The sequence below is a fragment of the Chitinophaga pinensis genome, from assembly GCF_007896845.1.
In the GTDB taxonomy this organism is placed as follows: Bacteria; Bacteroidota; Bacteroidia; order Chitinophagales; family Chitinophagaceae; genus Chitinophaga; species Chitinophaga pinensis_C.
The window spans coordinates 1-57,671 of sequence record NZ_VOHS01000001.1; the positions used below are offsets into that span (position 1 = coordinate 1).

Genomic DNA, 57,671 nt, shown 5'->3' on the forward strand with positions numbered 1-57,671 from the left:
ATGAGTACTTTTCAGGAGTTGATAGATTTAACAGAGGAAATTTTGACTGGTTTTTAAGGTATGACTGGCATTATAACCAGTTATTTATTGTAGGTCTAATTTTTACTCAAAATTGACTTATTTAGACGCTATCATTTGATAGTATGGAGGTTAGGCTAACAATTATTATAGATAATAAAAAAGATTATTAGGATTCTGATAATTGATAAAGCTTGTATTATTACGGGATAATTCTGGCAACATCGCCCAAACATCTACACCAAATTCTTCTCTAATCGCCCTTGGATAAGAGACCTGACAGTTGTCATCATAATCAAATTAGTGAAAAATACACTGACAGCTTCCCCGAGATCTTCTATATCAGATTTTTTTCTGTTAATATTTTTTTTCTTTTCTCCGCAACAACAGGTCATCCAACTTTAAAGGCTCACCAAATTAGCGGCTTCGGTATCATTTTCAATTCTTGCAAAGTAATCACCTTGAGATAAGCGATCCTTTCTTCAAAGTCCTCAGAGGTTGGATGTTAAAACAGGTTGAAATTGTCCCATTTATTACTCTTTTCTTTTATTCCATTGGTTTTTTATCAGAAACCAATTAGCATAATTATCTCCTTCTTTATTCTTAAGGTTTGGATGAAAGATCAATATCTGAAGCATCTGTTCTGCTAATATGTTCATCAGTATAAGCGCAGTAACCTTTTTGCTCTTGAAACAAATAGTCTTTGATCTTTTTGTTGTGATTGGAGTTATTAGGTATATATTTTAAAGTCATCAGCTAAAATCGCCGAATCCTCTATTTTCTTAGCTTTTCTCATCAAAAGTATTTATCCCCTAACTGTGTTAATTCGCTAAGTAATTCACGTTTCCGTTGTGGTTCTGTTTCCACTTGCAATCTCTTTTTCAGATCAAGATATTGCTGATATGCCCTCTTTGCATAATCGTTATAAAAATCACCCTGAAAATCATTTCTCATATATCATTAGGATCATCACCAATAGGAGACTCACCTCTACGAACAGCTATTTTCCCATTTTTGTCATAATATAAATAAACCTCTCTGGTTCAAAAGATGCCGCAATAAAGGGAGAATGAGTAGCTGTGATGAATTGCGCATCTGGCGCAAAGTTTTTATAGTGGGAAAACAACTCTACCTGTAAATCAGGAAAAAGTGATCGTTCTGGCTCATCAATCAAAATGATTGAATCAGAAGTATCAAATTCAAATAATGGGAAAAAAGATAACAATAATCCTTTTGTTCCTGTACTCAAAGAAGAAATCGGGATGACATCGTCTTGAACTTTTGACTTAATTGGGATTAAGAAATCTGTATTATCAGGGTCAATTTCAAGATTCAATTTCTCCAATATTGGATTAAACAATTCAGAGAACGGCACGAGTGGATTTTTATTAATTATCGACCACTTCTGAATTTCCGCGTTTACCTTATTTAAATCCGTTATTTTCCCTTTCCTAATGAGTTCGGTAGCCATTTGCAAGAAATTTTTCCGATACTCTAAAATGCGTCTTAAAAGTTTAAACCAAATTCTTTCATCTACATCCTGCGTAAACTCATAAATATATCTGGATCCTATGTATCTTTTGGTTAAATCAAGGTCGCTTCCCTCTGATAGACCATTGATAATATTAAGGGGGCTTTGATTAAAAATCTGAATGGTTTTATCGGAGATAATTTCTGAACTGAAGTAAATCAATTTCAGATCCTCATTAATAAGACGTGCAACCGGTCCTCCTCCACTATTACCTATGTTATCAGGATGAATCTCCCTTTCCCCAAAACGAATACTATTATCATTTCTCAATAACAAATCCCCCTCCACTAGAGAAAATTCAGAGCTTCCGTTATATGTAAAAGGATGCAGAGTCCACAAACCATTATTAATCACCTCAGTTTGCGATAGTTGAAAAATCAGGTTTTTAATTAATTCCAGGAGACTTGTTTTTCCGGTAGCACTCTGTCCAATGAAGCATATTTTATCCAATGGCATGCCTGCTTTAGGATGCCCTTCAGGATATGTAAAGTCTAGATTAATATTCTCTAAATGTCTATATGACTCGATGTTGAGCTTTTTAATCTTCATATTTCAAAACTAGAATATAGTAGTCTTTGATTAAGATAAGATAAAAGATAATATCCTGAACATTGATTCCAGATTTTCGATGGGGCTTGAATTGAAGTTATATAAAACAAAAAAGTCTACAAACATAAAGCTTGTAGACTTTCTTCCGCTCCCCCTGCTGGACTTGAACCAGCGACCCTCTGATTAACAGTCAGATGCTCTAACCAACTGAGCTAAGGAGGAGTGTTTTCCCCGTTTCGGGATTGCAAAGATAGATATTTTCTTATTCTCGCCAAATCTTTTTCAAATTTTCCTTTAAAAATGATTTACTAAAATTAGAAAACGCTTGTCCAGTGCGGATTCCCGCGTATAAAAATTTATAAACTGTAAGTCCAGACGAGTCACCGGGAACTGTACGAAGGATTTTAACTCCTTCACAGCATGGCCCCGGGCGATTAAAGAATCCCTATGCTCTGCCGTAGTAAAAACCAGTGACGGCCCTGCAGGAATCGTATCATATCGCAGGAGACGGGCATCCAGATAATATTCCATCGCATAGGAGTTCACCCCATAAAAACCGATAGCTCCGCCTTTCAGCTCATTATTTGCATAGAAAGCTGCTGTACTTCCACTTTGATACCTGAGCACATCCGGATAGAACAGTCCATTCAGAAAAATTCAGCAGAAATCCTGCGATACAGGTACGAAAGAATACACGTGGCATTCCTTTCAACGGAAACCACACAAAAATGCCCGTTCCTATCACAATAAGCCCTACAGCCCAAAAATGAATTTCAGGCCTGTAAAGCGCCCATAAAGCGATAATAGCAACACCTATGATTCCCATCAGGATATGCTGTGTGATGCGAAACACTTTTTCCTTTACATCATCTACTATATACTTCGCCGTTAAAATGGCGAAGAAAGGAAAGATGATATTCAGATAGTGAGGTAACTGAAATTTTGACAAAGAGAAAAGCAGGAAAGTAGATAAAGCGGCGCTGATACAATAATACTCAGGAGCTGCTTTCCTTTTTCTGATAAAGTTGACTATGGCAACATACAGGAATATAGACCACGGGAGAAATGCCCATAACACTGTATGCAGGAAAAATGAAGGATCACCATGCCCTTTGATAGGCCCGTTATTCATGAAACGTCCGAACTGACTGTCCCAGAAAAAGAAACGGATACCGGATACGCCAGTCTGTCCGAAAACCATCTTTTCCGGATGTGCGTCAAACTGCTGATAAAGAGCATATAACTCTGGCGTGATAAAAATACCGATCAGCAACGCCACCACCAGCCAGCGCCAGTGAAAAAGCTCTTTCCATTGCCGGGTAAAGGTGTACTGACCAATAAATGCAAAGCCTATCGGTACCGATGCAAAAGGTCCTTTCGTCATCACCGCGCAGGCAGCAAATAAAGCACCGGGAAGCAATTGCCGTTTGTATAAATGATAGACACTGGCAATGATCAGTCCTGTCAGGTAAGGTTCTGCCCGTACATCCGTACTGGATATAACCAGATGTTCAGCTGACAAAAAGATGCATACCGCCCAGAGGGCTACTTTGTCACTATATACCAGCAGGTCTTTGGCAAACTTGTAAGTATAAACCACTCCCAGCATCAGAAATAAAAATGCCGGTAGCTTATAGGCAAAACTTGTAAATCCAAAAAGCAGATAGGAGAGAGCGGCCATCCAGAAAGGGAAATGCGGCTTATCCAGCCAGTCATGTCCGTCAGCCACCAGGTTCAGGTAGTCATGATGCTGTACCATGTGTTTGGCAATACCCGCATAAAGGGCGCCATCAGGTTCCATAATTGTAACGGGAAGACCGGTCATATGCATGAATATCAGCAGACCGATCATCATCCGGCAGACTTGTTTCTCTGAGATAGAATAGACTGTCATGCGCAAAAATTACAGCACTGCTGGCACTTCCGCAAAACAGAGGGGGCTTTTAATAGAAAATTAACAGGCTTACCAGCCGAAAAGGCTTGATTTCTCCAGACCAATATAAAGTCCGTCCGCCCGTTGCTCCAATGGATAGGTCTTGAGGTAAAACCCTTCCCCGCTGCTATTATAGCCGTTTTTAACACTAAAACGGTACCGGTGCAGGGGACAAACAACATTACCGGCATCATCCATAAAACCATCCGCCATAATGCCACTTGCATGAGGACATTTGTAGGCGAAGGCAAAGATCTGCTCTTCATATCTGGTATAGCAGATCTTTTTACCCTGGACCTCCAGGACGCCAATCTCACCTTCCCTTGCGTACAGGTCTGATAAACGATGCCAGTTGTATTGCTTTGCCATGCTAAGAATTAATAGAAATATTCGCTCTTATAAGGATAACGTACCCTGTACAGCTCCACTACCTTACTAAGGATAGTCGCCCGTAGTTCTTCAACATTTTTACGCTCCGTTGCAGAAATAAACACACAGTTACCCTGGGTTCTGGTCTGCCAGTTTTCTTTCAGCTGATTCAGAATATCCTGTTTGATATCTTCCGTCAGCCACTTGTCGAAGGTCTGTTCTTCATACAGGTCCATTTTGTTGAAGACCATGATAATCGGCTTATCAAAGGCCTTCAGTTCCTGCAAAGTACGATTTACCACCTCTACCTGATCTTCATATTGAGGATGTGAAACATCCACCACATGCAGCAGAATATCACTTTCTCTCACCTCATCCAGCGTCGATTTGAAGCTTTCAACCAGATGGTGGGGTAGTTTGCGGATAAACCCTACAGTATCGCTGAGCAGAAATGCGGTCTGATCAAACACCACCTTTCTGGTGGTCGTATCCAGTGTCGCAAACAGTTTGTTTTCAGCAAATACCTCGCTCTTACTCATCAGGTTCATTATGGTGCTTTTACCCACGTTGGTATATCCTACGAGGGCTACACGAATGTATTCACCACGATCCTTACGCTGGGTAAGTGATTGTTTATCAATCTCAGCCAGTCTTTTTCTGAGCAGGGCCACTTTTTCCTTGATGATACGACGGTCCGTCTCGATCTCCGTTTCACCGGGACCACGGCTACCGATACCACCTCCCTGTCTTTCCAGGTGACTCCACATACCCTTCAGACGAGGTAGAATATACTGGTACTGAGCCAGTTCTACCTGTACTTTCGCCTGCGCCGTACGGGCACGGCGGGCAAAGATGTCCAGAATAAGGTCACTACGGTCTATCACCTTCACATTCAGCACTTTCTCTATGTTAGCTATCTGAGAACCGGTCAGTTCATCGTCAAAAATGACCAGATTGATATTTCTTCCTGCAATGAAATCCCTGATCTCTTCCAGCTTACCCTTACCAACAAAGGTCGCCCTATCGGGACGCGCCAGTTTTTGGGTGAACTTTTTTACAGTTATAGCGCCAGCCGTCTCAGCGAGGAAAACCAGCTCGTCCAGATACTCCTGTACCTGACGGTCTGTCTGCTCCTTGTGGATCACGCCCACAATAACGGCCCGCTCTTCCTGTTGTACAACTTGTTTCTTTTCAATCAAAGTATATAAAAATTTACTGCAAAGGTATGGAATTAGTCCATAGCACTATTTTCCCTACTTTTAGCGTCCAAACAGAATCTGAACATGCATAAATCACTTTTGTTAACATCACTTTTTATATCAACTATGGCAGTGGCCCAGCAGAAAATGACGCCCGAGCTGCTCTGGCAATTGGGCCGGGTAAGCGGAGAGGCAATTACGGCAGACGGGAAGACAGTTATTTACGGCGTATCACGATACAATATCGCCGAAAACAAGAGCGATAAAGACCTCTTTGCCATCCCACTGGCAGGCGGAACCGCCACCCAGATCACCAAAGAACCGGGAGCCGAAGGAGAGGTGAGTGCCCTCAGCGGACAAAAAATCGCCTATGTTTTCAAAGGACAACGTTGGGAAATGAATGCGGATGGCTCCGGCGCAACTCAGATCACCAATGTAGAGGGAGGCCTGCAGAACATGCGCATTTCCCCCGATGGAAAGCATATCCTGTTCTCCAAAGAGGTGAAACTGAAAAAAATCAGCGGCAGCGACCATTATCCAGACCTGCCGAAATCCAATGTGCAGATCTATGATAACCTGAATTATCGCCACTGGGATACCTGGGAAGACGGTAACTTTCAACACATCTTCTTCGCCACTTATGAAAATGGTCAGGTCGGTACTCCTGTCGATATCATGGAAGGCGAACTGTATGATAGTCCGCAGATGCCTTTCGGCGGAGCCGAAGATGTAATCTGGAGCCCGGATGGTAAAAGCATCCTCTATGTGACCAAGAAGAAATTTGGTAAAGATTATGCTACCAGCACCAACACCAATGTTTATGAATACAATCTTGAAACCCATGCTACCAAAAACCTGTCCGAAGGACTGGCCGGTTACAATGTAGCACCTGCATTCAGCCCGGATGGTAAATACCTCGCGTGGCTCGGTATGGCAAAAGACGGTTTCGAAGCTGATAAAAATGATATCATCATACTGAACCGTACGACCGGCACCCGCTCCAATCTCACCAAAGACTGGGATGGCACCGTAGCCTCCATTTCCTGGAGCAAAGACAACAAACAACTCTTCTTCCTTGCTGTGGTAAAAGGTACCGAACAACTGCATGAGATCACCCTGCAGAAAGATGTAGCCGCTACCAACGCAAAACACATACGTCAGGTAACTGATGGTGAATTTGATATCAACGGCATCATCGGTCAGGCAGGCAATACCCTTGTTGTAAGCCGTACTGACATGAACCATGCAGCAGAACTCTTCACCGTACAGCTACCAAAAGGTACCCTTCAGCCGTTGACCACCGTCAACAAAGAGGTGTATGATAAAACCGGCATGTGTAAGGTGGAAAAACGCTGGATCAAGACGACAGATAATAAAGACATGCTGGCCTGGGTTATCTTCCCACCCGATTTCGACCCTGCAAAGAAATATCCAACCCTGTTATATTGCCAGGGTGGACCACAGTCTGCACTGTCCCAGTTCTATTCTTACCGTTGGAACTTCCAGCTGATGGCTTCTCAGGGATATATCGTTGTGGCACCTAACCGCCGCGGTATGCCAGGTCATGGTGTCGAATGGAACGCTGCTATCAGTAAGGACTGGGGCGGACAGCCAATCCGTGACTACCTGAGCGCTATTGACGCTGTAAGTCAGGAACCATATGTAGACAAAAGCCGTCTCGGTGCAGTAGGCGCCAGCTATGGTGGTTACTCCGTTTATATGCTGGCTGGTGTGCATAACAACCGCTTTAAATCATTTATTGCGCATGACGGTCTGTTTGACCTGAAAAGCTGGTATGGCACAACCGAAGAACTCTGGTTTGCCAACTGGGACATCGGGGCATATTGGGATCCGGCTAACGCGAAGGTCTATAAAGAATTCAATCCAAGCGAATATGCCAACAAATGGAATACACCTATCATGGTTATCCAGGGTGGTACCGACTTCCGTGTAGGCATCGAGCAGGGTTTACAGGCCTTCCAGCTGGCACAGCTAAAAGGTATCAAGAGCAAACTGCTCTACTTCCCTGAAGAAAATCACTGGGTGCTGAAAGCGCAAAATGCGCTGGTATGGCAACGTGAGTTCTTCCAGTGGCTGAAAGAAACACTTTAATCAATAAGCAGCCTTCAGCGCCGGCAAGCGGCGCTGAAGGCTGTCTGATCACTTTATATATAAATTCCCCAACGTTATGTTTACCTCTCTCTTGCTTAACATTCAGGATGGTGTTGCTACAATCACCCTTAATCGTCCGGATGTATACAACGCATTTAATGATCCGCTGAGCTATGAATTACAAGACGCACTCAAACAGGTAGAAAAAGATGCTGCCGTAAGGGTAGTAGTATTGACAGGCGCAGGCAAAGCCTTCTGTAGCGGTCAGGACCTCAAAGCTGCTATGAACGGTGAAAAGCGTAATCTCAGTGAGTCACTGCATAAACGCTATAACCCTATCATCAGGTCCATCCGTAATATGCCTAAACCTGTCATTTGTCAGCTGAATGGTGTGGCGGCGGGAGCAGGTTGCTCATTGGCACTGGCTTGCGACATGATCATTGCCAGCGAAAATGCATCAATGGTCGAGATCTTCATAAATATTGCACTGGTACTGGATTCCGGGTCATCCTACTTTCTCCCACGCACGGTCGGCTATCACAAGGCATTTGAACTGGCGACCAAAGCCAGTAAAATGACCGCCCTTGATGCACAACAGCTTGGTTTTATCAATAAAGTAGTTCCTGCTGAAGAGCTGGAAGCAACCGTAAAGGCAGAGGCAGCCTTTTATGCTAACGCACCTACGAAAACTATTGCCCTGCTAAAGAAAATGCTGACAAAAGGAATGACGGAAAACCTCGATGCAGTACTCGACTATGAAGCCTATTGCCAGGAAATTGCAGGTAATACCGCAGATAACACTGAAGGAGTACAGGCTTTTCTGGAGAAACGTAAACCTGTATTCAAAGGAGCCTGAGAATAAAATAGCTTATAAAATCAAAAGGGGCTGTCCGGCATACAGCAGACAGCCCCTTTTTAATATTATCAGCTCAGCTTATAAACCGCTCAGCATAAATCCGAAAGAATATGGATTTACATCGTAAGTACCATTCTCTTTAAATAAGCCGTTGATTGCATAAGTACCATACAGCGCGAAGTTACCATAACCCACTCTCGCTGTACCCGCAAAGCGCCATGTATTAAACTGACGTTTGCTGGCTTCCTTCTCAATCAGTTTAGATCCGGCAATATTTTCAACTGAACGGGTGTGTGCGTTCAGCAGGTTACCTATTTTCAGACCCAGACCTACTTTGAAACCATGATTGGCATTCTCAGGAACCTGACGATAACGTAGTTCCAACGGAATTTCCAGATAGGTGGTAGCTAATTTAAATTTGCTGTAAGCATCGGTTCCCTGGAAATCAGGAGTAGCAGATGTATTTCTCAGATCCAGACTCTGGTCTTTCAACATATAGTGATCAGACCCTATGCCCAAACCTGCTGCAAGACTGAAATTCGTTTTCTGCATCGGGAAATCATACATGAATGCAATATTGAGCTGGCGATTGAATCCAGTGTTAATATTGCTGGCTCCTGTTCCTGATAATCCAACATAACCTAACTGAATCACTAAGAAATCCTTGGAATGTGATGCTGCTCCCATGGCCTTATTAGCAACTGCATTCCTGGCATCCTGTGCAAAAACACCGAGAGAAGCCGCCATCAATCCGATCGAAAAGAATAATTTCTTCATGTTTAAGTATAAAGTCTTGAAAAAGAATATTAGGCAAATTTAATGGAATAGGAATAAAACCAAGGGTTAAAATATTTATAAAATATCAGGAGGAGAACTCTGTCAATTTTTCAGTCTTTCATGATTGGAATATAATACATATCTTTTCGCATAATATATTATACCCTATGGAAGAGTACAATGACATCCCGTATCAGCATTCTAATGGCTGTTCCCGATGTAATTCACCTGAATATGAGCCTGGCTATCCCTTCAGGTTATGCAAAGCATGCCGAAAGAAACTATCCAGATACCCGGTTAAAAAAGAAATCATTTGGGCCGCAATAGGTATAGGCGTTATACTGATCGTATCCATCTTTCGCCTTCCAGGCTATTTCAAGGCCGGCGTTGGATATATGAAAGGAAAAAAACTGGCGGAAGAACACAAATATGTGAGCGCTGAGAAATGTTTTAAAGCCACCCTGAAAGAATTCCCCGACCATACTGGAGCCATGTTAAACCTGATCATAGCTTCTTACTTTAATGAGAATGAAGCTCAGGCGGATAGCCTTCTTGCGCTGGCTGGAGGGAAGACTATCCCTTCCGACGATGAAGACCTGCAGGCAATGCTCAACATCATTAATGAGCATCTATCCCAGTCCGACATACAGGATACGCTTGTGGCCAGAATGTTGGCCGACATTGCGGAAGATACGGCCGCCTATCGCGCAAAACTCGATTCTTATGTAGTGGCTGCCCCTTATGACCTTGCCGCCAAAACTGCATTAGCCTATACCTATGCAGAACTTAAAAATTATACGCTCGCTGATAGCCTTTCTGCACAGGTTATTCATGAAGCCCCTTTACTGAGGGCCGCATATTATGAAAGACTCAGTGCTTTAAGAGATCTAAAAAGATATAAAGAAGGATTACAGCTGGCGGAAGACCTGCTGTCTCAAAATACTGAGTCCATTCAGGCCTTAATGACGCTTACCTCTTTTCAATTAAGATTAAACATGGATAAGCAGGCCCTCATCACAATAAAACAAGCGGCTGCCCTTGCACCGGAAGACAATAGTGTATTGTTTATGACGGCACTTGCCTGTCATTACAACCACCAGCAAAATGAATCTGATCGTATTCTGACTAAACTCAGAAACCGGCCGGATGCGGACACAGGCAGCATTGCGCTCCTTCAGAACTTCATTACTGATAAAGTTTCCTACAAAAATTAAATAACACTGAGATGTTCATACCAGGTCCCTTTCTGGCACTCGTTACCTTTCCCGGAGTCATCGTACACGAATTCGCTCACCAGCTTTTCTGTCGCATATTTGGCGTGGCAATCTTTGAAGTAAAGTATTTTCAGATGGCCAATCCGGTAGGGTATGTAAAACACGAACCTGTGCGCAACCCTGTTCATCAACTGCTAATCGGTACCGGTCCATTTATTATCAATACTCTCATTGCGCTGCTGATTGCATTCCCGGCAGCTATTCCTGTTTTTATGTTCAGCGAAGGTACCATCCTTGATTACCTGCTGCTTTATCTGGGTTTATCAATTGGTATGCATGCATTCCCAAGTACAGGAGATGCAAATGTTTTGTGGCAGACCTTATGGCACGGAGAACAAGTGCCCATCTGGTTGAAAATTATTACAGTGCCTATTGTTGGGCTGATCTATCTGGGTGCTATAGGCTCCTTCTTCTGGCTGGACCTGATCTACGGAATGGGTGTTGCATTCGGACTACCGATCCTCATCGTCAAATTTTTTGCATAAAACAAAGAAGGCATCCGCTAACGACGGATGCCTTCTTTGTTTAGATATAATATGCTTTACTAACTGAAGAGGTACAATACATCCTCTTTCGTCAGTTTTTTCACAAATCCGGAATCATCAGCGATGATCTCTTTTACCAATGATTTCTTACGCTCCTGTAACTGCAGGATCTTCTCCTCAACCGTATCCTTACAAATCATTCTGTAGGCAAAGATGTTCTTCGTCTGACCAATACGGTGGGTACGGTCAATCGCCTGTTGCTCTACAGCCGGGTTCCACCATGGATCAACGATGTATACATAGTCAGCCGCTGTCAGGTTAAGACCCACACCACCCGCTTTCAATGAGATCAGGAACACCCTGCAATCATCATTTGTCTGGAAATTCTGAATCGCACGCTCACGCTCAGTAGCGGAAGTACTACCATCAAAATATTCAAACGGTACCTTCATATGCTGGAGCTTCTCACGGATCAGTCCCAGCATGCCCAGGAACTGGGAGAAGATCAACACCTTATGGTTACTGATATTCTCACTCATCTCACGGGTCAGTTCATGCAGCTTCACAGAATGATTCGGATATTGTTCCGCTTCATTCAGGATAGCCGGAGAGTCACAGATCTGACGCAGTTTCATCAGACCCTGAAGAATCGTCAGCTGTGAACGTTCCATACCCTGATCTTCAATAACACCCAGAATCTTGGAGCGGTAAGAGTTACGATATGCATCATAGATATGCCGCTGCTCGGCATCCATCTCACAGAATATCACCGTTTCAATCTTCTCAGGCAGCTCTTTTGCCACTTGTTCTTTTGTACGGCGGAGGATGAATGGATAGATCAGCTTACGCAAATGGTCCTTACGTTCTTCATCCTGAAATTTGTCTATCGGAGTAGCAAATTCATTACGGAAGAAGTCCACGCTACCCAGCATACCCGGGTTCAGGAAGTTCATCTGCGCGTAGATATCAAATGTATTATTCTGCATTGGCGTACCACTCAATGCCAGTTTGTTTCTGGTATTCAGTAATTGCGCCGCTTTGGTTACTTTACTCTGTGGGTTTTTGATCGCCTGAGATTCATCCAATACTACATAATCCAGATCCAATTTCATTAGTGTCTGTACATCACTGCGCAGCGTACCATATGTGGTGATCAGGATATCAAATTTCATCAGTTCTTCCGCTGTTTTCAGACGGGTAGGACCATGATGAATATGATAGGTCATACTTGGTGTAAACTTGCGGATCTCATTTTCCCAGTTATAGATCAGCGTCGTAGGACATACTACCAGTGCCAGACATTTATCATCATGCTTGTTCTTATAGTGCTGGATGAATGTCAGCGCCTGAATGGTCTTACCAAGACCCATATCATCGGCAAGGATACCACCCCACTTCACTTCGTCAAGGTAGTTCAGCCACTGGAAACCGCTTTCCTGATAAGGACGCAATGTAGCATGCAGGTTATGCGGCAGCTGTATATTACGGATCTCGTCAAACTGCAGGAGTTTACGACGCTTCTGTTCCAGCTCCATTAATACCGCCTCATCATCAATGAACTCGTATAGCTCATCGATCACACTGAAGTTATACTTACTCAGCTTCAGCGCACCTTTATCTTTTTCTTCCCCGATTTTGAACAACAGGGAGTATTTCTTCAGCCATTCTTCCGGCAACAGACCCAATGAACCGTCAGCCAGTTGTACATAGTTCTGTTTACCTGCCAGTGCCTGCTTAATCTCTCTGATACTTACTTTCTGATCGCCATAAATCACTTCAATCTGCGCATCAAACCAGTCAATACCGGAGCTGATCTGCAGATTAGTAACAGGTTTATGGGCACTGAATTTGAAGTTTTTCAGGTTCTCAAAACCGAATACACGCACATTCATTTCCTTCAGAGTATCAAAGAAGAGGAAGAACCAGTTGTTCTTCAGCGCTTCTTTTGCCTTCAGATAGAAATAGTTGTTAGTATTAGGCTGTGAGAAGTTGGTATGCAGAGCGCTCAGCTTTTCTACGAATTGCTGTTCAGCTTCCTTATTTCTGTGGATGATCAGAACTTTATTACCTTCCTGAACCGTGATCTTGCCGTCATCATTCCATTCCACTTCCTGACCATGGTAAGCAAATCCCGGTTGGATAATAAATGTCTCACCCACCTCACGCAGGAAAACCCTACATTCTGGTAATATATCATCTACTTCTGCCAGCAGCGAATTATCAAACTGTATCTGATACTGTTTGCTCAGCGGTAAGAGGTAGTCTTGTAAGTAAGTGCTCCACTGATCTGCAGGAATACGGATTTTCCCGCTTTCGCGGAATAATTCAATATGCAGTGCATCCTGTGGATTTTCGAAAAGGTACAACACCTTGTTCTTCAGGAACAGGATGGAGCTATCCCATTCATTTTCAGACACATTCACCAGTTCTCCTTCTATCTCCAGATGACAGGTCACCTCAATCGCATCATTCAGGGTGTGCGTTTTAAACACAGGCTGTAACCGGTCTCCTGCAAGATGTATCTGCTGAAGATTTTTAGTCTTGAACTGCTGTCTGTTAGGAAGGAGGAATAACAAACCATGCGCTGCCATCTGCGGAAACAGTTTAGCCAGTTTCGGATGCAGATATTCCAGCATCAGTTCCTTGGTCTCTGTTGGCAGGTCTGATTCGTTATGATCATGCGTGATATTTTCCCAGATACCCGCAAAAGGTGAGTTCTTACTCAGGAATTTGCTGACTTCCATACCCTGTACTTTACGCACAGGTGTGATCAGGTCACGGTCAGCTTCCTTGTATAAATAGAAGTCAACATACTTGGTAAGATCCAGTTTGTTGACCAATGATACAAATTCACGTTGTTCATCATTGACCTCGCCACTTACCAGATCGATCCGGAAGAAAGGATATAATGGTTCGTTAGCGTTGAATACCACACCGATACGCTGGGTGATAGTATTCGTTTCCTCTGTAGGTGGGGGAGGAGCCGCTGCTGCTGCCTGTCTGCTCGTAGCCACACCATCCACTCGTTTGATAGCAGGATCTAATACACGCAGATAGGGTTTCCCCTCCATGTAGGTGAAAGTAAATTTCCCCTCCAGATTATCATCCAGCGAATAACCGTACAAGGCAAGCAGCTTATTCTTTTCCTTGTCCCAGTTGCGCAGGGTATCAAAATAATAAGGTCCGTGATTATTTAGAAGATTGAGGAACAGGGCTGTCTTATGCTTACAAAGCGCATGCTCTGTTTCATCACAGTTACAGGCGGTATCGAAGAAACGTTCTTCATTCCGCTGTATGATCATCGGATATTCCTGTCCTTCGTACTTAAGTGTAGCTTCAACTTTCTCATCCTTGGCGGATGCGACCTTAATCGCTTTAGCCGGTTTGGCCATTTTCTCTGCTTCTGCAAATATTTCATTGGAAGTCAGTAGCTTAAGCGATTTCAGATCAATAAACTTCATCTTCACCAGCGTATGTTGCTGGTTATATTGTGTATCGTAGCTTTCAAAATGATTTTTATCCAGCATTTCCTGCAACTGGAACATAGCTGCGGCTTCATGCCGGCAGATGTCTCCCAGGTTATAAGGACACTGGCAACGGACGGACATATTGCTCGTCTCGTGATACTTGCTGATTGAAACGCGATAATAATTCGCATGGGTATCGCTCTTTACCCGGAAAGTGGCTGATTTCAAAACCGGATCAGCTTCCAACAACTCCACACCACCAGTCGCAAAGATGCGCTTCCCCCTACGGATTACCTCATCGGTTCCGTTATTATAAACGTATTTAAGCAACTGGGGCAGCGACATAGTTCCTCAAATTGCCCGGTTTATTTACCAGCCTGGGTTAAACGCTAAAATATTTAGCAGCTGATGAAAAGGCAATTCACAAAAGTACGCAGAAAAATCCTAAAAAGCTACAGCTTGAGTAGTGTCTACACTACATCGCATCACTTCCAGAAACAAACACTTTAAGAAAAGAAATTATCTTGCAGCTATTCCGCGGCAACAAGCTCTCCATTCCGGTAGATAGGCAGCACATTGGCGCCATCCGGGGTCAGACAGTACCGGATATCTTTCTCCAGACCGAATTTTGCGAGACGTTTGTAGTGGGATGCCTGCTTCATTACTTCGTGGATATTGTCTTTTGAAGTAATGTAAAGTGCCTCTGCTGCAACAGCAGAATCACAATCCACCGTAAAATGCTCCCTGATACGATTTACTACCGCTCCGGCAAATAAAGTATCCTCCATGTTGACGCGATCCTTCCAGGCAGCGCAACCAAGAATAACTGGTTTGCCCTGAGCTATCAGGTAATCACAAACGGCAGATATGTTAGGAAAGGAACCGGTGATGATCGCAATGGCGTCTTTGGCCATATGCAACAGCTTGGTACCATTTGTAGTAGTCAGTACCAGCGTTTTGTCCTGTATAAATTCTCTGGGGTATTCAAAAGGGGAGTTCCCGTGCAGCAAACCTTCTGCTATCTTTCCGTCTCTTTCTCCTGCAGTAATGGCATTTTCACCCAGCTGTTCACCAATGCTGACACATTCGGGTACAGTTGCTACCGGTATCACACGGCTGGCGCCATTATACAATACGGTACAAATAGTAGACGTAGCTCTCAATACGTCAATGATCACCACAATACTATTCTTCACATCATACAAATGCAATAAAGCCGGTGATAAACACACTTCCAGTCCTGGTTTCTGCTCTCCCATTTCATTCAATTAGGAATTAGGAATTAAAAATTAAGAATTTGGACACAACGGCCCCGATTCTTAATTCCTAATTCCTAATTGTATATTAATCTAATATTACTCTCCACTTTTCAGTCTCCGCATAATCTTTTATTACGCTGTTCCGTAGTCTCAGCAGCTCGGTCATATATTTGTTCAGGTAAAACCTTTCAAATAATCTTCCCATCCAGCCGTACGGAGTGCCAAATTCCATGATGTCAATTGCTACTGTGCCATTCCCTATTGCCTTGAAATGATGCTCATGTTTCATATAGGTAAAATCCCCTGCCACCATTTCATCACAGAAATAGTCTGTTTTACGCATTTCCGTGATACGGGTGGTCAGCCGCCGCAACTTACCCAGATGCTTAGCCTGCCAGGTTACCGTTTCATCCTGCTCTATCAGTCCGTTTGTACGGCCATGTATAGCGTCTTCCTGCATATGCGCCATACTGCGCTTATGCAATGTAATGCTCCGGCTCAGGTCAAAGACCCGCTCCAGGGGAGCATAAATTACGGTTGTGACATGAATTGTCGGCATAGAATAGATATGGTTTTTTGCAATTTAGCCAACTTAACTCAAAAATGGCACCTTCACAACTTTGGCTTTCAGTAATTTATCCCTTACGGCAATAAAAATCTCTGAATCCTGGGCCGCAAACTCAGTTTTTACGTATCCCAGACCAATCGCCTTCTGCATAGAAGGAGCCTGTGTACCAGAAGTTACCTTACCAATTACCTGACCTGCAGCATCCTTGATTTCGTAATCGTGACGCGGAATACCTTTGTCAACCATTTCAAAACCAACCAGTTTGCGGGTTACGCCTGCTGTTTTCTGCTGCTCAAATTTATCGCGGGAAGTAAAGTCTTTGGTAAATTTAGTGATCCAGCCCAGACCAGCCTCCATCGGAGAAGTAGTATCATCGATGTCGTTACCGTACAGGCAGAAACCCATTTCAAGACGCAGCGTATCGCGGGCACCCAGACCGATAGGCTTCAGCCCCTTAGGACCGCCTACCTCAAAAATAGCATCCCAGATCTTTTCAGCCGCACCATCTTTATCTTCAAAATAGATCTCGATACCACCAGCACCGGTATAACCAGTAGCACTGATCACCACATTTGGTACGCCTGCAAATTCGCCCTTAGCGAATGTGTAATATTTCAGGTTCACCAGTTCCACAGTAGTCAGCGGTTGTAAAATGCTTGCAGCATTCGGGCCCTGAATAGCTAACAGACAGGTTTTTTCAGAAATATCGTGCATTTCCACACCCTTTGTATTGAACTTGCTGATCCAGTTCCAGTCCTTTTCTATATTGCTCGCATTTACTACCAGCATATATACTTTGTTCTCTTCAATACAATATACCAGCAAATCATCCACAATACCCCCCTCATCATTAGGTAAACAGCTGTATTGCGCTTTACCAGCCGTCAGCTTTGAAGCATCATTGCTTGTTACCCGCTGGATAAGGTCCAGCGCATTCTCTCCCTTCAGGATGAACTCACCCATATGGCTTACATCAAACACCCCTGCATTATTCCTGACTGCCAGGTGTTCTTCATTAATACCAGTGTAGGAAATAGGCATATTATACCCTGCAAAAGGAGCCATCTTAGCGCCCAGCGCTATGTGTTTGTGTGTAAATGGTGTGTTCTTCATAAATAAACTAATGATCGGTTCTGTTTTGGGTATGCTTTTAGGTTCAAGTTTTGTTTAAGCCCCGCAAAAATAGGTTGATTTTCCAAATTCGATGGCTAAATAGTGTTTTTGGTGCAATAATTGCCTCCCCGTAAGCAGTGCATTGCCGGTAAATCAAGGCGTTCGTTGCTAACCAGCTACTTAGATACGTATCTTTGCAAATGAAACCAGGTCTGCCGGCACTATCCGTGGACTTTAAAAAATCAACAACTGTGAAGCACACCACATGCCTGTTGGCACTGTTATTACCCTTTACTACGCAACTTAACGCCCAAAAAAAGGCCGATCGTAAAACATTAGGCAACTTACAAACACATATCACCTATCTCGCCAGCGATAAACTGGAAGGACGCCGTACAGGTACTCCCGGCGAACAACTGGCAGCTGAATATATCGCCAGTCAGATGAAACTGGCCGGTCTGACACCCGCCGGAGACAGTGGTTATCTCCAGACCTTTTTAGTAAGCGAAGGCAAACTGATTGCCACCTCTTCCCATCTGACCGTCAACAGATCCACCCTAACGCCCGGCGAACAGTTCATACCCATGCCCTTCAGCGCACAAAAGAGCGCTAAAGGAGATGTACTCCCGGACGTGAATGAACCAGACAACATCTGGCTCTTCAACGTAAAAGATTTTGAGATGTCTCCACACGCCGATCCACTGGAGATATACAGACAAAACGCAAGAGAAGCAGCCAAAGCAGGCGCTACCGGTGTGATATTTTATAATGGCACCGAGACTCCCAAAGATGTACAGAAATGGTTGTCCGTCCCTGTTGAACCATTGAAAATACCTGTAATATGGGTCAACAGTGAAATCAGCAAAGTGCTGGACGATGCCGAAGATCTCAGGATAGATATGCAGGTGGATTTTGCCTCCGGCAGACGTACAGGTACAAACGTTGTCGGACATATAGATAACAAAGCCGCCAATACCATCGTCATCGGTGCGCATTTCGATCATCTGGGTCATGGCGAAGACCATAACTCCATGGCACCCAATGATCAGACTATTCACCATGGAGCTGACGACAATGCCAGTGGCACTGCCGCGCTCCTGGAACTGGCCAGACAACTGAAAGCATCTAAACTACAGAAATACAACTACTTGTTTGTAGCCTTCTCAGGCGAAGAACTCGGTCTTTTCGGATCTAAATATTTCACAGAACACAGTTCTATACCAATATCTTCCTTCAATTACATGATCAACATGGATATGATCGGGAGACTGGACCCCGCCAAAGGACTGGAAGTAGGAGGGATAGGCACCTCACCGGCATGGCCGGCACTGCTGCAGCAAACCATTCCTGCAAGCGTCCGTACTACCTACGATTCTTCTGGTACCGGCCCGTCTGACCATACTTCTTTCTATCTCAAAAATGTACCCGTGCTGTTCTTCTTTACCGGTACACACAGCGACTACCATAAACCTTCGGATGAAGCGACCAAAATCAATTACGATGGAGAGCTCACCGTCCTGAAAGTAGTATATGAGCTGGTAGAAAAAACGAACGGCATGGAGAAACTGGCATTTACCAAAACCCGTGATAAACAAACGTCCACCAGTGCGCGTTTTACTGTTACGCTGGGTATCATGCCGGACTATACCTGGCAGAAACCGGGGGTAAGAGTTGATGGCGTATCAGATAACAAACCCGCCAGTAAAGCAGGTATACTTGCCAATGATGTGATAGTCGGACTGGGCACACACACAATTGTCAATCTGGAAGATTATATGCAGGCATTGTCTGACTTCAAAAAAGGAGACAAAACCACCGTAAAAGTCAGGAGGGAAGACAGTGAAAAAGTATTTGATATCCAATTCTGACCGTTTTATAATATCTTGCATCCCTTAATATCGTTGTATGAAGCCTGTTTTGTTCATATTGGGTCTGGCAGTATTTAGCTTTTCGTGTAATCAGACACGTACGCGTGAAGAAAATAATGATGAAACCAAACTCGATGTGATTACAGAAAAATGCTACGTTGTACGCGAAGTAAAACCTGTCACCGGCACCCCGGAGACAGACTCGATACTGGTGCGTAAACAACAGCTGGTATCCTATCTGGAACGTCATGGCTTTGTTCGTCACGTAGCAGATAAAGAGGTACTGCAATTCCGCAGGAATAACAGACAGCAGGTGACTATCGATATGCCGGAACCAACAACCCCGGCAGCAGCAAATGTGATCATCATTTTCGACCCGATGAAAAATCCCCTGTTCCTTAATTTAAAAAGAGACACAACACAGGTGGAACACTATATTAATATGTAGGTTTTTATGCCGGGCTACTATCACCGGCGATAATTTTTAGAACTCGATTTGGAACCTAAGCAAAACATAAGACTCTGTGTGGATGCGGTGGTCTTCGGCTACACGGCAAAAGAAAGTATTTCCGTACTGCTCATCAAACGCACCATTCCACCCTTCATGCACCGCTGGGCACTGCCCGGAGGTTTCGTCATTGATGGGGAAACGCTCGAAGAAGCTGTAACCCGTGAATTATTGACGGAAGCCGGTGTGCATATCAACTACCTTGAACAACTCTATACATTTGGTCAACCGGAAAGAGACCCCCGCGGCAGAATCGTTTCTGTTGCCTACTTCGGTCTCGTAAATCCGACCAATTTCAAACTGGCAGCCAGCTCTGATGCAGAAGATGCAAACTGGTTCGATATCAAAAATCTGCCCGATCTCGCCTTCGATCACGCGATCGTAGTAGATGCTGCTATCCAGCGCCTACGCGCTAAAATCAGGTATGAACCCATTGGTTTCGAACTGCTGGATAATAAGTTCCCGATCTCTGATCTGGAAAAACTGTATGAAACAGTACTGGACAGACCCATTGACCGCCGGAATTTCCAGAAAAAGATTAATCACCTCGGTATCCTGAAAGGTCATAACGAAAAGCAGAAACACCCTTCTGCCGGAAGACCTGCCAAGCTTTACAGCTTCAATGAGGAACGCTATTTCCAACTGAAAAAAGAAGGTATCACATTCGAGATCTGAGGAACGGCTTATTCCGCCCTCAGACTCTTTACCGGATTGGCCGTAGCGGCCCTTACCGCCTTATATCCTACTGTCAGCCAGGCAATCACCAGCGACAATACAATTGCCAGCAGAAATATCTCCCAACCCATATCGGTATGATAATGGAATCCTGACAACCAGCGATGCATAAAATAATATGCTGCCGGTGTGGCTATCAGAAAAGCAATGCCTATCAGGATGGTGAATTCTCTTGAAAACAGATATAGAATGCTTTGTATAGAAGCCCCCAACACCTTCCGGATCCCTACCTCCTTCGTCTTCTGCACTGCCATAAATGACACCAGTCCGTAAAGTCCCAGACTGGAAATGAAGATCGCCAGTATAGCAAATATCTGGAACAACTTAGCGATCAATGCCTCATTGCTGTAAAAACTCCTGATACTATCATCTACAAAGGTCAGATCATACATATAGGTCGGATAGATCTCCTTGAACCTTTTTTCTATGGCCTTCAATGTTGCATTCACTTCATCCTTTCGGAGACGCAACGCTAAGGTTCCATAGCCATTAAAATCCGGTGCAATCACAACAGGCGAAATACCATCCCGTAGGGAATTATCATTAAAATCCTTCACAACCCCCACAATAGGATAGGCCTTCCCCTCCGTAAACCTGATCGTTTTGCCGAGTACCTCTTCAGATGATCCCAGCCCCAGTCGTTTAACCAGTGTTTCATTAATCATCAATTCTCTCATCGTATCACTGGGGAAAGGCAGCCTGCCAGCCGCCAGACTCATTCTGAACAGGTTATAATAAGCAGAGTCACCATAAAGCCGCTTTGCAGAATAAGGCTGTTTCTCTGTATCATTACTAAAATAGAAGTCACTTAACTGTATCGCATTAGAAGCCGGTGCCGTCCAGCATAAACTAGTCGCTTCCACACCTTTCAGTTTATTCATCTCGGCTACCAGATAAGGATACCGCACCTTCAATGAACTATCACTTGGCAGATCAACCATTACCACAGCCTCTTTCTCAAATCCCAGAGACTTGTTCCGGAAGAAAGACATCTGTTTGATAACGACCAGTGTCCCGATTACGAGTAACTGAGCGATCACAAATTGAAACACCACCAGACCACGGCGCAAAGAGATACCACCTACCGTCCGGTTGCTGATCCTGCTTTTAATTGCCATCAAAGGATTAAACCCGGACAGTACCAGAGCTGGGTAGAAGCCTGCCAGTATAGTCACTACTACACCAATAATCACCAAAAACAGGATTATAGCGGGGGAATGCAATACATTCATAGATAGCTGCTTGCCCATAAGATCACCCAGATAAGGCGTCGCGATCAATGCCATCAGACTGCCCAATACAACTGCCAGTCCTGTAATCAATGCTGTCTCCTGCAGAAATTGTCTGATCAGCTGTGGACGATCGCTACCCAATACCTTTCTTACCCCGATCTCCCTTGCCCGGTTAATAGACTGTGCCGTTGCAAGGTTGATAAAATTCACACAAGCAACCATTAGCAGGAAAGTGCCAATCAACATCATGCCCCATAGTTCCTGCGGACTCAGATTATCTTTCTTCAGGGTATCAAAACGCTTGTCCACATGCACTTCACGCATCGGTTGAAAACGCAGATCTACACGTGTAAGCGCATGTTCCTGTTCTTCACGATAATTTCTTTTTACAAAGGCTGCACTCTGTGCCTGTAACTTAGCAAGCTCCTGATTGGGTGACAACAAGGCAAATAGTTGTGTGCCACCACCCAGACTACGCCAGTTATCCCAATCGGCTCCTATCAAATTCCTGAATGTCTGATAGGAACCTCCTATACACACCGGAACATCCGTATTTTCCGGCAGATCTTTAAATACCCCGGTAATACGTAAAGGCACACGGTAGGACCACATCAGAATGGTTTTACCAATGGCATTTTCCGGCGTACCGAAAAACCTGCGGGCGATTGACTCATTGATTACCCCGGTATTAGGTTCCTCCAGCCCTTTTGTATTACCAACTATCCAGCTAAAATCAAAAATGTCGTACAGTGATTGTTCTGCAAAAAAGACCCCTCTGTCCACCTTATATTTCTTTTCGTCCTGTCCCTGCACCGGTATATAAAACTGTGCAGATCCAACTCCCTGCATCGCGGCAACTTTCTCCAGTCCCGGGAAGTCCCGTCGCAAAGCATCCGCCAGCGGACGGGGAGCCATACTATGTGACCCTGTTACCTCTCCGGTAGTAGGATTATGGTCTATGGTCACCATTCTGACAATTCGATCATACCGGCTCTGATAAGCATCATAGCTCTTTTCATAATGAATAACCAGAAAGATGAGCAAACTGGCAGCAATACCTACTGCCAATCCCAGTATATTGATCAGGGAGAATGACTTATTCTTCCAAAGGGCGCGGAAGGAAAGTTTGAAGTTACTGTTCATCATAATCAGGGGAATTACCACCTTTTGTGCAAAAAATAGGTCAAAAACGAAATCTATTCATTATCAACAAAATACGATCAAAGAGATACCCGATCATGTGTCTTTACCGGACAATGCATGTTCGGTTCTGAACAGCAATATAGTATAATGCAGAAAGCCGGGAGTAATATCCCGGCTTTCTGCAGACGTGCATTGGAAAATGAGTTACACAGCAAATCTTTCCGCCACTTCCTGTCTGAAAGCTTCCGCACCAATTTCCACCCGACGCGCATAAGCAGCTTTGGCATCTGGTCCGGCCAGATATCGCAACTGGTCTTTGTCGTCAGTGGCTGCTTCGTACACCACTTCCGCTATCTGTTCAGGCGTACTGAAATGTATGATGGAGTTATCGCCATCCATACCTGCCATCAGTTTATTGAACAAAGGCGTATAGGCCTCATGCTGTGCCAGATCCAGAGAACGCCCCATAAAATCAGTGGTAATACCGCCGGGAGATACTGTTTTAATACGGATATTATGTGGCGCCAGCTCAAATGACATACTTTCACTCCAACCTTCTATCGCCCATTTGCTGGCGTGATATAAAGAGCCCAGAGGATAAGTAGTTAATCCGGCGATGGACGTTGTATTGATGATTAACCCTCTTCCCTGTGCACGCAGATAAGGTACAAAGGCTTTCGTTACTCTGATCACGCCCAGCGTATTGGTATTCAGCTGTCGTACGATCTGTTCGTCAGTCAATGCCTCTAATGCACCTACTAATCCATAGCCGGCATTATTAAATACAACATCTACGGGTGCGTTTGCTGTCACCTTCTTCGCTATATCTTCTATCTGTGCCAGATCTGTTACATCTAATGGCAGCACCTGAATATTCTCATGATCCAGATCTGTTGCCCGTGATGGATCACGCATAGTCGCGATCACTGTCCAACCTTTTGCTGCAAATAGTTGTGCTGTTACCTTTCCCAACCCGGTAGATGCACCGGTGATTAAAATGACCTTTTTCATATGTGATCTGCTTATTTTTTGAAAGAATCAGGCATACCTTTTCCATTCGGGAAATGATCATCTCCCGGCAGGCCTGCCATTATTAACTGATTGATTATTTGATTATTTAATGAATACTGGATGGATTGACACCAAAAAACTGCTTAAAAGCGTAGGAGAAGTGAGAGAGGCTTTCAAAGCCAACTTCCTGATAGACGTCTGACGGACGTTTCTGTTTCTCCTTCAGCAGATAATGGGCCTCTTCCAGCCGCCGCTGCTGCAGCCAGCGATTAGGCGTAGTATGGAATGTTTTCTGGAAATCGCGCTTAAAAGTGGCCAGACTTCTTCCCGTCAGGAATGCCAGCCTTTTCATATCTACATTAAAACGATAGTTCTGCTGCATAAAAGCCTCCAGATCTATCTTACCCGGTATACTAAAATCAAAAACCACGTTCTTCAACTCCGGTTGCAACTGAAGCAATAACAGCAACAACTCCTTTTTCTTTAGTTTGGCAAGATGATCGTGCAGTGATGAATCAAAATAATGTGCAAGTGTCTCAAAGAAGTTGCGTATCAGGATGTCAGGCTCAAGTTTTAATACCGCACGATTAGTAGGATAGGCCGTCTCAAAGACATATCCATGCTCTTTACTGAATTCCAGTAAAAAGTCCCTGTCAAAGACAACTGCAATAGACCTGAAATCAGCCCCATCCTCTGGATGTTTTACGAACTTGGCAAGAAAATTCTTACGGAAAAACAACATCTCGCCCGCTCTGAAGGCAGTACTTGCCATAGCATCCGCTACCTTGAACACACCGGAAAACATATAACATACACCATGTTCTATCACAAACTGTTCTCCCACCATCTCCTTGCAATCAAGGTGAGAATACAGAATACCCGGTAATTTATCCTCCGCATAAATCTGCTTTTCCATATCCAGCGTTTAAGCACACCACAAAGTTGAAGATTATTATGTTTCGTCGTTTTCGTATAAAGCTCAAATTTACTTTCGTGAGAAGCTCAGTGAAGAAGAAGAAAACAAAAATAATTTTTATATTCACAAGCATCTCAAAAACAATCGCTTAAAATAAATCCAATGTTATTTGATCCCACTTGAAAAGGGCATTTGTGTAAAAATTACGGAAAATATTTTGCTCATATAACAAACTTGTATACATTTGTGTAACAAATACACAAAACAACATTCTATGACAATGCTAAAGCCTACAGGAGTAATAATAGCAAGGTTCCAGACACCTTCCCTGCACGAAGGGCATCTGCAACTGATCAAAGAAGTAAAAGCCAAACATAACAGGCTGATCATCGTACTTGGCGTTAGCCCGATCAAGGGTGGCCGCAAAAACCCGCTGGATTATTATACCCGCGAACGCATGATCAAGAAGTTGTTTCCGGAAGTAATTGTGCTGCCTTTAAGCGACCAGCCTTCTGATAAAGGATGGTCCCGCAAACTGGACGAAATGCTGGGTAATAACTTCAATAACGAAACATTCATCCTTTACGGTAGCCGCGATAGTTTCATTCCGTTCTATTCCGGTCGTTTCCCTACCGCAGACTTACCTCCGGTTCAGGACTTCAACGCAACTGCCCAGAGGGAAGCGATTTCCGATAAAGTGTTTGATACAGAAGAATTCCGTGCCGGTATCATCTACAGCACCTATAACCTTTATCCAAAAGTTTATCCGACTGTTGATATCGCACTGTTCCGCAACAACCGTAGTGAACTGCTTCTCGGACGTAAATCAGCTGAAAGCGGATGGCGTCTGCCCGGTGGCTTTACCGACCCGCAGGATATGAGCTTCGATATCGCCGCCAAAAGGGAATTACTGGAAGAATGTGGCCCTGTAGAGACAAGCCCCATGCAATATGAACTGTCTTTACAAATGGACGATTGGCGCTATCGCTCCGAAGTTGACAAGATCATTACTACCCTGTTCAGCACCGACCTGCTGTTTGGAGAACCCGCCGCTGATGATGACCTGGCCGATATGAGATGGGTAAAAGTGGACGCGATAACCACTATGATCACCCAAGGTGAAATTGTTAGCACCCACATCCCACTGTTAAAAAAATTAGCTGAAAAATATTCTACAAACGACTAAACTGACGAATCATGACAAAGGAAAACCTCATTTTGTTAGCTGATGCCTACAAATACTCCCACCACAAACTTTACATCCCCGGTACAGAATATATCTATTCTTATTTCGAAAGCAGAGGCGGTAAATTCAATGAAACCGTCTTCTACGGACTCCAGTATTTCCTGATGGAATACCTCCAGGGTGCTGTTATCACCAAAGAAAAAATTGACGAAGCGGAAGCTAACTTACTGGAAGTCTTCGGTCGTAACGATGTATTCGATCGCACCCGTTTCGAATATATCATCGAAAAGCACGGAGGTCGCCTTCCTGTCCGCATCAAGGCAGTACCTGAAGGTACAGTCACCGGTGTACGTAACGTGTTGATGACCATTGAAAATACAGACCCTAACTGTTACTGGCTGACCAACTTTCTGGAAACCCTCCTGATGCAGATCTGGTATCCATGTACAGTGGCCACCCTGTCCAGAGAGATCAAAAAAACAGTTAAACAATACTATAACGAGACTGCCAGTGAAGCTGCATTCGGAGGAATTGACTTCGTACTGAATGATTTTGGTTTCCGTGGCGCCAGCTCAGTAGAAAGCGCCGGTATAGGCGGTAGCGCTCACCTGATCAACTTCTCTGGTAGTGACACCCTGATCGGTTCCACTTTTGCCAAACGTTATTATCAGGCGCCGGTAGCTCCCGGTCTCTCTATTCCGGCTACAGAACACTCTATCGTAACCATGCTGGGTGAAGAAGGGGAAGTAGAAATATTCCGTCACATACTGAATGCATTCCCTACCGGCACTATCGCCTGCGTATCTGACTCTTACAATATTCTGCGTGCCTGCCGTGAATACTGGGGTACCGAGCTGAAAGAACAGATCCTCAGCAGACAAGGCACGCTGGTGATCCGTCCTGATAGCGGTGACGCCATTCAGACCCTGCTGAAAGTATTTGAAATCCTGATGGAAACCTTCGGTTACACTGTCAATGAAAAAGGCTACAAAGTCTTACCTCCACAGGTGAGAGTGATACAAGGTGATGGTATCAGTTATTCTTCCATTCCTCCGATCTTCGAAGCCCTCAAAAAGGCCGGTATCAGTGCAGAAAATCTGGTACTGGGTATGGGAGGCGCTTTGCTGCAACGCGTAAACAGAGATACACAGGAATACGCCCTGAAATGCTCTTACGCACAGGTAAATGGTAAACACATCAACGTACAGAAAAATCCACTTGAACTGGATGCCAATGGTAATACCCGCGTATCCTTCAAGAAGTCCAAGTCCGGTAAACAAAAGCTGGTAGTGGAAAACGGTACTTATACATCTCTTCCTGAAAATGAAGCACCAGAGCTGGCTGACCAGCTGGTAACAGTCTTCGAAAATGGCGAGATCACAAAAGCATATTCTTTCGAACAGATCAGAAAGAACGCAACTATTTAACCGCTCTTCATTGATTGCCCCCTTCAACAAAAAAGGCCGGAGTAGGAATACTCCGGCCTATTGTTTAAACCTACAACTGTTACACTATTAGTAACTAAAATCTTTATGATTAATTCAATGAAGCTTCTTCAATTTCTGCCGCATATGGCGCTACCAGACGCTGACGGATCAGTCGCTTAGCAGATGGCTTGTTCCAGCCAAAGCGGTCCATAATGCTGTCCACAATCTTGTACACCACCGGTACTACGATAAGTGTCAGGAACATGGAACTGATCAGACCACCAATGATTACCCATGCCAGACCATTCTTAGTCGCAGCCACACCACCTGTAGCCAATGCGATTGGCAACATACCGATAACCATCGCAATGGTAGTCATCAGAATCGGACGCAGACGGGCATTGTTCGCATGAATCAATGCTTCCATCGTACTCTGTCCCTGTTCCTTCATCTGGTTGGTGAAGTCTACAAGAATGATCGCGTTTTTCGCTACCAGACCGATCAGCATGATCATACCCAGGATGGTAAAGATGTTCAATGTGTTATTGGTCAATGCCAGTGCCAGTAATGCTCCGATGATCGCCAACGGGATAGAGAACAATACCACGAATGGATAAATGTAGTTATCATACAGCGCCACCATGATCAGATATACCATCACAATAGAGATCAGGAGGGCTGCACCCAGTGTACCAAAGGAATCACCCTGATTTTCCGCATCACCAGCCCACAGATAACTGATACCAACCGGCTTACGCAGTGTTTCCAGCTTTGTAGCAAATTCCTGTTGTACGGAACCGGAAGGACGACCTACTACCAGAGATTTTACGGAGATAGATGTATTCTTATCCCTTCTTTCCAGTCTGCTCGGACCAGAACCTTCGGTGATCGTTGCAAATTGTGATAAGCGGATCAATTGTCCCTGACTGTTGATAAACTCAATATTGGATACGTCATCCAGATTCTTACGGTCAAAATCATCAAAACGGATATTGATATCATATTCGTAGTCACCCTGACGGAATTTCACTTTGGAATCATCCGCTGTACCGCTGAATGCCGTCTGCATCGTACCACCCACACCTTCCAGTGTAAGACCCAGTGCAGACATTTTATCCCTGTCTACCTGTACGTTGATCTCCGGATTACCTTCTTCTACTGACAGTTTCACGTCACTGGTACCATCAATAGTCGCCAGTACACCCATCGCTGATTTTGCATAGTTCATTACACTGTCCATATCAGTACCCATTACTACCAACTCTACAGGAGAAGCTTCTGCAGTACCCAGAATGCTCACGTCCATCGTTTTCAGTTTCACACCTGGCAGCAGTTTTCTCAACTCTACTTTCGTTTTTGCAGCATAGATATCAGATCCGTCCATACGTTCTTCTGCATCTACCAACATTACTGTGATCTCTGATTTATAAGCAGTAGACTGAGACACACCAAAACCATCCTCACTGGTCTGACCAACTGTTGTAATCAGACGGGTGATCTCCGGTTTTTTGGAGAGATATGCTTCTGCTTTACGGGTTGCCTGATTGGTTTGTTCTACAGATGCATCCTTTGGCATCTCCAGTACAACAATGAACTGTCCACGGTCGCCTTTCGGAATAAACTCACCACCGATATAACCTTTACCTACCAACATGAAAGACAGTACCAGCAAACCAATAGCCACTATCAGGGTATAGCGTTTGTGGGTCAGTGCCCATTTCAGGATAGACGTCATCCAGTCAGTAAATTTCTGCAGCTGTGCTTCAAACCAAAGGATGAATTTTTCGAAGAAATTCTTACCGGTGATATGTTCCAGCTTTCCGAAACGGGAGGACAGCAATGGTACAATCATGAAAGAAGACAACAAGCTGAGCATCGTTGATATCATTACCACCACACAGAACTCACGCAGGATCTTTGATACCAGTTCGTTGGTCAGTGAAATAGGCAGGAACACCACCACGATTACCAATGTAATGGAGGTTACGGTAAATCCGATCTCTTTCACACCGTCAAATGCCGCACGTACTCTGTTCTTACCCATTTCCATGTGACGGTAAATATTCTCCAGTACCACGATCGCATCATCCACAAGGATACCTACTACCAGTGACAGCCCCAGTAAGGACATCAGGTTCAGGGAGAACCCGAATAGCTTCATACCGATGAATGTTGCTACCAGTGAAGCCGGGATGGAGATCATTACGAAGATGGCACTACGGATACTATGCAGGAACAACAACATTACGGCTGCTACAAGCACAATCGCAATAATCAGGTCATGTATTACGGAGTCCGCTGACTCCAGTGTAAAGTCGGAAGAGTCGTTCGCAATAAATATTTTCAGATTAGCAGCAGCGTAGTCTTTTTCGATGGATGCGATGGCTTTCTTCATTTCCTCACTCACGGTTACCGCATTCGCATCATTCTGTTTCTGTACCATTAATGCGATGGAGCTTGTACCATCCACACGTGCCAGACGATCTACGTCTTTTTGTGCATCCTGTACATCTGCAACATCTTTCAGACGGATCTGTGTACCGGTAGCAGTGGTAGATAATACCAGATTACGCAGCTGATCTACGTCTTTATACTTACCCGCGAGACGTACCAGTATCTGCTGATCCTGTGTCTTCACCTTACCGGTAGGGAAGTCCAGGTTCGCGTTGGTAATAAGCTGTCTTACCTGCAGGATAGATAGTTTGTATGCTTCCAGTTTCTTTGGATCGATATCCACCTGAATCTCACGTTCCTGACCACCGATCAGGGAGATCTGGGCCACACCCGGTAAACGGGATAGGAGTGGTTGCAGCTTTTTATCGATCAGGTCATAGAACTGCTTGCTGTCCATATTGGCAGTAGCAGACAGTGTCATGATTGGTAAGTCATCCAAAGAGAATTTGTTCAGCGAAGGCGCTTTTGCATCCGTAGGCAGATCTGACAGGATCGCGTTCACTTTACGCTGTGCATCCTGCAGGGCGATGTCTACGTTCGCATCGTTATTCAATTCAACCGTTACGGTAGATAAACTCTCTGAAGACTTGGAGATAATTTTCTTGATCTTCTCCATGGATGCTACTGCATCCTCGATCTTTTTGGTGATGGTACTTTCCACCTCTTTAGGCGAAGCACCTGGATATACGGTGGCAATGGTCACTACCGGCGAAGTAAACTTCGGCAGCAGCTCATAGTTGAGTGACTTATAGCTCATCACACCCAGCAGCGTCAGGATGGTAAAGACTACCACCACTATCGTGGGTCGCTTTATGGATACTTCTGTGATCTTCATAGTTGATTATTTTTGTACGGATACTTTAGATCCGTCTACCAGGTTGATTTGTCCGCTGGTGATAACGGTTTCACCTTCATTCAGGCCTTCTCTTATTTCCACTTTGTCGCCATAGATACGACCGGCTACTACCTTACGTATTTTAGCTACATTGTTATCCAGTACATATACCTGATTGCTGTTCACTCCACCGATGAAAGCAGTACGAGCCACAAGGATTGTCGGAATCGCGTCTTTCATTTCGAAATGTGCCGTACCATACATACCTGCTCTCAGTTGTTTTCCACTGTTGTTGGTTACTTCCATTTCAACAGGGTAGTTGAGGGTATTATCTCCTTTCGCAGCGATAAAGGTTACATGACCTTCGTAGCTCACTTCGGGAAACACGCTGGAAGTCACCCGTACTTTATCCCCTTCTTTCAGGTTTACCACCTGCAGTTCCGGAACGGATACTGCCAGTTTCAAACGGGAAACGTCCACGATATCGAACATTTTATTGCCGGGAGAGAGGTAAGCACCCTGCTCTACATATTTCTTGTTGATCACACCGCTGATAGGCGCTTTGATATAAGTATCACCTACACGACGGCTGGCAGCAGCATATTTCGTCTTAGCGAGGTCGTATTGAAGTGTAGCGTCGTCTACCTGTTTTTTGGTTACACCACCTGTTTTAAAGGCAGCCTCATATCTTTCTTTATCCACTCTCAATTGTTCGAGATTGGTTTTAGCCGCCTGCAGGTCTGTGCTCAGTATTTCACCATCCACATTTGCAATTGCCTGCCCCTGTTTTACAACGGTTCCTTCGTCTACCAGCAGTTTATTGATACGGCCGGTTACTTCGGAGAGGTAAGTCAATTCACGGAAAGGAGTGAAGTTACCATTGGCCAGAAAGCCTTGAGAGAAATCAGATTTCACCACTTTTTCCACCAGTACGGGTACTTCCCCTGCATTGCTCGTCTTTACAAATTCCGTTTTGGCTTCGTTGGCTTTTTTATTGGCGCCCAGTTTCCACATGATCAATACAACAGCTGCGATGGTCACTGCGCTCCAGATAAGAATCTTTTTCATATAGTTCGGTATGCGGTTTTTAGCGGTTTAATTAGTTCAGCAGGCTTTTGAGATTACCATTTGATTTAACGATATCCAGTTCTGCCAGCTTATATTGTAATAAAGCTTCGTTGTAGTTGTTCTGAGCAGAGATCAGGGATGTTTCAGCATCCAGCAGGTCTGTCAGATTGGCCAGTCCCAGGTTATAGTTATTCTGGGTAGAGTTATACACTTCGTTGGCCAGATCTACGTTCTCTTTCTGCGCTTTGATAGTACTGAGGTTATTTTGTACCTGCAGTTTCGCGTTCTCGTACTGTGTATTCAGGGAGAGGGTAGTGGCCTCCATATCTTTTTTGATCTGTTTCAGTGCAACATTTGCCTGACCTACGCGGGAGCGGCGTGCCCAACCATCGAAAATTGGAATTTTGAGGGTGAGGCTTACAGCGGCCATATCATACCAACTGGCAGTTGATCCGTTGGATTTTGATTTCAACATGTCAAATTTGTTACTGATACCATTATAAGAGTAGTTGCCGGAGAGGGCCAATGAAGGATAATACTCCGCCAGATAAGCTCTTTTCTGGAATGTCTGCAATTCTTCCTGTTTTTTCAGCAGGCGGTATTCGATCCTGTTGTCCAGACTCATGCCTCCGAAATCAGCAGGTGTTGCTTTACTTTCAATTTCTTTAAAGGAGGTGGAAGGCAGATTGATTGGATTGGTTACAGCCATGCCCATCATTTGTTTCAGCTGATTTGACTGCAGCTGGAACTGGTTCTGTGCCTGTGTACGTTGTGTTTTATAGTTCGTCAGGTTCACACGCATACGGTCAAGATCTATTTTACGGGCAAGACCGTTTTCTACCTGAGAAGAGGTTGTTTCGACAAGCTTTGTCATCTTCTCGATATTGGCATCCAGTACGATTGTTTTCTCGCGGGAAACCAATGTGCTGTAGTATAGCTGTGTTACGTTATAGATCACCGTCTCTTCGCTTTGCGCTGTCTGCATGCGATAATAATCTTCGCCTGCTTTTGCGGCTTTCAGACCGGTAAATACGGATTGATTATATACTTCCTGTGTTACGGTACCGGAGGCTGTCACGTTGTGCGTTACACCGGCTTCCAGCAGGAGCGTGGTACCAGGTGCGCCACCTGCAAATTCACCCGGAACAGGGATTACCTGTTTCTTGATATTATTAGTATACTGACCCTGCGCGTTTACCTGTGGCAGTGCTCTTGCTCTTACTTCGCTGGTTTTGAAACGGCCCATTTCTTCTTCCATCCGGGTACGTGCCAGTTGCTGGTTATTGGCGAGTGCATACTTAAGGCACTCCTGCAACGACAGTTCCGATTGCGCATAGGAGGTATATCCCCCTATTCCCATTAAGAGAATAAGCGTTAACATTATCCTTTTCATCCGTATGTTTTCTTTGATTTTTTTAGTTGGCGGATATAGTATTTAAAGGTGGTTAGTCTTCTTTTATCTGTAGATATTCTGCTACTAGTTTACGTCCCTGTGTTGTGGCGATTCCAAGTAAGAAATGCGCTGTAATTTCCCTGATGACTTCAGGCATATTGAACTCCGTAGCGGGAAACAGTGCCGGCTGAAAAACCGTTTCCAGTTGCAATAATCGCATACGTGCCATGATGTTCAGCTTAAAATCGTTGCGGTAACATCCTTCCCGGATCCCTCTTTCCAGATTGGCGGTAATGGCACGTATCAGATGATCCTTCTTGAACGTTTCCACTTCCAGCCAGAGATCCGGATGGTATTTCTGCATTTCATACAACATCACCGGATTGATGGTATTACCCATTTCCTCCATGTACTTCACCTCTTTGAGTAGCTCCTCGATAGCGTTAGCAGATTGCTGGCGAAAATCTTCGAGATGCTGTCCGTGACCGTTCAGCATGGATCTTATACCTTCCTGCACCAGTTCTTCTTTGTCCCTGAAATGTTCGTATACCGTCTTCTTTGACACTCCGCTCTCTCTCGATATATCAAACATTGTTACACTCTTAATGCCGTACATTCTGAACATCCTGAGCGCTGTTTCCAATATCCGGTCTTTGACTGGCATGTTTCCTGTTTATTGTTTCTTTATTCCTCTTACGAATATTTCCGTCAGCAATTTCTGCTGTGCTACTATCTTTTCGAATCCTTCTTTATCTAATTCAACTATTGATTCCGGCATACAACTCATTCCTGCAAAACGGAGGCCTTCCATGGCATCTTTATACAGTATGCCTATTTCCTCCGGATTGGCGACGTCAAATTCGCCGGTCTCAACTCCTTTCTTAACTACTTTGGTAAGCATTACATACTCTCTCGCTTCCACTGTCCTGACGATCTGCTGAATCTCTTCAGACTTATCATTGAGTATCTTAAACAGTTCCAGACGGCTGAAACGTTCTACGAACTGTATTTTAATCGCGATCAGGTTGAAGAAGATCTCTTCAGACGTTATATCTGTTCTGTCGGCTTCTACCTCCAGCTCCTGAAAAAACGTTTCCCCGATTTTCATCAGCACGGCATTATGCAATGTCTTTTTATCAGAAAAGTAGTAATACAGTGATGCCTTTGAACAACGCAGGTCATCTGCGATCTCATTCATAGTTGTTTTCCCTGCACCATAGTGCATGAATCTTTTCAAAGCTGCCTCCAGGATTTTCTCCCGCATTTCATCTTTGTTCTCAGCAAGCATTAACTTTTTGACTTTTTTAGTTTCGGAGTCAAAAATAGTAAGAAATCGCAGAATAGTAAAACCTGTTTACCATTTAACAATTGATTAACTTTTTGACCTTAAAAGTCAGATAGTTGAAAAGTCAAAAAGTCAAAAATGCAGTTGATTGAAAATAAATTGCTTATAATAAGTCAATAAATCTAATTTCTTCGATTGGTCAAAAAATGTGGGATTAAAAAATTTTTTGAAGTAGAGGATAAGAGAACGCTGGAAAACCCGGAAACCGGGAAAAAGGTGTTTTGGGAGGCAGGGAAAGGAGAAGGTTGGATTGCTAATTTGGTGGTTTCAGATATATAGCAGGCTAAAGCATATTTTAAGATGATTGAGCGGGGGAAGAGTGGGGCTGTTGCTGCCATGGTTTCAGATACCTCGCAGACTGACGCCCGTTTTTAAGGCGATTGGGCTGTGGTTGCTGGGCGGGGCAATAGTAACTTAATGAACGTTAGCTGGATGCAGGGGACGGGCTAAGGTCTGCTCATGCATCTGAAACCACTGCCGGAAGAGCCTGTTGATTATTTAATTGTGGGATGGGTGAGATGGCTGAAAAAGAGGTAAGAATATGGGGGCTGCTTCTGCTATGGTTTCAGATACCTCGCAGACTGACGCCCGTTTTTAAGACGATTGGGCTGTGGTAGCCGGGCTGTGCAATAGTTACTTTAATGAACGTTAGCTGGATGCAGCGGGACGAGCGAAGGTCTGCTCAGGCATCTGAAACCATTGCCGGAAGAGCCTGTTGGTTAATTAATTGTGAGATGAGTAATATGGCTAAAACGAGGGAAGCAGAGATGTGGCATATATAAAGCGTGTATAAAGCATGTATGAAGTATGTTAACTATTCCCCGATGGCACATTTAGCTCATCGTCCGGTATCCCAATTACCGGGACCTTCCTATTAATTAATCAACCGGCGCTTACAGCGAAGGTTTCATATACCTGTGCGGACCTTAGCCCGTCCCCTGCATCCAGCTAACGTACACCAATGCTCCCCCGTCTGGCCATACCACCACTGCCCAATCATCTTAAAAACGGGCGTCAGTCCGCACTGGTATATGAAACCGCAGCAGAAGCAGCCCAACACACTTCCTTCCCCCAATCGCCTTAAAAACGAACTTCATCCACTAAACACCCAAAACCACCGCAGAAGGACTCCCCCTTACAACATAGTCTGACTATACTCATGCTACGTTAATGCTACCTTTAAAACGTAGCATTAACGTAGCATGAGTATAGTCAGACTATGGATTAACCAGTCAATCTCCCTTCACTCAGGTACCATTCAAACCACTTACACCCAAAAAACACAAATCTTTTTCGGATAAACCTAAAACATTTCGATCCTGATAAGGGTTATCTAAAAGCTGCCAGCCGGGAGCACCGGAAGCCTGCATCAATACAACAGGCTTCACTTGCAGCTATTTTTCCCTGCGAATTTCACTTTCAGCAGGGGGGTAAACAGGTCTTTTCCCTTCTGACCGGATGGTCTCATTTTTCACGCTTTTAGCCGACACATTTTACACCTACATCTCGGAACGCCTTGACTGGCATGGATCGGGCATTTGTTTTGCCTTACATAGGTAAAATCAAACGCTATGAAAAAGTTAATGCTTCTGCTGATTGCCGTAACCGGATTTACAGCTACAACCATGGCCCAGATCAATGTTAGTATCAATATAGGAAGACAGCCGGTATGGGGTCCTGTTGGTTATGACCACGTGGATTACTACTATCTGCCCGACATAGAATGTTATTACGATGTACCGGCCCAGGTATATGTTTATAGAAATGGCAATAATTGGGTAAGATCAAGAGCACTACCCCCAAGGTATGCAAACTTCGATGTTTATCATGCGCACAAAGTAGTGATCAATGGGGTTAACAGACCTTATATGACGCATGACAAATATCGTCAGCAGTATTACAACTACAGGGGTAAACATGACCAGATAGCGATCCGTGACAGCAGAGAGGAGAAATACTGGGCTAACAAGTACCACCCGAATCACGGCCAGTGGAAGAAAGATCACCGTGACGACCATAATGGCCGTGCTGACCGTGGGGGACGTGGCCGGGACAGACACTAAGTAAATGTTCCCTTCTTTCAACACCACACCTATCATGAAGAAGGCCGCTCCGTTTGAGACGGGGCGGCCTTTCTTCTTTTATGTTGCTTGCCATTTAAAATCCTATTGCAGCTTTTCCAGCGCAGCTTTCAGCTGAGCGATCATTGCCGGGATCTCCTCTTTTACGCAGGTACCTACGCTGAGGCGATACCATGGAGATGTTTTAGGAGCGCCGAATGCGTAGAATGGTACCAGACCCAGTTTAGCTTCGTTCAGGATGTAGGAAGTAACCGCTGCCTGATCTGCCAATACAGTACCGTCAGCTGTTTTCTTACCTGCCAGATCGATTTTCAGGGTCAGGTAAATAGCTGCCTGTGGAGCGATCGCTTCTACCGGATGACCTGCTTTTTTCAGGCTGTCAAATCCTTCGTAGATCTTCTGCAGACGCTCTTCTACTTCACCTTTGAATTTCTTCAGGTATACATTCACTTCGTCTTTACGACGCAGGTAACGCGCAGCTGCATGCTGTTCTGCCATCGGGCTCCATGCTCCTACGTGAGACAGGATAGATTTCATCTTGCCGATCACGTGTGCAGGTCCTAAAGCCCAACCAACTCTTACGCCGGTTGCAGCAAATGCTTTACTCATACCGTCGATGAAGATGGTGTAGTCTCTCAGTTCAGGACGCAGGGAAACCGGTGTATAGTGCTGTGTCTGACCGAAAGTCAGTACCCAGTACATCTGGTCGAACATTACATACAGTGGCTTTTCATCAGCACCACGGCTCTTGTTTTCAGCAATTACCAGATCGCAGATTTCTTCCAGCTGTTGCTTACCGAAAGCAGTACCGGTTGGGTTCTGCGGAGAACACAGCGCCAGGAGGGTAGCACCCTTCAGCAGTGGTTTCAGTTCGGCAGCAGTCGGCATGAAATCGTTTTCTGGTTTGGTTTCCAGTACAACGTGTTCAGCCTCCAGGAAATGTGTATAGTGGTTATTGTTCCAGGATGGAGTAGCATAAACTACCTTTTCACCTCTGTCAACAATTGTTCTGAAAGTTGCATAGATAATCGGACGACCACCGCAGGAGATAACAATTTCCTTCGCTGGATCGTAGGTCAGGTTTTCGTGTTCAGCGATGAACTCACTTACTGATTTTCTCAGCTCAGGAATACCGTCTGCCGGAGGGTAGTTAGTAAATCCTTCCTTGTAAGCCTTTATGATCTCTTCCTCAAATTCAGCCGGAATTGGGAATACCTTAGGGTCAAAATCCCCAATGGTAAAATTGTAGATCTTCTCGCCCTTGGCCTGTTTCTCCTTTATCTCACCGGCCAGCTTAATAATTTCAGACCCGATCAACGTTTCGGCTAAATGAGACAGTTTCATAACCCAAAGAATTTTAGTTTTAAAAATATTTTTTTGCGCCCGCAAAGCTAAAGGATATGAACATCATTTAAAAGAAAGAGCAGATTTTTTTATATCATATTAATAAAACAGCAGTTTATTAGATTTCATTTAATAAATAAACTACTAATCATCGCTTTATCTAACATTGCATTTTCCGGTAATATCTGTAATTAGCGCGATACTTGACATTTCTTTCTATCTTTGTGCGCATTCTTAAAAAGCCTATTTTTAGTGCGGTTAACAAAATCCGAATTTCGGTCAATCGCCTCACCGGCCATTACAACGGCTATTTTTGAATAAAGCAAAAAGTAAATACAATATATCACATGAAGTTTATCGTTTCTTCCTCTACTTTGTTAAAACAATTGCAGCAGATCAGCGGGGTAATCAACTCGAATACGGTGTTGCCTATATTGGAAGATTTCCTTTTCCTGATCGATAAGAACGAACTGACTGTAGTAGCTACGGATCTCGAGACTGTGATGAAGGTAAAGCTGGAGGTTGAAGCCAAAGAAAGCGGCCGTATCTGTATCCCGGCTAAAATCCTGATGGATTCACTCAAAAACCTGCCTGACCAGCCGCTCACGTTCCATATAGATCTTAACTCATACGCGGTTGAAATTACTTCCGACAACGGTAAGTACAAGGTGATGGGAGAGAATCCGGAGAACTTCCCGAAAGAACCTGCAGCGGATGATACAACTTCATTCACCGTTTCAGCAACGGCCCTGGTTACAGCGATCAACAAAACCCTGTTTGCTGTGAGCAACGACGATCTCCGTCCTGCCATGACAGGTGTTTTCTTCGAACTGACACCAACCAGCCTCACTTTCGTAGCAACCGACGCTCACCGTCTGGTAAAATACGTTAGAACCGGCGTTGAATGCCCGAAAGCAGAAACTTTCATCGTGCCTAAAAAACCGCTGAACCTGCTGAAATCCGCATTACCTGACAACGATAGCGAAATCAAAATCGCCTATAGCCAGAACCACTTCTTCGTAATGCACGATGGCGCTCAGATGATCTGTCGCCTGATCGACGCAAGATTCCCTGACTATAAAGTGGTTATTCCAAAAGATAACCCATATCGCCTGACAGTCGCAAAAAGTGATTTCCAGAACGCGCTGAAACGCGTAAGCGTTTTCGCTAACAAGAGCACCAATCAGGTAGCCCTGAGCATCACCGGTAGCGAACTGCAGCTGTCTGCACAGGACGTAGACTTCTCTTTCGAAGGTAATGAGCGTATGAGTTGCCAGTACACCGGCGATGATATGCAGATCGCTTTCAATGCGAAGTTCCTCATCGAAATGCTGAACGCAGCAGAAGGTGATGAAATCACTATCGAACTTTCTACACCAACCAAAGCAGGTATCCTGAAACCTTCTGAAAAAGAAGAAAACGAAGACCTGTTGATGCTGGTTATGCCGCTTATGTTGAATAACTAAGCCGCTACTCCAACAACTAATAACTAATGTTTATTTATAAAGCAATCTCTCACAAGGAGATTGCTTTTTTCTTTTACCACAGCCACTTTCAAAAGATTTATTATTTGAAAAAGTCGTAAATTAATAGCAGCAATAAGGACAGTAACGACTTGATTTGCCCCAGTTTGATGACCACTATTTCACGTTGAATAATAACCGCATGGGACCCAACCATGCAGATAAAAACTGATTCCCGTATGGAAGAATTTTTTAATAATATTCCTCCGTGGTATCGCACCGCTTTTCTTGTAGGCGGACTCGTACTTCTCTGGATGATAGAAGGCGTTATACCCCGCCTCTCATTCAAAGGGGACCGGTATAAACATGCAGGTACCAATTTGTTCTTTACGTTAACCACAGCAGTCGTTAACCTTGGTTTCGCATTTCTGATAGTCACCGCATCAGAATGGACCACAAAGGCACATTTTGGCCTGTTGTACACCTTTCCGATGCCCATCTGGCTACAATGCCTGATAGCCGTCATGATGATGGATCTGGTAGGCGCTTATCTCGTACACGTTATCCAGCATAAAATAGCCTGGATGTGGCACTTCCATAAGATCCACCATATCGATACAGCAGTGGATACTACCACTGCCCTCAGACACCATCCTGTGGAAAGCGTATTCAGAGTCATTGCCTTACTGCTCGCCATTGTTGTAATGGGCATACCAATCTGGATGGTTATGTTATATCAGACTATCTCAGCATTTATGTCCCAGTTTAACCATGCGAACATCCGTCTGCCCAAATGGCTGGATAATATACTTAGCTACGTCATTGTATCGCCTGACATGCATAAAGTACATCACAGCCATTATCAGCCGGAAACTGATTCCAATTATGCGAACATTTTCTCGTTCTGGGACCGCCTCTTCGGCACATTCGTGAAAGTAAAAGATGTAACACGGCTACGCTACGGACTGGATGAGTATCAGGACGCTCATTACCAGAACATCGGGACACTCCTGAAAGTGCCCTGGGAACAAACCAGGCAGGAAAAGATTATAAACTGATTATCATCACTCTTAATTCATCATCATATGCAACAGCACACCACGTCCACTCCAACTAAAATTGCTTGCTTCGTTTCCATGTTTGCAGGCATATTCTCAGCAGTATATGCCTTCGTGGCAAGAAATCCGGGCACAGCGCTCGTGTTTGGTATTGCTGCTATTGTTATTGGCGGACTTTCCATCTTAAAAGCCCACAAAAATATCGACGACACACAAGTAGCTACTGCCGGTGTATTCATGGCAGTTGTTGCATGCGCAGTCGCTTTGTGGCAGATGTATAACTAGTAAGTTCATGACTACTATAATCTGTTTGCAGGCAACAGGCAGTATAACGCGATGCTGTTTGTTGCCTGTGGACTATGGTAGCCCCACTATCTTTTTTTACCCGCCTTCTTATATTCTTCGAGGTATCCCTCCGCAGCTTTGATAGGGAACAGCACTAACGAAGTATCTGTCAGCGCCCTTATAAGTGTAGTATCTATGACAACAGCAGAATCCTTCTGCCGGGTACCTTCTACATGACTCCAGAACAACAGCGTATCGTGCGAAACACTCCACCTGTCATACACCATTGAATAAGTATTGATGGACGCTATTGTTCCATTCTTCTTTAACTGAAATCCCTGTGTAGCTTTATCAACCCCAGGTACCGGTTGCAGCCATTTACCAAACAATTGCTCCTCACTGTATGAAATCGTATCTGCCTTTATCATTGAAACAGAATCAATGATCGTTTCCGGTGTCACAGTATCAGGTACATCTATCAGACTACTGTCTTCCACTTCAACAGTTGTAGTAGAAGGTGCAGGCTGCTGACAAGACGTAGCTATAACTGTACAGATCACTGACAAAAGCAGACTTTTTTTCATAGCTCCAAAGATAGGAATACTAGTTTAACAATTTTAACTACCTTTAAGGCACTTTAGGGGTGTTTCCCGGGAACTAAAAAAGACCGGGAAGCTGAGATGAGACCCTCAGACCTGATGCAGTTCATACTGCCGTAGGAAAAAGTTACCTGACCCGATATATATTATCACAGGTAAACATAGCTGAATTCTCCATCATTCCATCCTTAAAGTTTATTGTTCAACTAAATTCCTTGCAAACATGGAAGTGCTTGTAAACAATAAACTTTATGTGGTGCAGCCAGGGACAACTGTGGCTGCCCTCTTACAGTTTATCCAACTATCATCAGAAAAAGGCGTAGCCATCGCCGTCAACAGCCAGGTCATACCGAAGACCTCATGGCCCGATCAGACCTTGCAGTCCGCTGATAAGGTCACGATCATCCGTGCCACGCAGGGAGGATAGATCCAATGATCTATTGTACACAAACGAATTGCTAATGGACGTGCATTGCCATAAGGGCACTGTCATGCCCATACGTGAAAACTTTGTACAATAGGCCCCTGTCGCTCAACATTTTTCCACCGTATTTCCTGATCTGTAAAATCATTCAAAGATTATGCATTCCATTTCCCGCACGCCATTTCCGGCGTCCAGAAAAATCTACGTCGATGGCGTTGCCATGAGAGAAATAACGCTGACAAACACACGTCTGCACGGTTCGAAAGGAGAAGAAGTTCCTAACGCCCCGGTAGTTGTATATGACACCAGTGGACCATACACCGATCCTGATGCACACATCGACGTACGCAAAGGCCTTCCCAGACTACGCGAAAAATGGATCCTCAATCGGGAAGATGTAGATAAGCTGCCGGGTATCACCTCCGAATATGGTAAACAACGACTGGAAGACAGCCGCCTTGATGCTCTTCGTTTTTCCTATCAGCATTCACCGATGAGGGCAAAAGCAGGCCACAACGTATCCCAGATGCACTACGCTAAAAAAGGGATCATCACCAGAGAAATGGAATACATCGCCACGCGTGAAAACCAGTGCGTGGAAAAACTATTTCAGGAAAATAATGCCCTCTGGCAACAACATAAAGGACAATCCTTTGGTGCAAATACACCTGTGAAATTTATCACACCTGAATTTGTAAGACAGGAGGTAGCCGCCGGCCGCGCCATCATTCCCAATAATATCAATCACCCGGAAAGTGAACCCATGATCATCGGGCGCAATTTTCTGGTTAAAATCAACGCCAATATCGGTAACTCTGCCGTTACTTCCAGCATAGAAGAAGAGGTAGAAAAAGCAGTATGGGCCTGCCGCTGGGGCGCTGATACCATCATGGACCTCAGTACCGGAAAACATATTCATGAAACAAGAGAATGGATCATCCGTAATTCTCCTGTTCCTATCGGCACCGTCCCCATCTATCAGGCGCTGGAAAAAGTAAATGGAAAAGCAGAGGAACTGAACTGGGAAATATTCCGTGACACACTGATAGAACAGGCAGAACAGGGTGTTGACTACTTCACCATTCACGCAGGCGTACTGCTCCGTTATGTACCACTTACCGCAAGACGTACTACCGGTATCGTATCCCGTGGCGGTTCGATCATGGCAAAATGGTGTCTCGCACATCACAAGGAAAACTTCCTTTACACCAACTTTGAAGAGATCTGCGATATTATGAAAGCATACGACGTGGCTTTCTCTCTGGGAGATGGTTTACGTCCGGGTAGTATTGCTGACGCAAATGATGCCGCACAATTCGCAGAGCTGGAAACACTCGGCGAACTGACACACCATGCATGGAAACATGATATACAGACAATGATCGAAGGACCGGGACATGTACCTATGCACCTGATCAAAGAAAACATGGATAAACAGCTGGAACATTGTAAAGAAGCACCGTTCTATACGCTTGGTCCGTTAACCACAGATATCGCTCCCGGTTACGATCATATTACGTCTGCTATCGGCGCTGCTATGATCGGCTGGTTTGGTACTGCCATGCTGTGTTATGTGACACCGAAAGAACACCTCGGATTACCTGATAAAGAAGACGTCAGACAAGGCGTAATCACCTATAAGATCGCTGCGCATGCTGCCGATCTTGCAAAAGGTCATCCGGGTGCACAACATCGAGACAACGCATTGAGTAAAGCCCGCTTTGAATTCAGATGGGAAGACCAGTTTAATCTGTCACTCGATCCTGAAACAGCGCGCTCCTATCATGATGAAACACTACCTGCCGAAGGGGCAAAAGTAGCTCACTTCTGCTCAATGTGCGGTCCACATTTCTGCTCAATGAAAATCACACAGGAAGTGCGCGACTATGCCGCCTCACAGCAAATAGATGAAACGCTGGCGCTGGAAACAGGAATGGCGGAACAGGCAAATGCATTTAAAGAACAGGGTGGAGCTATCTACTTTTAATGATACAGATCATCACACATCCTACCCGGTTGCCGGAGGAAACGCTTTACTGGCAACAGCTGCTCGATGAAGGAGCTGATAGTATCCTGCTACGTAAGCCGGGATGGTCAGCAGCCGATTATGAGCAGCTGTTGCAGGAAGCCAATTCTTCGTGTTACAGTCAACTCATGATAGCCGGACAACCTGCACTTTGCAAAAAGTATGGCCTGCAAGGCATACACTTCAGCGAAAGTGCAGGTAGTCTGCTGCGCACAGAAGATATCTATACCTACCAGCAACAGGGCTGGTTGCTAAGCACCAGCGTGCATACTACGGCTGCTTTACAGACAGCTGGCACACACTGGGATCAGCAGCTGCTGGCACCCATCTTTGACAGCATTTCCAAACCGGGTCATAATAGTCCGTTCAGTGAGAATTTCAGACTGTCCAAAGGCGATTATCAGGGTAGGGTGCTGGCATTGGGAGGAATAGATGAAAATACCGCGATAAAAGCCCGCAACATGCATTTTGACGGGATTGCCCTTCTGGGCGCCATCTGGCAACAACCTGCTACAGCCATCAGCAGGTTCCGCCATATCAGGGATCTATGGAACAACACCGTCCATTTGTCTTAAGCCTGGCCGGTCTTGATCCCTCAGCCGGAGCAGGTTTATTGGCGGATATCAAGACATTTGAAGCGCTTGGTACCTACGGACTGGGCGTATGTACCGCTCTGACCGTACAAACGGATACGCGGTTCATATCTGCAGAATGGCAATCCGCCACACAGATTATCGCACAGGCACAACCGCTGCTTGAAACCTTTCCTGTACAATATTGCAAGATCGGTATCATGAAAGATGTAGATACTATGCTGGAAGTTATCAACGCCATCAGGGCCATTACACCGGGTATCCGGATCGTACTGGATCCTGTACTGAAAGCCAGTGCCGGCTACACCTTTCATGACGATACCCGTCTGAGTACGTGGAGAGCTGTCTTACAGCAATTATACCTGCTGACGCCCAATCTTCATGAAGCATTATTGCTAAGCGGAGAAAAGGATGGACAAACTGCTGCACGCGTACTGACTGCTTATTGTTCTGTATTACTGAAAGGCGGACACCGGGAAGACAAACCGGGCATCGACAGTCTGTATTTCCACACACAGCAGGGAACAGGTAATGTGCTGGATATACCCGCCGGCAAAAGAAAAGTATATCCGAAACATGGATCAGGTTGCGTACTGAGTGCCGCTATCGCCGCACAACTGGCAGCCGGCGTTCCGTTATCAACAGCCTGTATTACGGCCAAACTTTATACAGAAAAGTTTCTGGCCAGTCATTCATCACTATTAGGTTATCACAACTCATGATCAGCTCACTGCATTACATATCGCAACAAACATCCGGAGCCACTCATCTGGACAACGTACAGGAAGCCTGTGAAGCAGGTTGCAAATGGATACAGCTTCGTATCAAAAATGAAACAGAAGAAACTATCCTCAGCACAGCTCTGGCGGCAAAAGAAATCTGTTCGAAGTACAACGCTACATTGATCGTTAATGATCATCCCGGTATTGCCAGAAAAGCGGGTGCACATGGCGTACATGTCGGTAAACTGGATATGAGCGTAGCAGCTGCACGCGCCTTGACGGGAGAAAGATTTATTATCGGCGGCACTGCCAATACACTCGACGACATTCTTGTTCACGTAAAAGACGGGGCAGACTATGTGGGACTCGGCCCTTACCGCTTTACCACTACCAAAGAAAAACTTAGTCCCATCCTCGGACTGGAAGGCATTGCCAACATCATGCGGGCATTGAAAAATATGGGTATTCATATTCCGGTCATTGCCATTGGCGGTATACTGGCAGCAGATATACCAGCACTTATGGAGACCGGTATACATGGTATTGCGGTAAGCGGATTGATCACGCACGCAACAAATAAATCTCAAACCGTATCATCACTTACAATATGACACCTCTTGTAATAGCAGGACATACCTTTTCTTCCCGCCTGTTCACAGGTACCGGTAAATTCTCCTCTTTAAATCTAATGGAAGAGGCCTTACTTGAATCGGGATCAGAACTGGTTACCGTGGCCCTGAAAAGGGTAGATGTGCATAGTCAGTCAGACGATATGCTGCAGCATATTCATCATCCGCAGCTAAAATTATTGCCCAATACTTCCGGCGTCAGAACAGCGAAGGAAGCGGTGTATGCAGCGCAGCTGGCCAGAGAAGCACTGGAAACAAACTGGCTGAAATTAGAGATACATCCTGATCCACGGTATTTACTACCCGATCCGATAGAAACGCTGAAAGCAGCAGAAGAGCTGGTAAAACTCGGCTTTATCGTATTGCCTTATGTACATGCAGATCCGGTACTCTGTAAGCGTCTCGAAGAAGCAGGTGCGGCAGCAGTGATGCCACTTGGCGCACCGATAGGCAGTAACAAAGGCTTGAAAACAATCGACTTTTTAGAAATCATCATTGAACAGAGCAATGTACCTGTAGTGGTGGACGCTGGTATTGGTAGTCCATCAGATGCAGCGAAAGCCATGGAAATAGGCGCAGACGCTGTATTGGTGAATACGGCTATTGCGGTAGCAAAAGACCCGGTACTGATGGCAGGTGCTTTCAGACAGGCAGTAATTGCCGGCAGACAGGCATATGAGGCAGGACTACCTGCTATACGCCGGGAAGCAGCTGCTTCCAGTCCGCTGATAGGGTTCCTTGATGAAGTATAAATCCATTCACTATGTCAGGATTCAAAGAGATTTTTGACCAGCATGACTGGGACGATATAAAAGCGTCTATCTACGGCAAAACAGCCCGTGATGTGGAAGCTGCGTTGCATAGCAACAGGCGTACACTGGAAGACTTTAAAGCACTGATATCACCAGCTGCCGCACCTTATCTGGAACAGATGGCGCAGCTAAGCAGGAAGTTAACACAACGGCGCTTTGGCAATACGATGCAACTATACATACCGCTGTACCTCAGTAATGAATGTCAGAATATTTGTACGTACTGCGGATTCAGTCTGGATAATAAGATTGCCAGAAAGACGCTGAATAAGGAGGAAATACTGCGGGAAGTGGCTGTTATCAAAGCGATGGGGTATGAGCATGTACTACTGGTGACCGGAGAGGCTAATCAGACCGTAGGACTCAATTATTTTCAGGAAGCACTGGAAATTATCCGGCCGCATTTTGCAAATATTTCTATGGAGGTACAACCTATGGATGAAGCGGACTATGCAGCATTGAAGCCATATGGTTTACATGGCGTACTTGTTTATCAGGAGACCTATCATCAGGCAGATTATAAGTTACACCATCCAAAAGGTAAAAAATCGAATTTTTATTACCGTCTGGAGACACCTGACAGATTGGGCAGGGCGGGTATTCACAAAATGGGATTGGGTGTGCTGATAGGGCTGGAGGACTGGCGTACAGACAGTTTCTTTACGGCTTTGCATCTGCAGTATCTGGAAAAGACTTACTGGCAGACAAAATACAGCATTTCATTTCCAAGGTTGCGTCCTTGTTCAGGAGGCTTACCTCCTAAAGTGGAAATGAACGACCGCGAACTGGTTCAACTGATCTGTGCCTACCGTCTGCTGGATCAGGAAGTGGAATTAAGCCTTTCTACGCGCGAAACGCCAAGGTTCCGGGACAATGTTATCAAACTGGGCATTACAGCGCTTAGTGCGGGCTCTAAAACGAATCCGGGGGGGTATGCAACCGATCTGTCTTCATTGGAACAGTTTGAGATTTCGGACGATCGTAGTCCGGCGAGCATCAGTGGCATGCTACGGGCGCAGGGATTTGAGCCGGTGTGGAAGGATTGGGATGAAGGATACTAAAGGATATTAAGGGTATTAAACAAGGTCAGCCCCGCTATTCGGCGGGGCTGTGAATTTTACCTAAATCCATTACTGAAATTTGTTACTTATAGAGATAAGTAGCCGCTTAATCTTACATTTCAAATGTAAGATGCTCATAATGAACAACCACGTTGCAAGCAATTTTGAACAAAAAGAACAACGTTATTCAAAATGAACGGCGGTTCATCAGTGAGGGATCTTTTCCAGATCCCTGTAAGTTCTTACGGTCTCCCTTGAACTTCTGAGCGCACCTTTCTGGTTAGCGATCAATTCTCTGACGCTATAAGGCATCGGAATGCTTGAACGTAATATCTCCTCATAGGTCCGCTGTGCGGCAGATTCTCCGTACTCGCAGGAGGAGAGGATGGAATGACGGTCGTGACCGGAAAAAGTGGCTTTCACATCCATCCATGTTCTGTAGATCTTTCCGTAGATGGTAGAATGCCCCTGCGTCTCTTCACCGTTTTCGATCAATAATTTATTCAGCTGTTCTGTATATGTATTACTTTCTTCTGCCATTCTTTGAAACAGGGCTTTCAGGTCTGCATCATCGGTCTGATCAATTGCCTTTCTATATCCTTCCACGCGATCACGATTGATCCTGACCAGGTCATTCAGGGCTTCCAACAATTTTTCATTGAGTTGCATGATAGTAGGTTTTTAAATAATTCTATGATGATTATATATATGAAAGGAGGGGTTCAAAATATGACCAGTTCTCTGCATTCAACAGCGGCGGGGTTCACAGCTGTTTGTGCTTCGCACGCTGACGGACATTTTGCCCTTGCTGTGGAATACGTTCCACACGAAAAACAGGTGCTGAATTAATGGCACGCATTCGTAACACAAGAGAAAGATACCTGAAAATGCCTATAAATACTGGGCTTCCCGGGTATCAGGGACCATTAACACTATCTGGCATAAATTTTCTATTTACAATTTTAACCAAATCTTTTTGATATGAACGGCTTACTTTATTTAATCGCAGTTATTCTGATTATCGGATGGGTTCTGGGTGCGTTTGTTTACTCCGCTGGCGGTCTTATACATGCACTGCTGGTATTGGCAATTATCGCTATTCTTGTAAATATAATACGCGGCCGGGCAGTTTAAGCCAGGCAACCAAGCTCCATTGTGTGAAAGGTAATTAATCGTACTGAAATGAGATAGACACTCTTACCAGTACGATTGATTGCCTTTTTGTAATTTAACGAAAATCAGCCACAGTCAAGCACTCTAATAGAATAATATTTTAGCAGAATTAAAAACCGGATAGATTTATACCCCGTATATCCAATCAGACGCACCTGTGTGATCCGGAAGCATGTGGTGTTTCAGCTCTCGCGAAGCTTTCAATTTTTAGCATCTTATTTATTTTAATTACTCATTCTCGGTTAACCAACCACGTATAAGTTTTCATTCACGCTAAAACTCATTTTATGTTTATACGGAAAACCCGCTCCGTGACCAGCAATGGTAAGGAGGAAGGTATTGCCATGCCCAATGTACATCGTCGTACATTCCTCAAATACGCTGGTTTGGGAGCTGCTGTTATCACTGCCGGATCATTAGCAGGCTGTAGCAGTGAAGATGGTGGTGGTGACGTCGCACCAGGTACCGGAGTAAGTTTAGGTACAGGTGACTTTGCGGTGTTAAACTACGCCTTCGCATTGGAACAACTGGAAGCTGCTTTTTATACACAGGTCGTAGCTACTCCATACACAGGTATTTCAGATGTAGAACGCACCTTTCTCACTGACATACGTAATCATGAAATAGCGCACCGGGAATTCTTCCGTAAGGCGCTTGGTACAAATGCAATACCTAATCTGATGGTAGATTTCTCCACCATTGATTTTACCAGCAGAGATAAAGTACTCGCTGCTGCAAAGACTTTCGAAGATCTGGGTGTTGCGGCCTACAACGGAGCAGGTAAATTTATCACTACCCCCAACTATCTGGTGCTCGCTGGCAAAATAGTATCTGTTGAGGCAAGACATGCCGCATTGATCAGGGACCTTATCAGTAACGGTTCGTTCGCATCTGATGCAGACTCCAACGGATTAGATTTCGCGAAAACGCCGCAGGATGTATTTGCAGCCGCCAAGGTGTATATCAAGACAGAGATCGATGCCAATACATTGCCAAAGTAAGGGCTACATTCCTCATTGTAAAACTGATCAACATGAATCTTCAAAATATATTCTCTGAACTGGAAAAACAGGACGCAGAATTATCCGGACGTCTTGATACGCGCAGGGACGCGATGAAGCAATTCCGGAATATAGGCCGTGTACTGGCATTATCAGCTATTCCGCTTGCATTAGGTAGTATGTTGAAAAAAGCCTACGGACGGACCCCTCAGGATGTATTAGCCGTACTGAATTATGCGCTTACGCTGGAATACCTGGAAGCAGAATTTTATGCGACCGCAATTACCAAAACGTCTCTCTTCCCCACACCGGCAGCATTAGCGGCATTTACCACTATCGCCAATCATGAAGCAGCACACGTAGCGTTGTTAAAAAGCGCTATCAGTGGCGCTGGCGGAACGCCTGTTACCAAACCTACCTTCGACTTTGCCGGAGGATCACTTAACCTGCCTACATTCACGGACTATCCAACACTGTTAACTGTTGCACAGGCATTTGAAGATACCGGTGTAAGAGCTTATAAAGGAAAGGCCACTGTACTAATGGAAAATCCGGCTGTGCTCACCGTAGCCTTACAAATCCATTCCGTAGAAGCACGTCATGCAGCGCACTTACGCTATATGCGCAGAAATCTTGCATCAGCTCCGCAACCGGCATTGAAACCATGGATCACCAATGCAGAGAACAATGTAGCGATCATTCAACCGGTATATGCAGGAGAAGACACTGATGTACAGGCAGGTATAACCATTACCGGTATTGCTACCGAAGTCAATAAAGCCGCTGCTACAGAAGCCTTTGATGAATTCCTGACGGAAGACGCTGTACTTGCTATTGCAGGAAACTTCATCAAAAAATAATGTCTTACCGTTCAATATCACGTGGGAAAATAACCACAAAAAGGTGTCACATAGGGAATCCTTCTGCAAAAGCAGAGGGGTTCCTTGTTTTCATTCGCTACTTTTGCAGACATGCAAAAAATGCGTCTGTCTATGAGAAAATTATTACTATTGGCTGTCTTACTGGGAGGCTGTACCGCCGCGAAAAAGACGGCTGTTACTGAAGCGCCGGTACCGGCTATTTCATCCCTAAAGCTATTGCATAAGTATGTAGTGCCTTACAACAGGCAATTCAACCGTACAACAATAGGAGGATTATCGGGCATAGATTACGATACCGCCCGTAATGTGTATTATATTATCTCTGACGACAGGTCAGAACACCAGCCAGCCAGATTTTATACCGTTCAGATACCTTTGCCCGGTAAGGCTGGGGACAGTGTGATTTTTAAGGACGTTACTTCCCTGCGCATGCGGAACGGAAATGTATATCCTTCCAACGCTGAATTTGCACCCGATCCGGAAGCTATGCGTTATAATCCGCATACCAGAAGGCTGATATGGAGCAGTGAAGGGGAGAGGCTGCTTTCTCCTACCGGGTATGTTATTAATGATCCCGGCGTTTATGAAATTGACGTGAACGGGTTGATGCAGGATAGTTTTCCCCTACCGGAACAATTCCATATGCATGCTTCCGAAAGTGGTCCAAGACGCAACGGTGTATTTGAGGGAATAGGCATTACTCCTAACGGACAATATCTGTTTGTCAGTTTGGAAGAGCCCCGTTATGAAGACGGTCCGAGAGCTGATCTGAAAGATACCAGCGCATTTGTACGACTGATCAGATATGACATGAAAAGCCGTAAACCAATTGCTCAATATGCTTATAAACTTGAGCCAGTTGCTCACGAGCCTATACCAGCCAATGACTTTCGTGTAAATGGTATTTCAGACATCATTGCATTGTCGGCAGACAAACTGTTGGTAATGGAACGTTCTTTCTCCAGTGGTATAAAGAATAACACGATCAGAGTTTATACTGTGGAAATACCAAATGCTACTAATATCAACAATATTACCTCGTTAAAAGCAACTAAAAACTTTATACCCGTAAAGAAGACACTATTATTGAATTTTGACGATCTACATACCTATATAGACAATGTTGAGGGTATGACTTTGGGTCCGGTATTACCAAATGGACACAGGAGTATGATATTTGTAGCAGACAATAACTTTGACAAAAGAGAAGAAACACAATTCTTTATATTTGAAGTAGAGTAGAAGGATACTATTTTATCATTAATCATAAAATTTGAAGGAAAGTACGCCAAAATGCTACTTTCCTTTTTTTTGTTTTTACAGGTCAGTTTCTCATATTTGTAGTCAGGCCACAAAATCCGGCTTGTAGTCACTACCACGGCAGTTTCCACGACAGGAAAAGTTTTTTGCAAAAACGTTTTACTTTACTTAAAAAATATTATACTTTTAACGCGAGCTTAACATACTAAGGAACCGAAATCGTATCTAAAACTTAACTATTGAAGTAAAAGCAAATTCCGAAAACGTTATAGAATCATCAATTATTTACTGTAGCTTATTCCTTATCCCACGGATATCGATCAGCATTCAATTTTATTTCATTACAGAGCCACGTAAAATAATGATGTAGTGTAGTTGTCTATTATCTGATCTCAGGAACGCATATGCGGACGAAAGTTTGCATGGCCAGCCAATCTATTCTCTAAAACCTCCAGAATATGAAGTCTAAATTCACACGTTTCATGAGGATTGCTGTGCAAGGAACATTAGCATTGCTAATGACATTGCAGGCGTTCTCACAAAGCCGGAAGATCTCCGGAAAAGTCCTCGACAACCGGGACAATTCGCCTCTCCCCGGGGTTTCTGTACAAATTAAAGGCACGGCGACTGGTACACAAACAAAAGCAGATGGTACGTATAGTATAGATGCTCCAGGTGGAAGTACGATCGTGTTCTCCTTCATTGGCTATCTGCCACAGGAGAAGGTGGTTAATGGCGCCAGCACCATTAACGTCAGCATGTCCTCTGACGTAAAATCACTTCAGGACGTAGTAGTAGTAGGTTATGGTACCCAGAGACGTTCTGATCTGACGGGTTCCGTAGCATCTGTTAAAACCGCTCAGCTGGAAGAAAGGCCGGCAGCATCTGTGAATCAGGCGCTGGCAGGCAGAATTCCGGGCGTACAGGTTAATACCAACTCCGGTCGTCCGGGTGGTCAGACTAACGTACGTATCCGCGGTTTCAGCTCCATCAACACAACCAGTAACCCTCTCTATGTAATCGATGGAGTAGTAATTCCGGTAGGTGCGCAGACGCAGAACAGTAATGCTATCGACTTCCTCAACCCGAATGAAATCGCTTCCGTGGAAGTATTGAAAGATGCATCTTCTACTGCGATCTATGGTGCGAGAGGTGCGAATGGTGTTATTCTCGTTACTACTAAAAGAGGTAATGCGAGCGGCAGCCGTGTCACTTATGACGCAGGTCTGTCTTATAACATTCCCGGACCTCACAGAGTAGAAATGCTCAATGCAAGAGAATATATGCAGGTAGAAGACCTGGCCTGGAAAAACGCTGAGATCTATGATCCGGTGGGTTGGGCTGCAGGTAACTACGTGTCAAAAGATCCAAAGATCAAGCGTGCAAACCCACTGTTGTTCGACAGCAATGGTAATCCATTGTACGATACTGACTGGTTCAAAGAATCAGTACAGAAAAAAGTATCTCACAGCCATCAGCTGGGCTTCACCGGTGGTGATGAAAACAGCCAGTTCGGTCTCTTCCTGGGTTACAGAAATGACCAGGGTCTGCTCCTGAATTCTTATCTGAAAAGATATTCCGCACGCTTTACTTTCGATAGCCAAATGAAACCATGGCTGAAAGTGGGTGGTTCACTGGGTTATACCAATCAGGATGAAAACCTGGTAGATATCGGTACCGGTGGTCTGAACTCCGTACGTATGATTACAGAAGCACTGCCTTTCCTGCCTGTAAAAATGCCGGACGGTACATACAGCAATAACAAACTGTATCCCGGTGCTGAAGGTGGTTCTAATCCTGTTCACATCCTGACTGATCGTAAATACGTTCTCCAGACACAGAACGTGCTGGGTAATGCTTACGCAACGATCTCTCTGGCGAAAGGCCTGGAATTCCGTTCCGTAGTGGGAGCTAACGTAGTAACACGTGGCAGGAACGAGTGGAACGGCCGCTCCCTGCTGGATATCTCCGCAACTCAGAAAGGTATTGCTATCGTAGCAAATGACAGAGAAACTTACTGGTCTTTTGAGAACTACCTGACCTATAACAAACGTTTCAATCAGGTACACTCCATCAGTGCACTTGCTGGTCTTGGATGGCAGAAAGATAACATCTTTGGTTTCAACGTACGTGGTGAGAACTTCTCTACCGACTACTTCCAGACCAACAGTATCGGTTCAGCAGGTCTGATCCCTTCTTCCGGTGCTGGTTCACGTAACCTGGGATTTGCATTTAACTCCTACTTCGGTCGCGTAAACTATAGCTACAAAGACAAATACTTAGCAACTATTACAGGCCGTGTGGATGGTTCTTCCAAATTCGGTCCTAACAATAAATATGCGATCTTCCCATCTGGTGCATTGGCATGGCGTGTGTCTGAAGAGCCTTTCCTGAAAGGTAATCCGACGATCTCTACCCTGAAACTGCGTACCAGCTACGGTCTGACAGGTAACTCTGAGATCGATCCATATAGCTCTTTATCCCTGCTGGCTGCAAACAACGACTACGCTTTCCCGCTGAATGGCCAGAAAGTACAGGGTGTTGGTACAAACAGACTCGCAAACGAAGACCTCAAATGGGAAAAAACTGCACAGTATGATTTCGGTGTGGAACTGGGTCTGTTGAAAAACAGGATCTCCGTGGAAGCCGATATCTACTACAGAAAAACAACAGACATGTTGCTCGAAGCACCGGTGCCTACTACCAGCGGTTATACCATTATCCGCAAAAACATCGGTTCTATGGAGAACAAAGGTCTTGAAATCGGTATCAACAGTGTGAACGTTGAAACAAAAGACTTCACCTGGACCTCTACCTTCAACATCTCTTTCAACAAAAATAAAATACTGGCGCTGGCAACTCCTGCTGACGTATTCGGCGTGGGTGGTCCTAACTTCACCAACCAGACGAACATCCTCCGTGTAGGGCAGCCTGTAGGTTCCTTCTGGGGTCTGGTACGTGAAGGTACCTGGAGTACTAAAGAAGCAGCTGAAGCAGCACAGTTTAAAGACTACCGTGGTGGTAAACCAATCCTGCCTGGTGATATCAAATACCGCGATGTCAACAACGACCATGCAATCAACGACGCTGACCGTATGATCATCGGTAATGGTAATCCTGATGGATGGGGTGGTTTCTTCAACACCTTCAAGTACAAAAACCTGGATCTGACGATTGAGTTACAGTTTGTATACGGTAACGACGTACTGAACATGACTCACCACTCCGGCGAAGACCGTACAGGTCTGGCAAACAGCTTCAAATCAGTACTGAACTACTGGACAGAAGACCACCAGAACACTGACATCGCCGCACCACGTGATCCGGCAGCCGGCTATGTAACCAACGTTGATACCCGTTGGGTTGAAAATGGTTCATTCCTGCGTGGTAGAAACCTGGGTGTGGGCTACAACTTCTCCCCAGAGTCTCTGAAAAGACTGCACCTTTCTAAACTGAGACTGTATGCATCTGTTCAGAACTTCTTCCTGGTTACGAAGTTCAGTGGTAATGATCCGGAAGTTAGTACTTATACCCAGCCATTCGCACAGGGTCAGACTTTCTTCGATTATCCAAAACCAACCACGTTCCAGCTGGGCGCTAACGTTGCGTTCTAATCCAACATTTATCAGAAAAAAGAGATGCTCATGAAGAACTACTTTAAGAAAACCGCATTCGGCATATTACTCGGAAGCAGCCTGTTTATGACCGGCTGCTCCAACTTCCTGGATGAACAGGATCCATCCAACCTGTCGCCAGACAGCTATTACACCTTACCGGAACACGCAGACGCTGCTGTATATGCAGCTTATGCACGTGCCCGTTTTGTGGGTAGCGGCGCAGGTATCTTCTCCGCTAACTTCCAGATGCTGGAAGCTCCAACCGGTACTATTACCACCGCAACTGCGCAGAACTCTGACCTGAATAACCTGTTAGGTCTGGTATATGATGGTGATAACCTGCACGTGAGACAGTGGTGGACAGGTGCTTACAGAGTAATCGCACAGGCCAACCTTGCACTCGACAAGATACCTGGCATCAATCCAATGGATGAAGCACAAAAGAAAAGAACACTGGGTGAAGCCAGCTTCATGCGTGCATGGGCTTACTTCTATATTGTAAGACTGTGGGGTGATGCACCACTGATCCTGAAACCACAAACAGCAAGTTCTCCTGATTTCTATCCTACACGTACTTCTACCGAAGAAGTGTACAATCAGATCGTTGCTGACCTGAAAACAGCTGAAGCAGCTGGTCTGCCATGGATGGATCCATCCGGAAGGGTAGGTCTAGCCGCGATCAAAACTGAGCTGGCAAAAGTATACCTGACAATGGCAGGTGCACCACTGAACAAGGGTGTTGAATACTACAAACTCGCAGCAGATAAAGCGAAAGAAGTACTGGATTATTCTGTAGCAAATCCTACAGTTATCAACCTGTTCACCAACTATAGCGATCTGCATGATGTATCACAGAACAACAGACTGGAACATCTGTTTGAAATACAGTATCTGGCTGATATCGAGGGTAACCCAATGCAATCCCTGATGCTGCCAAACAACTCCCTGGCTAAAAACATCTCTGCAGCTGGTAGTGGTGTTGGTAGCTCTGTTCCAACAGTATCTTTCTACAATTCTTATAAGAAGTATAATCCGACTGACAAACGTACCGACGAACAACAGTTCTTCTTTACTTCTTACTTTGTAGATGGTACAGGTGCAGCATTCCCACTGGGTGCTCCTTACCTCTTCAAATTCTTTGATGTAGCTTGTCATGGTGCTCCCGGTAAACCGGGTACAGGTAGAAGTAACCTGAACATGCCGCAGATCCGTTTCGCAGAAACACTGCTGATCTATGCAGAAGCACAGAATCAGGCAGACGGAACGCCAAATGCAACGGCTTACGATGCATTAAACCGCGTACGTGGAAGAGCTAATCTGCCTGTATTATCAGGTCTGACAAAAGCGACTTTCGAAGAAGCTGTATGGCGTGAGCGTTGGCATGAATTTGCTTATGAAGGTATCATTTGGTTTGACATGGTTCGCCTGAAAAAAGTATACAATGAAGACACCAACGGTTTCGACAATTTCACAGGACACGTTAACAAGAACTCTGGTGCTGCGCTGGCAGATAAACACCTGCTGTTCCCATTACCGATCCAGGAAATTCGTAATAACCCGAATCTGAGACCTCAGAATCCAGGCTACGGTTCTTAAGCAAACCGCTTATAAAAAGGAAAGAGGCTTATCACCATAGGGTGATAAGCCTCTTTCCTTTTTATGAATATCCTGAGTTGCTTTAAGACCAGATGCCATTGGAGGCAGTCAGTATAACCGGCTTACCATCTGTCACGATTATCGTGTGTTCATGTTGTGCTACAAAGCTGCCATCATTGGTTACCAATGTCCAGCCATCTCCCATATCATAAGCATAAGATGCCTTTGTAGAGATGAATGTTTCAATAGCTACAACACTGTTTTTATGGAAGCGGTTCTTATTCCTGCGATCATAGTAATTAGGGATCTCTTTAGGCTCCTCATGCAGGCTCCTGCCGATACCATGACCCACCAGATTCTTAATCACTTTGTATCCCATTTTCTTCGCAGATCTTTCTATCAGATCACCCACATC

48 protein-coding genes, 1 tRNA gene and 1 riboswitch (1 of these 50 running past the window's edge) are annotated in these 57,671 nt (G+C 44.7%); of the genes, 27 read left to right on the forward strand and 22 right to left on the reverse strand.

Annotated features, from left to right (window positions below; genetic code table 11):
* Window positions 1-1,018 precede the first annotated feature (1,018 nt).
* The 5 genes from FEF09_RS00005 to hflX form a co-directional block, all read right to left on the reverse strand.
* Complete coding sequence (locus FEF09_RS00005) at window positions 1,019-2,098, reverse strand: ATP-binding protein (protein WP_146302690.1); 1,080 nt, start codon at window positions 2,096-2,098, stop codon at window positions 1,019-1,021.
* Between the two features lie 148 nt (window positions 2,099-2,246).
* Window positions 2,247-2,320, reverse strand: a tRNA-Asn gene (locus tag FEF09_RS00010).
* A gap of 358 nt (window positions 2,321-2,678) precedes the next feature.
* Window positions 2,679-3,992, reverse strand: a complete 1,314-nt coding sequence (locus FEF09_RS00015; RefSeq protein WP_222596899.1) for an ArnT family glycosyltransferase — start codon at window positions 3,990-3,992, stop codon at window positions 2,679-2,681.
* Window positions 3,993-4,061: 69 nt separating this feature from the next.
* Window positions 4,062-4,400 carry a Rieske (2Fe-2S) protein gene (locus tag FEF09_RS00020; RefSeq protein WP_146302692.1) on the reverse strand — a complete coding sequence of 113 codons (339 nt, stop codon included), beginning with the start codon at window positions 4,398-4,400 and terminating at the stop codon, window positions 4,062-4,064.
* 8 nt (window positions 4,401-4,408) lie between these two features.
* Entirely contained in the window at window positions 4,409-5,599 is a 1,191-nt protein-coding gene (hflX, locus tag FEF09_RS00025; RefSeq protein ID WP_146302694.1) for a GTPase HflX, read from the reverse strand.
* A gap of 126 nt (window positions 5,600-5,725) precedes the next feature.
* Here hflX and FEF09_RS00030 point away from each other — a divergent pair, with 126 nt between their 5' ends.
* Together FEF09_RS00030 and FEF09_RS00035 are read left to right on the forward strand one after the other, a co-directional pair.
* A complete protein-coding gene (locus FEF09_RS00030) occupies window positions 5,726-7,711 on the forward strand; it encodes a prolyl oligopeptidase family serine peptidase (RefSeq protein ID WP_261387266.1) in 1,986 nt (661 codons plus the stop codon).
* Window positions 7,712-7,787: 76 nt separating this feature from the next.
* On the forward strand, window positions 7,788-8,567 hold the full coding sequence (locus FEF09_RS00035) for an enoyl-CoA hydratase-related protein (protein WP_146302698.1): 780 nt from the start codon (window positions 7,788-7,790) through the stop codon (window positions 8,565-8,567).
* Window positions 8,568-8,645: 78 nt separating this feature from the next.
* Here FEF09_RS00035 and FEF09_RS00040 read toward each other — a convergent pair whose 3' ends face one another.
* Window positions 8,646-9,344 (reverse strand): outer membrane beta-barrel protein, encoded by a 699-nt coding sequence (locus tag FEF09_RS00040; RefSeq protein WP_146302700.1) that lies wholly within the window; start codon window positions 9,342-9,344, stop codon window positions 8,646-8,648.
* A gap of 395 nt (window positions 9,345-9,739) precedes the next feature.
* Between FEF09_RS00040 and FEF09_RS00045 the strand changes: the two genes are divergently transcribed.
* Entirely contained in the window at window positions 9,740-10,558 is an 819-nt protein-coding gene (locus tag FEF09_RS00045) for a hypothetical protein (RefSeq protein ID WP_146302702.1), read from the forward strand.
* Window positions 10,559-10,569: 11 nt separating this feature from the next.
* Window positions 10,570-11,103, forward strand: coding sequence for a metalloprotease family protein (locus tag FEF09_RS00050; protein WP_146302703.1), 534 nt, complete (start codon window positions 10,570-10,572; stop codon window positions 11,101-11,103).
* Window positions 11,104-11,162: 59 nt separating this feature from the next.
* Here the strand turns inward: FEF09_RS00050 and FEF09_RS00055 are convergent, their stop codons facing one another.
* The 4 genes from FEF09_RS00055 to gcvT form a co-directional block, all read right to left on the reverse strand.
* Complete coding sequence (locus tag FEF09_RS00055; RefSeq protein WP_146302704.1) at window positions 11,163-14,915, reverse strand: DEAD/DEAH box helicase; 3,753 nt, start codon at window positions 14,913-14,915, stop codon at window positions 11,163-11,165.
* A gap of 185 nt (window positions 14,916-15,100) precedes the next feature.
* Window positions 15,101-15,829 carry a 2-phosphosulfolactate phosphatase gene (locus FEF09_RS00060; protein ID WP_146302705.1) on the reverse strand — a complete coding sequence of 243 codons (729 nt, stop codon included), beginning with the start codon at window positions 15,827-15,829 and terminating at the stop codon, window positions 15,101-15,103.
* A gap of 85 nt (window positions 15,830-15,914) precedes the next feature.
* Window positions 15,915-16,388: an SRPBCC family protein gene (locus tag FEF09_RS00065; RefSeq protein WP_146302706.1), complete on the reverse strand. Its 474-nt coding sequence runs from the start codon at window positions 16,386-16,388 to the stop codon at window positions 15,915-15,917.
* Between the two features lie 33 nt (window positions 16,389-16,421).
* Window positions 16,422-17,510, reverse strand: a complete 1,089-nt coding sequence (gene gcvT, locus FEF09_RS00070; protein WP_146302707.1) for a glycine cleavage system aminomethyltransferase GcvT — start codon at window positions 17,508-17,510, stop codon at window positions 16,422-16,424.
* Window positions 17,511-17,761: 251 nt separating this feature from the next.
* Here gcvT and FEF09_RS00075 point away from each other — a divergent pair, with 251 nt between their 5' ends.
* From FEF09_RS00075 to FEF09_RS00085, 3 genes are read left to right on the forward strand one after another with little or no spacing between them, the layout of a single operon-like run.
* The gene (locus tag FEF09_RS00075; RefSeq protein WP_146302708.1) at window positions 17,762-19,378 is read left to right on the forward strand and encodes a M20/M25/M40 family metallo-hydrolase; all 1,617 of its coding nucleotides are present in this window, start codon (window positions 17,762-17,764) and stop codon (window positions 19,376-19,378) included.
* 37 nt (window positions 19,379-19,415) lie between these two features.
* The gene (locus FEF09_RS00080; protein WP_146302709.1) at window positions 19,416-19,826 is read left to right on the forward strand and encodes a hypothetical protein; all 411 of its coding nucleotides are present in this window, start codon (window positions 19,416-19,418) and stop codon (window positions 19,824-19,826) included.
* A gap of 48 nt (window positions 19,827-19,874) precedes the next feature.
* On the forward strand, window positions 19,875-20,561 hold the full coding sequence (locus tag FEF09_RS00085; RefSeq protein ID WP_146302710.1) for an NUDIX hydrolase: 687 nt from the start codon (window positions 19,875-19,877) through the stop codon (window positions 20,559-20,561).
* Between the two features lie 8 nt (window positions 20,562-20,569).
* Here the strand turns inward: FEF09_RS00085 and FEF09_RS00090 are convergent, their stop codons facing one another.
* The 3 genes from FEF09_RS00090 to FEF09_RS00100 all read right to left on the reverse strand — a co-directional run bounded on the left by FEF09_RS00090 (window position 20,570) and on the right by FEF09_RS00100 (window position 24,923).
* The gene (locus FEF09_RS00090) at window positions 20,570-22,999 is read right to left on the reverse strand and encodes an FtsX-like permease family protein (RefSeq protein ID WP_146302711.1); all 2,430 of its coding nucleotides are present in this window, start codon (window positions 22,997-22,999) and stop codon (window positions 20,570-20,572) included.
* A gap of 201 nt (window positions 23,000-23,200) precedes the next feature.
* Window positions 23,201-24,007 (reverse strand): SDR family oxidoreductase, encoded by an 807-nt coding sequence (locus FEF09_RS00095; RefSeq protein ID WP_146302712.1) that lies wholly within the window; start codon window positions 24,005-24,007, stop codon window positions 23,201-23,203.
* A 106-nt stretch (window positions 24,008-24,113) separates the two neighbouring features.
* A complete protein-coding gene (locus FEF09_RS00100; RefSeq protein WP_146302713.1) occupies window positions 24,114-24,923 on the reverse strand; it encodes a helix-turn-helix transcriptional regulator in 810 nt (269 codons plus the stop codon).
* Between the two features lie 274 nt (window positions 24,924-25,197).
* Here FEF09_RS00100 and FEF09_RS00105 point away from each other — a divergent pair, with 274 nt between their 5' ends.
* Together FEF09_RS00105 and FEF09_RS00110 are read left to right on the forward strand one after the other, a co-directional pair.
* The gene (locus FEF09_RS00105) at window positions 25,198-26,109 is read left to right on the forward strand and encodes an NUDIX domain-containing protein (RefSeq protein WP_146302714.1); all 912 of its coding nucleotides are present in this window, start codon (window positions 25,198-25,200) and stop codon (window positions 26,107-26,109) included.
* Between the two features lie 11 nt (window positions 26,110-26,120).
* A complete protein-coding gene (locus FEF09_RS00110; protein WP_146302716.1) occupies window positions 26,121-27,536 on the forward strand; it encodes a nicotinate phosphoribosyltransferase in 1,416 nt (471 codons plus the stop codon).
* 109 nt (window positions 27,537-27,645) lie between these two features.
* On the opposite strand, the gene FEF09_RS00115 is transcribed toward FEF09_RS00110, so the two are convergent.
* Genes FEF09_RS00115 through FEF09_RS00135 form a run of 5 tightly spaced genes read right to left on the reverse strand, consistent with a single transcriptional unit; the run spans window position 27,646 to window position 34,574 of the window.
* A complete protein-coding gene (locus FEF09_RS00115) occupies window positions 27,646-30,825 on the reverse strand; it encodes an efflux RND transporter permease subunit (protein WP_146302718.1) in 3,180 nt (1,059 codons plus the stop codon).
* A gap of 6 nt (window positions 30,826-30,831) precedes the next feature.
* Window positions 30,832-31,893, reverse strand: a complete 1,062-nt coding sequence (locus FEF09_RS00120) for an efflux RND transporter periplasmic adaptor subunit (protein ID WP_146302720.1) — start codon at window positions 31,891-31,893, stop codon at window positions 30,832-30,834.
* Between the two features lie 31 nt (window positions 31,894-31,924).
* Window positions 31,925-33,286 carry a TolC family protein gene (locus FEF09_RS00125; RefSeq protein ID WP_146302722.1) on the reverse strand — a complete coding sequence of 454 codons (1,362 nt, stop codon included), beginning with the start codon at window positions 33,284-33,286 and terminating at the stop codon, window positions 31,925-31,927.
* A gap of 52 nt (window positions 33,287-33,338) precedes the next feature.
* Window positions 33,339-33,950, reverse strand: a complete 612-nt coding sequence (locus FEF09_RS00130; RefSeq protein WP_146302724.1) for a TetR/AcrR family transcriptional regulator — start codon at window positions 33,948-33,950, stop codon at window positions 33,339-33,341.
* 9 nt (window positions 33,951-33,959) lie between these two features.
* The gene (locus FEF09_RS00135) at window positions 33,960-34,574 is read right to left on the reverse strand and encodes a TetR/AcrR family transcriptional regulator (RefSeq protein ID WP_146302726.1); all 615 of its coding nucleotides are present in this window, start codon (window positions 34,572-34,574) and stop codon (window positions 33,960-33,962) included.
* Window positions 34,575-35,592: 1,018 nt separating this feature from the next.
* Between FEF09_RS00135 and FEF09_RS32615 the strand changes: the two genes are divergently transcribed.
* Both FEF09_RS32615 and FEF09_RS00140 read left to right on the forward strand, forming a co-directional pair.
* A complete protein-coding gene (locus tag FEF09_RS32615) occupies window positions 35,593-35,715 on the forward strand; it encodes a hypothetical protein (RefSeq protein WP_261387267.1) in 123 nt (40 codons plus the stop codon).
* 487 nt (window positions 35,716-36,202) lie between these two features.
* Entirely contained in the window at window positions 36,203-36,694 is a 492-nt protein-coding gene (locus FEF09_RS00140) for a hypothetical protein (protein WP_146302728.1), read from the forward strand.
* Between the two features lie 102 nt (window positions 36,695-36,796).
* Here the strand turns inward: FEF09_RS00140 and FEF09_RS00145 are convergent, their stop codons facing one another.
* On the reverse strand, window positions 36,797-38,056 hold the full coding sequence (locus FEF09_RS00145; protein ID WP_146302730.1) for a pyridoxal phosphate-dependent aminotransferase: 1,260 nt from the start codon (window positions 38,054-38,056) through the stop codon (window positions 36,797-36,799).
* Window positions 38,057-38,403: 347 nt separating this feature from the next.
* On the opposite strand from FEF09_RS00145, the gene dnaN reads away from it, so the two are divergent.
* The 3 genes from dnaN (at window position 38,404) to FEF09_RS00160 (ending at window position 40,862) form a co-directional block, all read left to right on the forward strand.
* A complete protein-coding gene (dnaN, locus tag FEF09_RS00150) occupies window positions 38,404-39,522 on the forward strand; it encodes a DNA polymerase III subunit beta (RefSeq protein WP_012788290.1) in 1,119 nt (372 codons plus the stop codon).
* 236 nt (window positions 39,523-39,758) lie between these two features.
* Window positions 39,759-40,577: a sterol desaturase family protein gene (locus FEF09_RS00155; protein ID WP_146302732.1), complete on the forward strand. Its 819-nt coding sequence runs from the start codon at window positions 39,759-39,761 to the stop codon at window positions 40,575-40,577.
* Window positions 40,578-40,604: 27 nt separating this feature from the next.
* Window positions 40,605-40,862 carry a hypothetical protein gene (locus tag FEF09_RS00160; protein ID WP_146302734.1) on the forward strand — a complete coding sequence of 86 codons (258 nt, stop codon included), beginning with the start codon at window positions 40,605-40,607 and terminating at the stop codon, window positions 40,860-40,862.
* A gap of 86 nt (window positions 40,863-40,948) precedes the next feature.
* Here FEF09_RS00160 and FEF09_RS00165 read toward each other — a convergent pair whose 3' ends face one another.
* Window positions 40,949-41,446: a lipocalin family protein gene (locus tag FEF09_RS00165; protein ID WP_146302736.1), complete on the reverse strand. Its 498-nt coding sequence runs from the start codon at window positions 41,444-41,446 to the stop codon at window positions 40,949-40,951.
* Between the two features lie 45 nt (window positions 41,447-41,491).
* Window positions 41,492-41,601: riboswitch (TPP riboswitch) on the forward strand.
* Between the two features lie 83 nt (window positions 41,602-41,684).
* Here FEF09_RS00165 and thiS point away from each other — a divergent pair.
* The 7 genes from thiS to thiH all read left to right on the forward strand — a co-directional run bounded on the left by thiS (window position 41,685) and on the right by thiH (window position 47,728).
* Window positions 41,685-41,888 carry a sulfur carrier protein ThiS gene (thiS, locus tag FEF09_RS00170; protein ID WP_146302738.1) on the forward strand — a complete coding sequence of 68 codons (204 nt, stop codon included), beginning with the start codon at window positions 41,685-41,687 and terminating at the stop codon, window positions 41,886-41,888.
* Between the two features lie 154 nt (window positions 41,889-42,042).
* A complete protein-coding gene (gene thiC / locus FEF09_RS00175) occupies window positions 42,043-43,872 on the forward strand; it encodes a phosphomethylpyrimidine synthase ThiC (RefSeq protein WP_146302740.1) in 1,830 nt (609 codons plus the stop codon).
* Window positions 43,872-44,486, forward strand: coding sequence for a thiamine phosphate synthase (locus FEF09_RS00180; protein ID WP_146302742.1), 615 nt, complete (start codon window positions 43,872-43,874; stop codon window positions 44,484-44,486). Before thiC ends, FEF09_RS00180 begins: the two co-directional genes overlap by 1 nt.
* Window positions 44,459-45,226 (forward strand): hydroxymethylpyrimidine/phosphomethylpyrimidine kinase, encoded by a 768-nt coding sequence (locus FEF09_RS00185; RefSeq protein ID WP_146302744.1) that lies wholly within the window; start codon window positions 44,459-44,461, stop codon window positions 45,224-45,226. The genes FEF09_RS00180 and FEF09_RS00185 overlap by 28 nt, the downstream gene beginning before the upstream one ends.
* Complete coding sequence (locus tag FEF09_RS00190; protein WP_146302746.1) at window positions 45,223-45,837, forward strand: thiamine phosphate synthase; 615 nt, start codon at window positions 45,223-45,225, stop codon at window positions 45,835-45,837. The genes FEF09_RS00185 and FEF09_RS00190 overlap by 4 nt, the downstream gene beginning before the upstream one ends.
* Window positions 45,834-46,607 carry a thiazole synthase gene (locus FEF09_RS00195; protein ID WP_146302748.1) on the forward strand — a complete coding sequence of 258 codons (774 nt, stop codon included), beginning with the start codon at window positions 45,834-45,836 and terminating at the stop codon, window positions 46,605-46,607. The genes FEF09_RS00190 and FEF09_RS00195 overlap by 4 nt, the downstream gene beginning before the upstream one ends.
* 11 nt (window positions 46,608-46,618) lie before the next feature.
* Complete coding sequence (gene thiH / locus FEF09_RS00200; RefSeq protein WP_146302750.1) at window positions 46,619-47,728, forward strand: 2-iminoacetate synthase ThiH; 1,110 nt, start codon at window positions 46,619-46,621, stop codon at window positions 47,726-47,728.
* A gap of 207 nt (window positions 47,729-47,935) precedes the next feature.
* Here thiH and FEF09_RS00205 read toward each other — a convergent pair whose 3' ends face one another.
* Window positions 47,936-48,397, reverse strand: coding sequence for a ferritin-like domain-containing protein (locus tag FEF09_RS00205; RefSeq protein WP_146302752.1), 462 nt, complete (start codon window positions 48,395-48,397; stop codon window positions 47,936-47,938).
* A 312-nt stretch (window positions 48,398-48,709) separates the two neighbouring features.
* Here FEF09_RS00205 and FEF09_RS00210 point away from each other — a divergent pair, with 312 nt between their 5' ends.
* From FEF09_RS00210 to FEF09_RS00235, 6 genes are all read left to right on the forward strand, one after another.
* Entirely contained in the window at window positions 48,710-48,862 is a 153-nt protein-coding gene (locus tag FEF09_RS00210) for a lmo0937 family membrane protein (RefSeq protein WP_012788302.1), read from the forward strand.
* 326 nt (window positions 48,863-49,188) lie between these two features.
* The gene (locus tag FEF09_RS00215; protein ID WP_146302754.1) at window positions 49,189-49,902 is read left to right on the forward strand and encodes a ferritin-like domain-containing protein; all 714 of its coding nucleotides are present in this window, start codon (window positions 49,189-49,191) and stop codon (window positions 49,900-49,902) included.
* Between the two features lie 32 nt (window positions 49,903-49,934).
* Entirely contained in the window at window positions 49,935-50,762 is an 828-nt protein-coding gene (locus FEF09_RS00220; protein ID WP_146302755.1) for a ferritin-like domain-containing protein, read from the forward strand.
* A gap of 132 nt (window positions 50,763-50,894) precedes the next feature.
* Window positions 50,895-52,025, forward strand: a complete 1,131-nt coding sequence (locus FEF09_RS00225; protein ID WP_261387268.1) for an esterase-like activity of phytase family protein — start codon at window positions 50,895-50,897, stop codon at window positions 52,023-52,025.
* A 476-nt stretch (window positions 52,026-52,501) separates the two neighbouring features.
* Entirely contained in the window at window positions 52,502-55,657 is a 3,156-nt protein-coding gene (locus FEF09_RS00230; RefSeq protein ID WP_146302757.1) for a SusC/RagA family TonB-linked outer membrane protein, read from the forward strand.
* 30 nt (window positions 55,658-55,687) lie between these two features.
* On the forward strand, window positions 55,688-57,256 hold the full coding sequence (locus FEF09_RS00235; protein WP_146302759.1) for a RagB/SusD family nutrient uptake outer membrane protein: 1,569 nt from the start codon (window positions 55,688-55,690) through the stop codon (window positions 57,254-57,256).
* An 82-nt stretch (window positions 57,257-57,338) separates the two neighbouring features.
* On the opposite strand, the gene map is transcribed toward FEF09_RS00235, so the two are convergent.
* Window positions 57,339-57,671 carry the 3' end of a type I methionyl aminopeptidase gene (gene map, locus FEF09_RS00240; protein WP_146302761.1) on the reverse strand. 432 nt of this gene lie beyond the right edge of the window, so the window shows 333 of its 765 coding nt (coding positions 433-765); the start codon falls outside the window, past its right edge; the stop codon is at window positions 57,339-57,341.

Coding starts and splice junctions, on each gene's coding strand:
- FEF09_RS00005 (WP_146302690.1), bottom strand. CDS start 2,098: ATGAAGATTAAAAAGCTCAACATCGAGTCATATAGACATTTAGAGAAT.
- FEF09_RS00015 (WP_222596899.1), bottom strand. CDS start 3,992: ATGACAGTCTATTCTATCTCAGAGAAACAAGTCTGCCGGATGATGATC.
- FEF09_RS00020 (WP_146302692.1), bottom strand. CDS start 4,400: ATGGCAAAGCAATACAACTGGCATCGTTTATCAGACCTGTACGCAAGG.
- FEF09_RS00030 (WP_261387266.1), top strand. CDS start 5,726: ATGGCAGTGGCCCAGCAGAAAATGACGCCCGAGCTGCTCTGGCAATTG.
- FEF09_RS00035 (WP_146302698.1), top strand. CDS start 7,788: ATGTTTACCTCTCTCTTGCTTAACATTCAGGATGGTGTTGCTACAATC.
- FEF09_RS00040 (WP_146302700.1), bottom strand. CDS start 9,344: ATGAAGAAATTATTCTTTTCGATCGGATTGATGGCGGCTTCTCTCGGT.
- FEF09_RS00045 (WP_146302702.1), top strand. CDS start 9,740: ATGAAAGGAAAAAAACTGGCGGAAGAACACAAATATGTGAGCGCTGAG.
- FEF09_RS00050 (WP_146302703.1), top strand. CDS start 10,570: ATGTTCATACCAGGTCCCTTTCTGGCACTCGTTACCTTTCCCGGAGTC.
- FEF09_RS00055 (WP_146302704.1), bottom strand. CDS start 14,915: ATGTCGCTGCCCCAGTTGCTTAAATACGTTTATAATAACGGAACCGAT.
- FEF09_RS00060 (WP_146302705.1), bottom strand. CDS start 15,829: ATGGGAGAGCAGAAACCAGGACTGGAAGTGTGTTTATCACCGGCTTTA.
- FEF09_RS00065 (WP_146302706.1), bottom strand. CDS start 16,388: ATGCCGACAATTCATGTCACAACCGTAATTTATGCTCCCCTGGAGCGG.
- gcvT (WP_146302707.1), bottom strand. CDS start 17,510: ATGAAGAACACACCATTTACACACAAACACATAGCGCTGGGCGCTAAG.
- FEF09_RS00080 (WP_146302709.1), top strand. CDS start 19,416: ATGAAGCCTGTTTTGTTCATATTGGGTCTGGCAGTATTTAGCTTTTCG.
- FEF09_RS00090 (WP_146302711.1), bottom strand. CDS start 22,999: ATGATGAACAGTAACTTCAAACTTTCCTTCCGCGCCCTTTGGAAGAAT.
- FEF09_RS00095 (WP_146302712.1), bottom strand. CDS start 24,007: ATGAAAAAGGTCATTTTAATCACCGGTGCATCTACCGGGTTGGGAAAG.
- FEF09_RS00100 (WP_146302713.1), bottom strand. CDS start 24,923: ATGGAAAAGCAGATTTATGCGGAGGATAAATTACCGGGTATTCTGTAT.
- FEF09_RS00105 (WP_146302714.1), top strand. CDS start 25,198: ATGACAATGCTAAAGCCTACAGGAGTAATAATAGCAAGGTTCCAGACA.
- FEF09_RS00110 (WP_146302716.1), top strand. CDS start 26,121: ATGACAAAGGAAAACCTCATTTTGTTAGCTGATGCCTACAAATACTCC.
- FEF09_RS00115 (WP_146302718.1), bottom strand. CDS start 30,825: ATGAAGATCACAGAAGTATCCATAAAGCGACCCACGATAGTGGTGGTA.
- FEF09_RS00120 (WP_146302720.1), bottom strand. CDS start 31,893: ATGAAAAAGATTCTTATCTGGAGCGCAGTGACCATCGCAGCTGTTGTA.
- FEF09_RS00125 (WP_146302722.1), bottom strand. CDS start 33,286: ATGAAAAGGATAATGTTAACGCTTATTCTCTTAATGGGAATAGGGGGA.
- FEF09_RS00130 (WP_146302724.1), bottom strand. CDS start 33,950: ATGCCAGTCAAAGACCGGATATTGGAAACAGCGCTCAGGATGTTCAGA.
- FEF09_RS00135 (WP_146302726.1), bottom strand. CDS start 34,574: ATGCTTGCTGAGAACAAAGATGAAATGCGGGAGAAAATCCTGGAGGCA.
- FEF09_RS32615 (WP_261387267.1), top strand. CDS start 35,593: ATGCTCCCCCGTCTGGCCATACCACCACTGCCCAATCATCTTAAAAAC.
- FEF09_RS00140 (WP_146302728.1), top strand. CDS start 36,203: ATGAAAAAGTTAATGCTTCTGCTGATTGCCGTAACCGGATTTACAGCT.
- FEF09_RS00145 (WP_146302730.1), bottom strand. CDS start 38,056: ATGAAACTGTCTCATTTAGCCGAAACGTTGATCGGGTCTGAAATTATT.
- dnaN (WP_012788290.1), top strand. CDS start 38,404: ATGAAGTTTATCGTTTCTTCCTCTACTTTGTTAAAACAATTGCAGCAG.
- FEF09_RS00155 (WP_146302732.1), top strand. CDS start 39,759: ATGGAAGAATTTTTTAATAATATTCCTCCGTGGTATCGCACCGCTTTT.
- FEF09_RS00160 (WP_146302734.1), top strand. CDS start 40,605: ATGCAACAGCACACCACGTCCACTCCAACTAAAATTGCTTGCTTCGTT.
- FEF09_RS00165 (WP_146302736.1), bottom strand. CDS start 41,446: ATGAAAAAAAGTCTGCTTTTGTCAGTGATCTGTACAGTTATAGCTACG.
- thiS (WP_146302738.1), top strand. CDS start 41,685: ATGGAAGTGCTTGTAAACAATAAACTTTATGTGGTGCAGCCAGGGACA.
- thiC (WP_146302740.1), top strand. CDS start 42,043: ATGCATTCCATTTCCCGCACGCCATTTCCGGCGTCCAGAAAAATCTAC.
- FEF09_RS00180 (WP_146302742.1), top strand. CDS start 43,872: ATGATACAGATCATCACACATCCTACCCGGTTGCCGGAGGAAACGCTT.
- FEF09_RS00185 (WP_146302744.1), top strand. CDS start 44,459: ATGGAACAACACCGTCCATTTGTCTTAAGCCTGGCCGGTCTTGATCCC.
- FEF09_RS00190 (WP_146302746.1), top strand. CDS start 45,223: ATGATCAGCTCACTGCATTACATATCGCAACAAACATCCGGAGCCACT.
- FEF09_RS00195 (WP_146302748.1), top strand. CDS start 45,834: ATGACACCTCTTGTAATAGCAGGACATACCTTTTCTTCCCGCCTGTTC.
- thiH (WP_146302750.1), top strand. CDS start 46,619: ATGTCAGGATTCAAAGAGATTTTTGACCAGCATGACTGGGACGATATA.
- FEF09_RS00205 (WP_146302752.1), bottom strand. CDS start 48,397: ATGCAACTCAATGAAAAATTGTTGGAAGCCCTGAATGACCTGGTCAGG.
- FEF09_RS00210 (WP_012788302.1), top strand. CDS start 48,710: ATGAACGGCTTACTTTATTTAATCGCAGTTATTCTGATTATCGGATGG.
- FEF09_RS00215 (WP_146302754.1), top strand. CDS start 49,189: ATGTTTATACGGAAAACCCGCTCCGTGACCAGCAATGGTAAGGAGGAA.
- FEF09_RS00220 (WP_146302755.1), top strand. CDS start 49,935: ATGAATCTTCAAAATATATTCTCTGAACTGGAAAAACAGGACGCAGAA.
- FEF09_RS00225 (WP_261387268.1), top strand. CDS start 50,895: ATGAGAAAATTATTACTATTGGCTGTCTTACTGGGAGGCTGTACCGCC.
- FEF09_RS00230 (WP_146302757.1), top strand. CDS start 52,502: ATGAAGTCTAAATTCACACGTTTCATGAGGATTGCTGTGCAAGGAACA.
- FEF09_RS00235 (WP_146302759.1), top strand. CDS start 55,688: ATGAAGAACTACTTTAAGAAAACCGCATTCGGCATATTACTCGGAAGC.